At 45.0% G+C, this 57,671-nt stretch carries 57 protein-coding genes and 1 riboswitch (1 of these 58 cut by a window edge); of the genes, 48 read left to right on the top strand and 9 right to left on the bottom strand.

The annotated features are described in order from the left end of the window. The 4 genes from nuoL to P22_RS04185 all read left to right on the top strand — a co-directional run. Positions 1 to 1,531, top strand: the 3' portion of a protein-coding gene (nuoL, locus tag P22_RS04200) for an NADH-quinone oxidoreductase subunit L (protein WP_054258959.1). Its footprint begins 371 nt before the window's first position; 1,531 of the gene's 1,902 nt are visible here — the last part of the coding sequence; its start codon lies beyond the left edge, outside the window; its stop codon occupies positions 1,529 to 1,531. Between the two features lies 1 nt (position 1,532). Then, positions 1,533 to 3,068: a complex I subunit 4 family protein gene (locus P22_RS04195; protein ID WP_054258958.1), complete on the top strand. Its 1,536-nt coding sequence runs from the start codon at positions 1,533 to 1,535 to the stop codon at positions 3,066 to 3,068. Next, positions 3,065 to 4,480, top strand: coding sequence for an NADH-quinone oxidoreductase subunit N (locus tag P22_RS04190; protein WP_054258957.1), 1,416 nt, complete (start codon positions 3,065 to 3,067; stop codon positions 4,478 to 4,480). Before P22_RS04195 ends, P22_RS04190 begins: the two co-directional genes overlap by 4 nt. Positions 4,481 to 4,814: 334 nt before the next feature. Further along, on the top strand, positions 4,815 to 6,194 hold the full coding sequence (locus tag P22_RS04185) for an MFS transporter (protein ID WP_054258956.1): 1,380 nt from the start codon (positions 4,815 to 4,817) through the stop codon (positions 6,192 to 6,194). Positions 6,195 to 6,241: 47 nt separating this feature from the next. Here P22_RS04185 and P22_RS21335 read toward each other — a convergent pair whose 3' ends face one another. Continuing rightward, positions 6,242 to 6,373: a hypothetical protein gene (locus P22_RS21335; RefSeq protein WP_255351779.1), complete on the bottom strand. Its 132-nt coding sequence runs from the start codon at positions 6,371 to 6,373 to the stop codon at positions 6,242 to 6,244. 267 nt (positions 6,374 to 6,640) lie between these two features. Here P22_RS21335 and P22_RS04180 point away from each other — a divergent pair, with 267 nt between their 5' ends. The 10 genes from P22_RS04180 (at position 6,641) to P22_RS04130 (ending at position 18,411) form a co-directional block, all read left to right on the top strand. Continuing rightward, positions 6,641 to 7,585: a sugar-binding transcriptional regulator gene (locus P22_RS04180; RefSeq protein WP_054258955.1), complete on the top strand. Its 945-nt coding sequence runs from the start codon at positions 6,641 to 6,643 to the stop codon at positions 7,583 to 7,585. A 140-nt stretch (positions 7,586 to 7,725) separates the two neighbouring features. Continuing rightward, positions 7,726 to 8,685, top strand: coding sequence for a thiamine pyrophosphate-dependent dehydrogenase E1 component subunit alpha (locus P22_RS04175; RefSeq protein WP_054258954.1), 960 nt, complete (start codon positions 7,726 to 7,728; stop codon positions 8,683 to 8,685). Between the two features lie 21 nt (positions 8,686 to 8,706). Continuing rightward, positions 8,707 to 9,681, top strand: coding sequence for an alpha-ketoacid dehydrogenase subunit beta (locus P22_RS04170; protein ID WP_054258953.1), 975 nt, complete (start codon positions 8,707 to 8,709; stop codon positions 9,679 to 9,681). 15 nt (positions 9,682 to 9,696) lie between these two features. Further along, complete coding sequence (locus tag P22_RS04165) at positions 9,697 to 10,998, top strand: dihydrolipoamide acetyltransferase family protein (protein ID WP_054258952.1); 1,302 nt, start codon at positions 9,697 to 9,699, stop codon at positions 10,996 to 10,998. A gap of 16 nt (positions 10,999 to 11,014) precedes the next feature. Beyond that, positions 11,015 to 12,706, top strand: coding sequence for a dihydrolipoyl dehydrogenase (lpdA, locus tag P22_RS04160; protein WP_069972752.1), 1,692 nt, complete (start codon positions 11,015 to 11,017; stop codon positions 12,704 to 12,706). 116 nt (positions 12,707 to 12,822) lie between these two features. Next, a complete protein-coding gene (gene lipA / locus P22_RS04155; RefSeq protein ID WP_054258951.1) occupies positions 12,823 to 14,352 on the top strand; it encodes a lipoyl synthase in 1,530 nt (509 codons plus the stop codon). A gap of 250 nt (positions 14,353 to 14,602) precedes the next feature. Next, the gene (locus P22_RS04150; RefSeq protein WP_054258950.1) at positions 14,603 to 15,442 is read left to right on the top strand and encodes a Cof-type HAD-IIB family hydrolase; all 840 of its coding nucleotides are present in this window, start codon (positions 14,603 to 14,605) and stop codon (positions 15,440 to 15,442) included. Between the two features lie 355 nt (positions 15,443 to 15,797). After that, positions 15,798 to 16,679, top strand: coding sequence for an NAD(P)-dependent oxidoreductase (locus tag P22_RS04140; protein WP_054258948.1), 882 nt, complete (start codon positions 15,798 to 15,800; stop codon positions 16,677 to 16,679). A 55-nt stretch (positions 16,680 to 16,734) separates the two neighbouring features. Further along, positions 16,735 to 17,031, top strand: coding sequence for a putative quinol monooxygenase (locus P22_RS04135; protein WP_054258947.1), 297 nt, complete (start codon positions 16,735 to 16,737; stop codon positions 17,029 to 17,031). Between the two features lie 228 nt (positions 17,032 to 17,259). Continuing rightward, entirely contained in the window at positions 17,260 to 18,411 is a 1,152-nt protein-coding gene (locus tag P22_RS04130) for a 1-deoxy-D-xylulose-5-phosphate reductoisomerase (RefSeq protein ID WP_054258946.1), read from the top strand. A 97-nt stretch (positions 18,412 to 18,508) separates the two neighbouring features. On the opposite strand, the gene P22_RS04125 is transcribed toward P22_RS04130, so the two are convergent. Beyond that, entirely contained in the window at positions 18,509 to 18,769 is a 261-nt protein-coding gene (locus tag P22_RS04125; RefSeq protein WP_054258945.1) for a hypothetical protein, read from the bottom strand. Positions 18,770 to 18,874: 105 nt separating this feature from the next. Further along, positions 18,875 to 18,936: riboswitch (Fluoride riboswitch) on the top strand. Positions 18,937 to 19,019: 83 nt separating this feature from the next. On the opposite strand from P22_RS04125, the gene P22_RS04120 reads away from it, so the two are divergent. The 7 genes from P22_RS04120 to P22_RS04090 all read left to right on the top strand — a co-directional run bounded on the left by P22_RS04120 (position 19,020) and on the right by P22_RS04090 (position 28,339). Further along, complete coding sequence (locus tag P22_RS04120; RefSeq protein WP_054258944.1) at positions 19,020 to 20,201, top strand: SAM-dependent methyltransferase; 1,182 nt, start codon at positions 19,020 to 19,022, stop codon at positions 20,199 to 20,201. A 574-nt stretch (positions 20,202 to 20,775) separates the two neighbouring features. Further along, positions 20,776 to 22,053, top strand: coding sequence for an ABC transporter substrate-binding protein (locus P22_RS04115; protein WP_216598024.1), 1,278 nt, complete (start codon positions 20,776 to 20,778; stop codon positions 22,051 to 22,053). A gap of 55 nt (positions 22,054 to 22,108) precedes the next feature. Continuing rightward, on the top strand, positions 22,109 to 22,981 hold the full coding sequence (locus P22_RS04110; RefSeq protein ID WP_069972751.1) for a carbohydrate ABC transporter permease: 873 nt from the start codon (positions 22,109 to 22,111) through the stop codon (positions 22,979 to 22,981). Beyond that, a complete protein-coding gene (locus tag P22_RS04105) occupies positions 22,981 to 23,859 on the top strand; it encodes a carbohydrate ABC transporter permease (RefSeq protein ID WP_082378392.1) in 879 nt (292 codons plus the stop codon). The genes P22_RS04110 and P22_RS04105 overlap by 1 nt, the downstream gene beginning before the upstream one ends. Positions 23,860 to 23,906: 47 nt before the next feature. Then, positions 23,907 to 26,165 (top strand): glycoside hydrolase family 2 TIM barrel-domain containing protein, encoded by a 2,259-nt coding sequence (locus P22_RS04100; protein ID WP_216598023.1) that lies wholly within the window; start codon positions 23,907 to 23,909, stop codon positions 26,163 to 26,165. Between the two features lie 61 nt (positions 26,166 to 26,226). Further along, positions 26,227 to 27,201, top strand: a complete 975-nt coding sequence (locus P22_RS04095) for a LacI family DNA-binding transcriptional regulator (RefSeq protein ID WP_054258942.1) — start codon at positions 26,227 to 26,229, stop codon at positions 27,199 to 27,201. A gap of 43 nt (positions 27,202 to 27,244) precedes the next feature. Further along, the gene (locus P22_RS04090) at positions 27,245 to 28,339 is read left to right on the top strand and encodes an ABC transporter ATP-binding protein (RefSeq protein WP_054258941.1); all 1,095 of its coding nucleotides are present in this window, start codon (positions 27,245 to 27,247) and stop codon (positions 28,337 to 28,339) included. Between the two features lie 100 nt (positions 28,340 to 28,439). Here P22_RS04090 and P22_RS04085 read toward each other — a convergent pair whose 3' ends face one another. After that, the gene (locus P22_RS04085; RefSeq protein WP_054258940.1) at positions 28,440 to 29,093 is read right to left on the bottom strand and encodes a flavodoxin family protein; all 654 of its coding nucleotides are present in this window, start codon (positions 29,091 to 29,093) and stop codon (positions 28,440 to 28,442) included. Positions 29,094 to 29,344: 251 nt separating this feature from the next. Then, positions 29,345 to 30,103, bottom strand: a complete 759-nt coding sequence (locus tag P22_RS04080; RefSeq protein WP_054258939.1) for a helix-turn-helix transcriptional regulator — start codon at positions 30,101 to 30,103, stop codon at positions 29,345 to 29,347. Positions 30,104 to 30,472: 369 nt separating this feature from the next. Between P22_RS04080 and P22_RS04075 the strand changes: the two genes are divergently transcribed. From P22_RS04075 to P22_RS04045, 7 genes are all read left to right on the top strand, one after another. Continuing rightward, positions 30,473 to 31,441 (top strand): ABC transporter substrate-binding protein, encoded by a 969-nt coding sequence (locus P22_RS04075; protein ID WP_054258938.1) that lies wholly within the window; start codon positions 30,473 to 30,475, stop codon positions 31,439 to 31,441. A gap of 28 nt (positions 31,442 to 31,469) precedes the next feature. After that, positions 31,470 to 32,477 carry a FecCD family ABC transporter permease gene (locus P22_RS04070; RefSeq protein WP_054259086.1) on the top strand — a complete coding sequence of 336 codons (1,008 nt, stop codon included), beginning with the start codon at positions 31,470 to 31,472 and terminating at the stop codon, positions 32,475 to 32,477. Beyond that, a complete protein-coding gene (locus P22_RS04065; protein WP_054258937.1) occupies positions 32,470 to 33,492 on the top strand; it encodes a FecCD family ABC transporter permease in 1,023 nt (340 codons plus the stop codon). Before P22_RS04070 ends, P22_RS04065 begins: the two co-directional genes overlap by 8 nt. Positions 33,493 to 33,506: 14 nt before the next feature. Then, on the top strand, positions 33,507 to 34,334 hold the full coding sequence (locus tag P22_RS04060; RefSeq protein WP_054258936.1) for an ABC transporter ATP-binding protein: 828 nt from the start codon (positions 33,507 to 33,509) through the stop codon (positions 34,332 to 34,334). Beyond that, entirely contained in the window at positions 34,319 to 35,077 is a 759-nt protein-coding gene (locus tag P22_RS04055) for an alpha/beta hydrolase (protein ID WP_054258935.1), read from the top strand. The genes P22_RS04060 and P22_RS04055 overlap by 16 nt, the downstream gene beginning before the upstream one ends. 124 nt (positions 35,078 to 35,201) lie before the next feature. Next, positions 35,202 to 35,774 (top strand): hypothetical protein, encoded by a 573-nt coding sequence (locus P22_RS04050; RefSeq protein WP_069972749.1) that lies wholly within the window; start codon positions 35,202 to 35,204, stop codon positions 35,772 to 35,774. 196 nt (positions 35,775 to 35,970) lie between these two features. Further along, positions 35,971 to 36,771: a hypothetical protein gene (locus P22_RS04045; protein ID WP_172675805.1), complete on the top strand. Its 801-nt coding sequence runs from the start codon at positions 35,971 to 35,973 to the stop codon at positions 36,769 to 36,771. Positions 36,772 to 37,020: 249 nt separating this feature from the next. Here P22_RS04045 and P22_RS04040 read toward each other — a convergent pair whose 3' ends face one another. Further along, complete coding sequence (locus P22_RS04040) at positions 37,021 to 37,656, bottom strand: flavodoxin family protein (RefSeq protein ID WP_054258933.1); 636 nt, start codon at positions 37,654 to 37,656, stop codon at positions 37,021 to 37,023. A 237-nt stretch (positions 37,657 to 37,893) separates the two neighbouring features. Here P22_RS04040 and P22_RS04035 point away from each other — a divergent pair, with 237 nt between their 5' ends. Both P22_RS04035 and P22_RS04025 read left to right on the top strand, forming a co-directional pair. After that, positions 37,894 to 38,604 (top strand): IclR family transcriptional regulator, encoded by a 711-nt coding sequence (locus P22_RS04035; protein ID WP_054258932.1) that lies wholly within the window; start codon positions 37,894 to 37,896, stop codon positions 38,602 to 38,604. A gap of 376 nt (positions 38,605 to 38,980) precedes the next feature. Next, positions 38,981 to 39,382 (top strand): MarR family winged helix-turn-helix transcriptional regulator, encoded by a 402-nt coding sequence (locus P22_RS04025; protein ID WP_235814550.1) that lies wholly within the window; start codon positions 38,981 to 38,983, stop codon positions 39,380 to 39,382. Between the two features lie 63 nt (positions 39,383 to 39,445). On the opposite strand, the gene P22_RS04020 is transcribed toward P22_RS04025, so the two are convergent. Further along, a complete protein-coding gene (locus tag P22_RS04020) occupies positions 39,446 to 39,784 on the bottom strand; it encodes a rubredoxin-like domain-containing protein (RefSeq protein WP_235814549.1) in 339 nt (112 codons plus the stop codon). Positions 39,785 to 40,077: 293 nt separating this feature from the next. On the opposite strand from P22_RS04020, the gene P22_RS04015 reads away from it, so the two are divergent. Then, entirely contained in the window at positions 40,078 to 41,247 is a 1,170-nt protein-coding gene (locus tag P22_RS04015; RefSeq protein WP_054258928.1) for an amidohydrolase, read from the top strand. 236 nt (positions 41,248 to 41,483) lie between these two features. Here the strand turns inward: P22_RS04015 and P22_RS04010 are convergent, their stop codons facing one another. Continuing rightward, the gene (locus tag P22_RS04010; RefSeq protein ID WP_054258927.1) at positions 41,484 to 41,939 is read right to left on the bottom strand and encodes a VOC family protein; all 456 of its coding nucleotides are present in this window, start codon (positions 41,937 to 41,939) and stop codon (positions 41,484 to 41,486) included. Between the two features lie 221 nt (positions 41,940 to 42,160). On the opposite strand from P22_RS04010, the gene P22_RS04005 reads away from it, so the two are divergent. The 9 genes from P22_RS04005 to P22_RS03975 all read left to right on the top strand — a co-directional run bounded on the left by P22_RS04005 (position 42,161) and on the right by P22_RS03975 (position 48,978). Beyond that, a complete protein-coding gene (locus P22_RS04005; protein WP_235814548.1) occupies positions 42,161 to 42,586 on the top strand; it encodes a flavodoxin family protein in 426 nt (141 codons plus the stop codon). Further along, positions 42,574 to 42,723 (top strand): hypothetical protein, encoded by a 150-nt coding sequence (locus P22_RS21100; protein ID WP_235814547.1) that lies wholly within the window; start codon positions 42,574 to 42,576, stop codon positions 42,721 to 42,723. The genes P22_RS04005 and P22_RS21100 overlap by 13 nt, the downstream gene beginning before the upstream one ends. 10 nt (positions 42,724 to 42,733) lie before the next feature. After that, positions 42,734 to 43,372 carry an LUD domain-containing protein gene (locus tag P22_RS04000; protein ID WP_054258926.1) on the top strand — a complete coding sequence of 213 codons (639 nt, stop codon included), beginning with the start codon at positions 42,734 to 42,736 and terminating at the stop codon, positions 43,370 to 43,372. Positions 43,373 to 43,621: 249 nt separating this feature from the next. Further along, positions 43,622 to 45,046: a [FeFe] hydrogenase H-cluster radical SAM maturase HydG gene (hydG, locus tag P22_RS03995; RefSeq protein ID WP_054258925.1), complete on the top strand. Its 1,425-nt coding sequence runs from the start codon at positions 43,622 to 43,624 to the stop codon at positions 45,044 to 45,046. A 62-nt stretch (positions 45,047 to 45,108) separates the two neighbouring features. After that, complete coding sequence (locus P22_RS21095; protein WP_235814556.1) at positions 45,109 to 45,273, top strand: DUF523 domain-containing protein; 165 nt, start codon at positions 45,109 to 45,111, stop codon at positions 45,271 to 45,273. After that, the gene (locus P22_RS03990) at positions 45,230 to 45,532 is read left to right on the top strand and encodes a 2-thiouracil desulfurase family protein (RefSeq protein ID WP_235814555.1); all 303 of its coding nucleotides are present in this window, start codon (positions 45,230 to 45,232) and stop codon (positions 45,530 to 45,532) included. Before P22_RS21095 ends, P22_RS03990 begins: the two co-directional genes overlap by 44 nt. 137 nt (positions 45,533 to 45,669) lie before the next feature. Next, positions 45,670 to 46,053, top strand: coding sequence for a PadR family transcriptional regulator (locus tag P22_RS03985; protein ID WP_054258924.1), 384 nt, complete (start codon positions 45,670 to 45,672; stop codon positions 46,051 to 46,053). A gap of 95 nt (positions 46,054 to 46,148) precedes the next feature. Next, entirely contained in the window at positions 46,149 to 47,702 is a 1,554-nt protein-coding gene (locus P22_RS03980) for a DHA2 family efflux MFS transporter permease subunit (RefSeq protein WP_072169773.1), read from the top strand. 85 nt (positions 47,703 to 47,787) lie between these two features. Then, positions 47,788 to 48,978, top strand: coding sequence for an MFS transporter (locus P22_RS03975; RefSeq protein WP_054258923.1), 1,191 nt, complete (start codon positions 47,788 to 47,790; stop codon positions 48,976 to 48,978). 15 nt (positions 48,979 to 48,993) lie between these two features. Here the strand turns inward: P22_RS03975 and P22_RS03970 are convergent, their stop codons facing one another. Then, positions 48,994 to 50,184 carry a multidrug effflux MFS transporter gene (locus tag P22_RS03970; protein ID WP_054258922.1) on the bottom strand — a complete coding sequence of 397 codons (1,191 nt, stop codon included), beginning with the start codon at positions 50,182 to 50,184 and terminating at the stop codon, positions 48,994 to 48,996. Positions 50,185 to 50,275: 91 nt separating this feature from the next. After that, positions 50,276 to 50,701: a MarR family winged helix-turn-helix transcriptional regulator gene (locus P22_RS03965; protein WP_054258921.1), complete on the bottom strand. Its 426-nt coding sequence runs from the start codon at positions 50,699 to 50,701 to the stop codon at positions 50,276 to 50,278. A gap of 230 nt (positions 50,702 to 50,931) precedes the next feature. Here P22_RS03965 and P22_RS03960 point away from each other — a divergent pair, with 230 nt between their 5' ends. From P22_RS03960 to P22_RS03925, 8 genes are all read left to right on the top strand, one after another. Beyond that, positions 50,932 to 51,369 (top strand): GtrA family protein, encoded by a 438-nt coding sequence (locus P22_RS03960; protein WP_054258920.1) that lies wholly within the window; start codon positions 50,932 to 50,934, stop codon positions 51,367 to 51,369. Further along, positions 51,341 to 52,108 (top strand): polyprenol monophosphomannose synthase, encoded by a 768-nt coding sequence (locus P22_RS03955; protein WP_054258919.1) that lies wholly within the window; start codon positions 51,341 to 51,343, stop codon positions 52,106 to 52,108. Before P22_RS03960 ends, P22_RS03955 begins: the two co-directional genes overlap by 29 nt. Positions 52,109 to 52,138: 30 nt before the next feature. Next, positions 52,139 to 53,662, top strand: coding sequence for a glycosyltransferase family 39 protein (locus P22_RS03950; protein ID WP_054258918.1), 1,524 nt, complete (start codon positions 52,139 to 52,141; stop codon positions 53,660 to 53,662). Between the two features lie 24 nt (positions 53,663 to 53,686). Beyond that, positions 53,687 to 54,322 carry a phosphatase PAP2 family protein gene (locus P22_RS03945; RefSeq protein ID WP_054258917.1) on the top strand — a complete coding sequence of 212 codons (636 nt, stop codon included), beginning with the start codon at positions 53,687 to 53,689 and terminating at the stop codon, positions 54,320 to 54,322. A 107-nt stretch (positions 54,323 to 54,429) separates the two neighbouring features. Further along, the gene (locus P22_RS03940; protein ID WP_054258916.1) at positions 54,430 to 54,876 is read left to right on the top strand and encodes a MarR family winged helix-turn-helix transcriptional regulator; all 447 of its coding nucleotides are present in this window, start codon (positions 54,430 to 54,432) and stop codon (positions 54,874 to 54,876) included. A 64-nt stretch (positions 54,877 to 54,940) separates the two neighbouring features. Then, a complete protein-coding gene (locus P22_RS03935; protein WP_054258915.1) occupies positions 54,941 to 55,522 on the top strand; it encodes a hypothetical protein in 582 nt (193 codons plus the stop codon). Between the two features lie 27 nt (positions 55,523 to 55,549). Continuing rightward, positions 55,550 to 56,659, top strand: a complete 1,110-nt coding sequence (locus tag P22_RS03930; RefSeq protein ID WP_054258914.1) for an Acg family FMN-binding oxidoreductase — start codon at positions 55,550 to 55,552, stop codon at positions 56,657 to 56,659. Positions 56,660 to 56,998: 339 nt separating this feature from the next. Beyond that, the gene (locus P22_RS03925; protein ID WP_054258913.1) at positions 56,999 to 57,652 is read left to right on the top strand and encodes an HAD family hydrolase; all 654 of its coding nucleotides are present in this window, start codon (positions 56,999 to 57,001) and stop codon (positions 57,650 to 57,652) included. The last annotated feature ends 19 nt before the right edge of the window (positions 57,653 to 57,671 follow it).

Genomic DNA, 57,671 nt, shown 5'->3' with positions numbered 1-57,671 from the left:
GTTCTTGTCATTGTTTGCGGCCTCTATGCTGGGGCTGGTCATCGCCGTCAATTTTGTGCAAATGTACGTCTTCTGGGAATTGGTTGGTTTGTGTTCTTATTTACTGATCGGTTATTATTTCCATAAGGTATCAGCGCGGGAGGCTGCCAAAAAGGCCTTTATGACCACACGTATCGGCGATTTCGGTTTGCTGCTCGGCATACTGCTGCTGCAAATTCTGTTCGGTACTCTGGACTTTGCCAAACTGGGGGTTGCTATCCCCGCTTATGTTGCCGAACATGGTACGGCGTTATTGACTATGGTGGCTGTTTTAATCTTTATCGGGCCAGTTGGCAAATCCGGGCAGTTTCCCCTGCATGTCTGGCTGCCGGATGCAATGGAAGGGCCGACCCCGGTATCGGCGCTTATTCATGCCGCGACTATGGTGGTGGCCGGTGTATATTTGATTGCCCGTTCCTATACGCTGTTTCACGCCTTGCCGGGGGTTCTGGGACTCATTGCCTGGGTTGGCGGCTTTACCGCCCTGTTTGCCGCCGTCATTGCCGTTACACAGCGGGAGATAAAGCGGATACTGGCCTATTCCACCATCAGTCAACTGGGATATATGATGCTGGCATTGGGTGTTGGCAGCCTGACCGCTTCGATGTTTCATTTGATGACCCATGCTTTCTTCAAAGCTTTGATGTTTTTAGCGGCCGGTTCGGTATTACATGCACTTCACGACAAAGCCGATATTTTCGAAATGGGGGGATTGAGGAAACAGATGCCGCTTACCTTTGCCGCCATGGGCATTGGTGTGGTTGCCATTGCCGGTATTCCCCCGTTTGCCGGGTTTTATTCCAAGGATGAAATTCTGGCTGCCGCCTATGCCGTCAGTATGCCGCTTTATGTGATAGCACTGGTAACCGCCTTTTTAACGGCTTTTTATATGGCCAGGTTACTGTTTGTTGCGTTTTTCGGCAGCCCGCGTTCAAGCTTTCAGGCGCATGAGTCGGGACCGGCTATGGTATTTCCCTTGGTGGTGCTGGGACTTTTATCCGTTGTTGGCGGCTACATTCCGCATGCCACCGGTTTTGGTCACTGGATTTACTTTGGTGAAACCCATGCGGAGCCTGTCAACTTGGTGGTAGCAGTTTCTTCTGTTGTCGCAGCTGTTGCCGCTATAGCACTATCCTGGAGCATCTACGGTGCAGGGACTATCCAGCCGGCCGTACTTAAAGCGAAATTTGGCGTGTTGTACCGGTTAAGCTATCATAAATTTTATGTAGATGAATTGTATGCCTGGATCAATCAAAAACTGGTCGATGGTTTGGGCAAGATGCTGGCCTGGATCGATGTTCATATTGTGGATGGATTTGTCAATCTGCTGGCCTGGCTCACGAAAGGCTCCGGCGATTTACTGAGACGGCTGCAGACCGGTCAGGTGCAGCATTATGCTTTGGTGTTTTTCGGCGCCGCAGTAATTGCACTATTGTGGTTTACGTATGGAGGCCATTCCCTGGCTATGGCGGCCTTGTTAGGAGGGCAATGAGATGAATGATTTTCCATTATTAACAATCATCCTGCTGCTGCCGGTTGCAGGCGCGGTAATATTGGCTTTTATGCCTCCATTGGCGGCTAAAGGCATTAAGGTTATAGCGGCAGCTATTATGGGTGCGGTAGCTCTTCTGGCAAGTTATGCCTACTGGAGATATGATTTTACGGCCGGCGGCATGCAGTTTACACAAAGTATTCCCTGGATTGCCGATTTGGGAGTCAGTTATTCCGTTGGTGTTGACGGTGTTTCACTACCCTTTTTATTATTGACGGCTTTAATTGGTTTTTCCGCCGTTTTTGCTTCCTGGAATCTGGAACAACGTCCAAAAGAATTTTTTATTTTACTGCTGATATTATTGGCGGGGGTAACCGGAACCTTCATTGTCCGCGATCTGTTTATCTTTCTGTTGTTTTATGAATTGGTGGTCATTCCCATTTATATCATGGTCATCATCTGGGGCTCGACAAAACGGGTCAGCAAAGAATATGCCGGCATGAAATTAACCATCTATCTATTACTTGGTTCCGCATTTATGCTGGTGGGTATTGTGGCCCTTTATCTTAACGCTTTTCCCGAAGGGGCGCGTACCTTTAGTATGGAATTGCTGGCTAAGGCCCATCAACTGGGGCATCTGTCCGAAGAGTTTCAAATTTTCTCCTTTTTCTTATTGCTGCTTGGTTTTGGTTCCTTGCTTTCCATGTGGCCCTTTCACAGCTGGTCTCCGGACGGTTATGCCGGTGCTCCCACGGCTGTATCCATGATTCATGCCGGGGTTTTGAAAAAAATCGGCGGATATGGCTTAATTCGCATCGGACTCTTGGTATTGCCGCTGGGGATGAAGTTCTGGGCCCCGCTGATTGCCGGTTTGGCCGTTGTTAATGTGTTGTATGCCGCTTTTATCGCGCTGGCACAAAAAGACCTGAAATATGTCATCGGTTATTCTTCGGTTTCTCATATGGGGTATGTACTGATCGGACTGGCCGCTTTAAATGGAGTGGGTATCAGCGGGGCGGTAGCCAACATGTTTGCCCATGGAATTATGAGCGCACTCTTTTTCGCCATGATCGGTTATGTTTATGAAAAGACGCATGTCCGGGAAATGAACGGGCTGGGGGGGCTGGCCCATCAAATGCCGCGTGTGGCTGTCGGCTTTATGCTGGCGGGGATGGCCTCCCTGGGACTGCCGGGCCTTATCAGTTTTGTGCCTGAATTCACTATTTTTGTAGGGAGTTTCAGCCGGTATCCGCTGTTTGCCGTGTTAGCTATTGCCGGTATTATTTTTACCGCGTTGTATGTGCTCAGACTATTGGCTAATGTCTTATTTGGTCCCAGACGTCAGGAGCTTGACCATTACCGGGATGCACGGGGGCCGGAATTGGTGCCGTTATTGGTACTGGGTACCGTATTGATTGCTTTTGGCCTGTTTCCCAATCTGTTGATGCAAAAAATAAGCAATGAAGTGCAGAACATGCTGCCGCTTCTGGCAAGCCTTCAGGATGCACCGGCGTTATGGGGGGGGATATGGCGATGAATTTTCTATTAATCAGCCCGGAAATTTTACTGGTGTGTCTAGCCGTATTTTTAGTTGTCCTTGACTTATTGCTTCCGGACCGGGAAACAAGAAGCAGTATTGGCTATCTGGCTGTTTTCGGCCTTACCGGTATCATGCTGGTGGTCATAAATCAGTTTGGTGCTGCGGGAACCTTCTATGCGGATATGTACCAATTGGACCGTTATGCCGCATTCTTTAAAATACTTTTTTTAGCTGCTGTATCGCTTACCCTGCTGTTTTCATTTGATTATGTGGATCGGCTGCCACGACACGTCGGCGAGTTTTACGCCATGATTGTATTTTCGGTTTTAGGAATGATGATGCTTGCTTCGGCGAATGACCTGATTACCTTTTTTGTTGGTATGGGAGTCATGAATGTCAGCTTTTATATTCTGGTCGGCTATCACTTCAATGATGGCAGGTCGGGTGAAGCCGGTGTCAAATACTTGGTGTTGAGTGCCGCTTCATCGGCAGTTATGCTGTATGGGTTAAGTCTTATTTATGGTTATACGGGAAGTGTGACTTTCGAGGGGATTATACAGGCCGTGCGCCCGGTACCGGCTATGCTGGCCGGCTGCGCTATGGTGTTGATCGGTCTCGGCTTTAAAATTGCTGCTGTACCGTTTCATATGTGGTCGCCGGATATTTATGAAGGCGCTCCGGTTCCGGTTACAGCCCTGCTGGCTATATGTTCTAAAATGGCGGCATTTGCCGTGCTGTTACGTATTTTGTTGCAGGCGGTACCGGCTTTGGCCGGCATGTGGCTGCCGGTTATAGTGGCGTTGGCGGCAGTCAGTATGATTGTCGGCAATGTGATCGCCATGAATCAAAGCAATATAAAACGCCTGCTAGCCTATTCGTCTATTGCGCAGGCCGGCTACCTGCTGTGCGGACTGGTGGCGGCCAACGCTGCAGGAATCAAGGGGATTCTGTTTTACGGCATGCTGTATGTATTTGCCAACGTTGGGGCCTTTGCCGTGATCACGGCAGTGAAAATGCATACCGGAGCGGAAGATATTGAGGCCTTCTCCGGTTTGAGCCGGAAGGCGCCGCTGCTCGCCGTAGTTATGACCGTCTCCTTGCTGTCTATGGCCGGTATCCCGCCGATGGCCGGTTTTGCCGGAAAGCTGTATTTGTTTCTGGCAGTAGTAGACCAGGGCTATCTCTGGCTGGCCTTGCTGGGGTTTGTCATGTCCATGATATCGGTTTACTATTACCTGCTGGTTGCCAAAGCTATGTATTGGGGAGAGGCCAAAGACTGGCACAGCTATAGTGTCAGTACTTCGCTGACTTGTACGGCGATGCTCAGTCTGGTAGCCACTTTGCTTCTGGGAATTTATCCCGGACCATTGGCTGATCTGGCCAGTATGGCTGCGGCCAGCTTGTTTTAAGCCGACAGGGAAGAGGGCACAGCCTGGTGTGCAGCAACGTTTGTGAGTAAATGAAGAGCAGGTGGACACCTGAACGGAAAAGCAGTGGCTTTCCCGGCAGGTGTCTCTGTGCGTCTCAGGCTGTAATTTTCGATCTTTACGTAACACTGCCATTTTCAAGAATAAAAAAAGTGAATTTCCCAAACTATATCCTAAAGAAACTTTTTCGTAATTCCAGATGGCAATTTTGATAAGTAAACTTTTCATATACAAAAAAAGAGAGTTAGGGATATAATAGGAATAAAGTTATGTATTAGTTAGTAAGATTCTGTTCGTTTGAAGGCAGGAGGCGCATATGTACAATAGAATTTCCAGGGAAGCGGTTACGCTGATTATTGTAATGGCCGCTTCTTTTTTAACTCCTTTTATGGGCAGTTCGGTCAATTTGGCCATTCCCTCCATAGGAGCTGAGTTTGGCGGAGACACTTTCTTACTCAGTTGGGTGATCACGGCCTACCTGTTGTCTTCCACTGCCTTTTTGCTGCCCTTTGGCAGACTGGCCGATATTGTGGGAAAGAAAAAGATTTTTCTTATCGGTATTTCGTTTTTTTCGGTTTCTACTGTTATGCTGGCGCTGGCCTGGTCGATGTGGACGCTGATTTTTTTCCGGATTTGTCAGGGAGTGGCCAGTTCTATGATATTCAGCACCGGCATTGCCATCGTCTCTCTGGTGTATCCTCCGGAAAAAAGAGGGCGAGCCATGGGACTCAATGTTGCAGTTGTTTATCTCGGGCTATCCCTGGGACCGGTAGTCGGGGGCGGTTTAAATCATTACTTTGGGTGGCGCAGCATATTTGCCGTTACGGCTGCTATCAGTGTATTTGCCCTGGCGCTGGCTTTATGGCGGCTTAAGGGGGAGTGGAAGGGCGCACAGGACGAGCCGTTTGACACAGCCGGAAGTCTCGGCTATGTTCTTGCCATGGCGGCGCTGTTGTACGGATTTTCTTCCGCAGCAGAAACGGAGTGGGCGAAATACGTATTTGGTCTGGGCTTGCTATTGTTTCTGTTCTTTTTATATTACGAACGGCGGCAGCCTTATCCGATTTTAAATCTCGGCCTTTTTCGCCGGAATGTTGTCTTTTTATTTTCGAATCTGGCAGCTATGATTAATTATAGCGCCACCTTTGCTGTTGGTTTTTTACTTTCTTTGTATTTACAGATTGTAAAAGGGTACGATTCCCAAATGGCCGGGATGGTTCTGCTGGCACAACCTCTTTTGATGGCTGCATTTTCACCTTTTGCCGGGAGATTGTCGGACCGTACGGAGCCCAGGATAGTGGCGTCCCTGGGGATGGGATTATGTACCCTGGGCTTGCTGCTGTTTATTTTTTTGACGGAGGTTACTCCGCTGTGGCTTGTCATGGCCAATCTGGGGATGATTGGCTTGGGGTTTGCCTTGTTTGCTTCTCCGAACAATAATGCCATTATGGGCGCGGTGGAGAAACAGTATTATGGGGTGGCCTCGTCTATTTTATCCAGTATGCGCCTGGTTGGGCAGACAGTCAGCATGGCGATTGTCACATTGCTTTTATCTGCCGGCAACACGGGGGTCGAAAAGGGAAGCGACCAGTTGCTGCTTACCAGTTCCCGGACGGCCTTTTTGATTTTTACGGTCATATCGGCCGCCGGTATATTGGCTTCCCTGGCCAGAGGAAAGGTCAATGCTGCAGAATAAAGGACCTGCGAGGTGAAACCTCGCAGGTCCTTTATTCTGCAGCAAGACTATTGCCAGTCGCATACTTGTTCCTCATCCAAGTAAATCCAGTCGTGACCTGCCTGTTGCAGCATTTTCAGGCATTTGTCCTTATCGGACACCAGGGTGACCGCACAGCGCAAGCGGGTTTTTCTTGGCATTTTCGTCTACTCTATCCGGAATTCTCCGCAGTTGATCAGTGTACAGCGTAAAAGCCCGGTACATAAAATTCCTCCTCGTTCAGCGTGCTCTTTGGGTAGTTTCAGTATAAAGAAAAATGTAGTGCAAGCATAGAACGGGAATTTTCGGGAAATAAGATGAACGTAAAGGAAAGCATATTGACAGAAAGAAAAAGAAAGGCTATGATAAAAATACAAGATATGAACAAATGATTTTTTTATGCACATATGTTCAGAAAGGGATGGGATATGGATAACAGTGCGGAAAGATCCTTGTTGACAAGAATTGCCTGGATGTATTATGTGCAGGATTTGACACAAGGAGAAATTGCCCAAAAACTTAACGTTTCCCGTACGAAAATTACGCGGTCTCTGGCCAAAGCAAAAAACATGGGAATTGTTGAAATTCATATTGACTCCGAGTACCGGGCTTGTCTGGATACCGAGCATGCTTTGAAACAAAAATTCCCTTTTTTGGAAGCCCTTGTGGTTCCGTCGGGCAATAGTGTGGACGAATCAAAAGAAGGGGCGGGAAAAGCTTGTGCCAATTATTTGGAAAGTATTCTGGCAGATGGTGATATCGTTGGTATTGCTTGGGGATCTTCCCTATATGAGGTGGGTAAGTTTCTGGGATTGAAAAAGCCGCTTAATATTACGGTAGTCCAGTTAATGGGCGGTTTAAACAGCAGCGAAAAAATTAATCCGGAAGAAATCGTCAAGCAAATTGCCCGGCGCCTGCATGCCAACGGCGTGTGGCTTAATACTCCGGCCATGATGGATACACCGGAAATTAAAAAGGCTCTTTTGAGCGATGAAAATGTGAAACGGGTTTTGAGCAAAGCCACCAGTTGTACAAAAGGTCTGTTTGGACTTGGTGATGTCAGTGATGACGGTTCCCTGGTCATCAGTAATGCTCTGACGGTCCGGGATATGGCTGAGCTCCGTGCTATGGGCGCTGTGGGAAACTTGTTAGGCTGGTTTTATGATGTGAATGGCAACCCTATCCATTCTTTTGTCAGTGAACGGGTGATCTCTGTCCCTTTTGAAGATATTAAGCGGATTCCCTGGAAAATTTGTGTAGCCTCGGGGAAGAATAAAGCGCTGGCCATTTTGGGTGCCATTCGGGGCGGTTGTATGAATGTCCTGGTAACTGATGAAATTACGGCACAGGAAATACTCAAAGTAGCTGATTGACCAAATTTTTTTGTCTCTATCTGCACAAAAGTGCAATTGCTAGACAAATGTGCTTTGGGCAATGAACCCTGTCCCAAGGGGTGGTCTGTATTGTCACATGTCTGTTTAGCTAGATCAATAAAATACAGGAGGGAATACGAATGAAAGTAAGGAAGGAAGAATTGTTGAAATGGTACAGAAAAATGCTGCATACGCGTTTTTTTGAATCGCAGGTGGATGCATTTTTTGCTAAAGGAATGATCCATGGCACGACGCATTTATCGATAGGCCAGGAAGCCTTTGCCATTGGGTCGACGGCAGCACTCAGGGAGGACGATTTAATTACCAGTACCCATCGTGGACATGGTGAGTGTATCGGTAAGGATGCCGATGTGAATCTGATGATGGCTGAACTTATGGGGAAATCGAATGGTTATTGCAAAGGGAAGGGCGGTTCCATGCACATTGCCGATCTGGAAAAAGGCAATCTGGGAGCGAACGGTGTTGTCGGCGGTGGATTTGCCATTGCCGTTGGTGCCGCTCTGACCCAGCAAATGAAAAAAACGGGTAAAGTGGTTCTTTGTTATTTCGGTGATGGCGCCAGTAACGAAGGATCATTCCATGAATCTTTAAACATGGCTGCTATCTGGAAACTTCCGGTTGTGTTTATGTGCACCAATAATAAATACGGCATGTCTATGTCAACGCAGAGGAGCATGAAAATAGAGCACGTGGCTGAGCGTGCCGTAGCTTACGGCATGCCGGGAGTTACTGTTGATGGCAATGACGTGCTGAAAGTATATGAGGCCACACTGGAAGCCGTTGAACGGGCCAGAAGAGGCGAAGGGCCTTCGATTGTTGAGGGCCTTACTTACCGTTGGCTGGGACATTCCAAGAGTGATGCCAATCGCTACCGGACTAAAGAAGAAATCGAGTCCTGGAAGGAAAAATGCCCGATCAAGGCCTTCGAAAAATATCTGGTAGATAATAAAATATGCACGCAGGCCGAATGCGAGGTCATGACGGCAGCTGCCAAGGAAGATATTGCCCGTGCTGTGGAATTTGCCCAGCAGGGTTCTTACCCTGGAATTGAAACCTTAGAAGAAGACGTATACGCATAATACGGCAAAGGAGTGTTTACGATGGCATTGATAACATATAAAGAGGCAGTAAGACAGGCTATGCAGGAAGAAATGCGCCGGGATGAAAATGTGTTTTTGATGGGCGAAGATGTGGGGGTTTATGGTGGTGCGTTTGGGGTATCGCTGGGGATGCTGGATGAATTTGGCGAGGAAAGAGTGCGTGATACGCCGATTTCTGAAGCGGCTATTTCCGGTGCGGCGGCTGGTGCAGCTGTAACCGGTATGCGTCCGATTGCGGAAATCATGTTCAGTGACTTTGTCACTATTGCGATGGATTCCCTGGTCAATCAAGCTGCAAAAATGAGATACATGTTTGGCGGCAAGGCCAAAGTTCCGATGGTACTTCGCTTACCGGGCGGTTCGGGAACCGGGGCGGCTGCACAGCATTCGCAAAGTTTGGAAAATTGGCTGGTGCATGTTCCGGGATTAAAAGTGGTCATGCCAACTACCCCCTATGATGTAAAGGGGTTATTAAAGACTGCCATTCGTGATGATAATCCTGTTGTATTCATTGAAACCAAGACCTGTTATAACCGGAAGGGCGAAGTACCGGAAGGCGAATATACCATTCCGTTTGGCGTAGCCGATGTAAAGCGTCAGGGCAGGGACGTAACGGTATTGGCCACCGGCGTAATGGTTCACCGTGCCTTAGAAGCGGCTGAAATTTTGGCGAAAGACGGTATCGATATCGAAATTATTGATCCCCGCACCCTGGTGCCGTTTGATAAAGAGACTCTGGTTAAGTCGGTCATTAAAACAGGCAAGCTGATTATTGTGCATGAGGCTTGTAAACGGGGCGGTTTTGGCGGTGAAGTGGCTGCTGAAGTGATCGAAAGTGAAGCATTCGACTATCTGGACGCACCGATTAAACGTCTGGCCGGAAAAAATGTTCCGATTCCGTATTGCATGGAATTGGAAAAAAGTGCTGTGCCTCAGGTCGAGGATATTGTAAAAGCCGTTCGGGAAATTGTATAAACAGGAGGAATAGGAATGGCAGCGGAATTGTTGATGCCCAAACTGGGAATGACCATGGAAGAGGGAACCATTGTGAAATGGGCCAAACAGGTTGGCGACAAAGTAAGCGAAGGCGAAATCCTGCTGGAAATTATGACGGATAAGGTCAATATGGAAGTTGAGGCTCCGGCTACCGGCGAAGTTCTGGCTTTGCTGGCGGCAGAGGGTGATGTGGTTGAGGTTAATAAGCCGATTGCTTATATTGGGCAACCGGGTGAAAAGATAGGAACAGGCGCGGCTGCCAAACCGGCAGCCGAAACCCAGGCGGCTCCTGATCCGGCAGCTGTTCAGCCGGCCGCCGCACCAAACGCGGCAGCCGGTGTTGCCGGCAAAATAAAAGCCAGCCCGGCAGCCAAAAGGGTAGCACGCGAAGAAGACATCGATTTACATCAGGTTCCTCCGACCGGGCCAGGGGGACGGATTATCGAAAAAGATGTGAAAAACTTTAAAGCCAGCCCGCTGGCGCAAAAAATTGCACAGGCTAAAGGGATTAACCTGGCGGCTGTTTCCGGATCGGGTATCGGCGGCAAAATCATGAAGAGTGATGTGGAAGCTGTCGTTACCCCAACGGTTGCAGTTCAACCTGCAGCAACAGGGAAACGTAACCCGCTGGTCGGTTTGCGTAAAGCAATCGCCAAAAATATGACCGAATCCTGGGCTGCACCGCATGTGACTTTGAATACCGAGGCCGATATGTCAGGCATGGTAGCCTTACGCAAACAAATTATACCGGGAATTGAAAAACGCACCGGCCTTAAACCATCTTATAATGATTTAATGATTAAAGTAGTTGCCAAGGCCCTTCGGGAAAATCCGACAATAAACTCCCGCTTTTTTCCTGAAGAAGGGGTTGAAGCCTGCGAAGAAGTAAATGTCGGTATGGCTGTTGCCATTCCGAACGGCTTGGTTGTTCCCGTAATTAAAAATGCCGATACCTTAAGTGTGGAGCAGATTGCACAGGCTTCTAAAGGATTGGCTGCCAAAGCCAGAGAGGGTAAGCTGGCACCTGACGAAATGTCCGGCGGCACCTTCACCGTTTCTAATTTGGGGATGTTTGGTATCGATACGTTTACTCCGATCATTAATAAACCGGAAATCGCCATTCTGGGTGTAGGCCGCATGCTGGAAAAACCGGCAGTGAAAGACGGCCAAATTGTAATCCAGCCGAGAATTTCTCTTTCCCTTTCCTTTGACCACCGGGTTGTAGATGGCGCGGAAGCCGCGAAATTCTTAGGACGAATCAAGGAATTGTTGGAAGACTATCTCCAACTTATATAACGATGGAGGAATGAGGATGGCAACGGAACTGTTGATGCCCAAACTGGGCATGACTATGGAAGAGGGAACCATTGTAAAATGGTTTAAGCAGGTCGGCGAGCAGGTAGCTGAAGGTGAAATCCTGCTGGAAATCATGACGGATAAGGTCAATATGGAGGTAGAAGCTCCGGCTAGCGGTGAAGTATTGGCCCTGTTGGCAGCCGAAGGTGCTGTTATTGAAGTGAATACACCTATTGCTTACATTGGACAGCCGGGTGAAAAGGTAGCAGCCGGGGCTGCTGAGAAACCGGCTGTAGTACCGGCTGCAGCGCAACCCGGTCAGGGCGGCGGCAGGGATTATCAGATGGTCGTTCTGGGCGGCGGTCCCGGCGGTTATGTCGCCGCCATCCGTGCCGCACAATGCGGTCTGAAAACGGCTTTGATTGAAAAAGACGCGCTTGGCGGCACTTGTCTTAACCGGGGCTGCATTCCAACCAAGGCTTTGCTGAGAAGTGCGGAAGTGTACGAAACCATCCATAAGGCCGGTGAATTCGGCATTGCGGTCTCGAATGTGAGCAGTGACATCAAAGCCGTCTTTGCCCGTAAAGACCGGATCGTTAAAGGCTTGGTGGGTGGTATTAAAGGTTTGCTGCAGGCCAATAAAGTGGACGTATTTGCCGGTGCCGGCAAGGTGCTGAATCCGAATGAGCTGGAAATCACGCAAAAGGACGGCGTGAAGAAAATTACTACGGAAAAACTGATTCTGGCTACCGGTTCCACACCGTTTTTACCTCCCATACCCGGAGTTGACAGTCCCGGGGTCATAACCAGTAATGAAGCGCTGGAACTAGGAACTGTCCCTAAGTCCCTGGTTATCATCGGCGGCGGGGTTATTGGGCTGGAGTTTGCCTATGTGATGCAGACTTTTGGTGCGAAAGTGACTATCATTGAAATGTTGCCCCGTATTTTGCCGATGGCGGATAAAGAAGTTGTCGATGTGCTGGTGGGAGCGCTGAAAAAACAGGGAGTCAGCTTTTTTACCAACGCGAAGGTCAACAAGATTACGAAAACCGCAACCGGTTTGGCGGTCGAATACCAGATTGATCATGCTTCCCAGACGGTTGAAGGCGAAACCGTACTGGTATCTACCGGACGGGCGGCTAATTTCAGCGGGATTGAGGATTTGGGCATTCATGAGAAAAAGGGAATTCCGGTCAATGAAAAAATGGAAACGAGTATTCCCGGCGTATATGCTATTGGGGATATTGCCAGTAAAATTCAGCTGGCCCATGTGGCTTCCGCACAGGGTATTGTAGCGGCGGAGAATGCAGCCGGTATGAATTCCCACTATTCGGATGCCGTCATTCCTTCCTGCATCTACACCAGTCCGGAGGTGGCCTGGGTTGGTATGAGTGAAGACGAGGCCCGGGAAAAGTATCAGGATATTAAAGTCGGTAAATTCCCGTTCCGGGCCAGCGGTAAAGCTATGGCCTACGGTGAGACGGAGGGGTTTGTCAAAATTATTGCCGATGCCAAATATGGTGAAGTGCTGGGCCTGCACATCGTCGGGCCGCATGCCACCGATCTGGTTTCCGAAGGGGTGCTGGCTAAATCCATGGAAGCAACCCTGGATGAGCTGGCTCATGCCATTCATCCCCATCCTACCTTGTCTGAAGCCATTATGGAAGCCGCTGAAGTAACGTTAGGCAAAGGAATACACTGGAAATAGACCGTGTTAATGTTTTAAACCCGGAGAATGCCGCCACACTGTCTGGTGTTGCCGGACCCGGGCGGCATTCTGATTATCTGCCGGTTTTCCGGTGATATCTTTTGGGAGGTGAAGCCATGATTGCGCTAAACTGGGGCCTGACTCCCTATGTGCAGGCCTGGCAGTTTCAAGAAGCCTATGTTAAGGCAAGGCGGCAAGGCAAGATTGAGGAAGATGCGCTGGTTTTATTGGAACATCCGCCGGTGATCACCATAGGACGCAACGGGGTTGACGGGCATATCCTGGTTGACAGTGTAACGCTCAATGAAAAGCAATGTGAAGTATATCATGTTGACCGGGGCGGTGATGTTACTTATCATGGACCGGGGCAACTGGTGGGGTATCCCCTACTGGACCTCCGGCAGCATGGCCGTGATGTTCATGCTTATGTGAATAACCTGGAAGAAGTGATTATCCGGACCTTGGCCGACTTCGGCATCGTTGCCGGCCGTGACGAAAAATATACCGGAGTATGGGTAGGCAATGAAAAAATTTGCGCGATTGGCATAGGGGCAAGAAACTGGCTGAGTTTTCATGGCTTTGCCCTCAATGTGAATACGGATTTATCTTATTTTTCTTTGATTACTCCCTGCGGCATTGCCGGCCGGGGTGTCACCAGCATGGAAAAATTCCTTGGCACGATACCTGAAATGGAGGAGATCCGTTCAAAAATTACAGCTCATTTTGCCGCTGTATTTCAGATTGAAGACATCCAGATCACCGACGGCAGATGGCAGGGGGAGCTGCAGCCGCCTGCCTGGCTCAAAGGCCGTATAGCCGGTAATCACCATGCTAAAGAAGTGCATCATTTGCTGGATGAGTTAGCTTTAAATACGGTGTGTTCCGGGGCGCATTGTCCTAATATGGGGGAATGTTACGCATCCCGTACGGCTACCTTTATGATTTTAGGCAGCCAATGCACCAGGAACTGCCGCTTTTGCGCCGTGCAAAAGGGACCGGCGCAGCCGGTTGATGCCGGGGAACCGCAGCGGGTTGCCCGGATGGTGGCAAAGCTGGGATTAAAATATGCTGTTGTCACATCGGTTACGCGTGATGATTTACCGGATGGCGGGGCCGGACACTTTGCCCGCACCATTGAAGCCATACGCGAAATTTCGCCGGAAACCCTTGTGGAAGTATTAATTCCCGATTTTCAGGGCGATGGAGCGGCTCTGGACCAGGTTATTGCAGCGAGGCCTGAGGTAATCAATCATAATATGGAAACGGTTCCGGCACTCTACCAGGATGTGCGTCCTCAGGCGAGCTATCAGCGTTCCCTGGAGGTGCTGGCCTATGTCAAACAAAGGGCTCCGCAGATCCGGACTAAGTCGGGACTTATGGTCGGTTTGGGCGAAACAGCACTGCAAATTGCGACCGTATTAACCGATCTGCGGCTGGCTGGTTGTGATTTGTTAACTATTGGCCAATATCTTGCTCCCTCCTCGCAGCATATTGCCATTAAAGAATATGTTGCACAAGAGCAGTTCGTCCATTATCAGGAACTGGCGAAGGCCGTCGGCTTTTTGCATGCCGCATGCGGTCCGCTGGTCAGATCTTCATACCGGGCGGCCGACGGTTTTTTTGAGAACCGGCGCTGCACGTCTTAATCTTGACAGCGATAAAAACCCTGCAGCAGGATGACAATATCCTGCTGCAGGGTTTTGTCTTGTAATTTCTCTACGATATGTGCTGTTTTTTGCTATAATCAGGTCATGAAGGAAAACAATTGTACGGCGAGAATTCCTTGAAATTTGCATGCAAATTCCTTTTGGGGAAAAAGTAATATAATGAGAGGACTATATGGAGGATTGCGGATGAATATACGAACAAAAGTATCGTGCCCCGGGCGGTATGATTATGAAATATAAGCTAGTCTGCATTGATGTTGACGGGACACTTCTGACTACCGGGGGCAAGGTAACAGAGCAAACAAAAGCAGTCTTGCAGGAAGTACACAAAAGGGGAATCCATGTTGTGGTAAGTACCGGGAGAATGTATACGGATGCAGCTTATTATTCGGATTTAATCGGTGTCCGGTCTCCTGTTATTGCCTCAAACGGCGCTTTGATTAAAGAAAAAGAGAATAATCGCATCATTTACCAGAGTATTCTTGGTGAGTCGCTGTCTTTAAGAATACTGGAAGTGTTTCGTGCCCATGGTGTCACTCCTTTCTTTTGTACTCCGGATAAGTTTTACTATGGCAATATTTTATTTAAGATTTTTTATTTACTGGCAAAAATCCGCGGGAGACGAAATAACCCGATCTGCTCGGAATATGTGTTTTCCTGGCAGCGCTGGCGGCATGTCCTGCGGAAAGAAAAAGAAAATATGGTAAAATGCGAAATTATCCATAGAGATATCCATTCCTTACAAAGTCTTTGCCGTGACTTACGCAGCATTAGTCAGCTAGAATTGGTGGAATCATCCAAGCACAATATAGAAATTAATTGCAAAGGCGTATCCAAGGGCAAAGCCTTGGAGTTTTTGGCGGATTTTTATCATTTTGCCCGTGAAGAGGTCATTGCCATAGGTGACAGCGGCAATGACACATCCATGTTAGAGTACGCCGGCCTGGGCATTGCCATGGGAAATGCGGCGGCAGCCGTGAAAGAGCGGGCCGATTATGTCACGGCTTCCAATAATGAGGACGGGGTGGCTGAAGCTTTGATTAAGTTTATCCTAAAAAGGCAGTTCTAATATCAACAAATATAACCCGGCAGGTAATCAGATGCTGGTCAGGCAGATCCGGATAGGGGCTAACGCCATGGGCGGAAAAAATAAAGCAAGGTATTTAATGGCAGCGGAATTGAGTCCCCGGAACACAGCTACCAGCATTAATATGGAACAGACTTTGTATTTTTCAATATTTATTTTCAAAAAAGCCACTTTCGGCTTAGTCTCTAATAATTAGCAATCCTATCATATTTTTTTAGCGGCGGAAAGCCTGTTTGTAATTTTTATAAAAAAAATAACAGAACAGGCAGGAAGATGGGGATAAAAAAATAATCTTGTAAAGATAGCCATAATGATTAATAGTTAGGAGGATTTTGTAATGTCGTTACCCCAGATTGGTTTCATCGGAATCGGTGTTATGGGAAAAAGTATGGCAGGACATGTATTGAATGCCGGTTATCCGCTTATGGTATATAACCGGACAAAAGAAAAAGCCCGGGAACTGCTTGAACGGGGGGCACTTTGGGCCGATACTCCGACTGCCGTGGCCGCCCGGTGCGATATTGTGATTACCATGGTAGGATATCCTCAGGATGTTGAAGAAATTTATCTTGGCAGTAAAGGTCTATTGGCCAATGCAAAACCGGGCGCTATTTTTATTGATATGACGACCTCATCGCCGATGCTGGCCCGTAGATTGTATGAAACTGGGGCTAAGCAGGGTGTGAAAGTTATGGATGCGCCGGTATCCGGTGGTGATATTGGTGCCAGGCAGGGCAAACTTTCCATTATGGCAGGAGGAGATGCAGCTGTATTTCAAGAGGTTTTGCCTGTTCTGAACTGTTTTGGCACCAATATTGTTTTACAAGGACCTGCCGGAGCGGGGCAGCATACAAAGATGTGCAATCAAATCGCTATTGCCTCCAATATGATGGGCGTCTGTGAAGCGATGGCTTATGCCCGGCAGGCCGGACTGGACCCGCAAAAAGTGCTGACAAGTATTGCAACAGGCGCTGCTGCCAGTTTCTCTTTGAGTAATCTGGCTCCTCGTATGCTGGCAGGCGATATGGCACCGGGTTTTTATATCAAGCATTTTATTAAAGATATGAAAATTGCTATTGAGGCGGCAGAAGAGATGAGCCTTAAACTGCCGGGGCTGCTGCAGGCAAAAACACTGTATGATCAAATGGCTGCTGCCGGTTATGCCGATCATGGAACACAGGCATTATTCCTGCTGTATACAGGGAGAACATCAGTTTAAGACGGCTGTAAGTTTTTTGGGGGGAGAATATAATAGTAATGGAGGATGCAGGTGGATGATTGTTGTTATCGCTAAGATGAAGGTCAAGATGGGGAGAAAGGCGGAGATATTTTCTCTGGCACAGGATTTAATTATTGCCACCCGTACCGAATCAGGGTGCATCAGTTACGAGTTGCTGGATGATCCATATGATGTCAGCAGCTGTGTTTTTGTGGAACAATGGACAGACAAAGAAGCTCTTAGACAACATCTTAAAACTCCGCATATCAGTTCATGGCGGGAAAAATCAGAAGCTTTATTGTCGGAAAAAACGATAATTCAGCTTTATCAGTCGGAAGAAACAGATTTATAAGAAGTATGCCGCTTACGGCAATTTGGATAAAACAAAAGCTATGAGGAAATGGATTATTTTAAGATAAAAACTCCTGCAATTGATGCAGGAGTTTTTATCTTAAAATAATGAATATGTTGTAAAATTTTGGTATGGCATGCACAAAAGTGCAGGATTTTTGCTTGGATTTACCGAATAAGCACAAAGAGTTCTATTACTACACTAAAGACTAAAGACGAGGTGGCTTTTTTGGCGAAAAAAATTGCAATCTTAGGTTCCACGGGTTCTATTGGAACCCAGACACTGGATGTGATAAGCAACTTAAAAGACGTGACGGTATTGGGGCTGACTGCAAATGAAAATATTGACTTGTTAGAAAAGCAGATTTACGAAAACAAGCCTAAATTGGTTGCTGTCATGAATGAGGACAAAGCAAACGAACTCAGACTAAGACTCAGAGACAAAGCGGTTAAGGTGCTTTCGGGTCTTGACGGTTTAGTGGAAGTGGCAACAATGGAAGGGATCGATACGGTTGTCACCTCAGTTGTCGGCAATGTAGGCCTAAAACCGACTTTTGCAGCCATCAAATCCGGTAAGAATATTGCACTGGCCAATAAAGAAACCCTGGTTTCTGCGGGTGAACTTATCTTGAAAGCTGCTAAAAAACACAATGTGAACATTTATCCCGTTGACAGTGAGCATTCCGCTATTTTTCAATGCCTGCAGGGAAACTCCGGCAATCGGATCAACAGGCTGTTGCTCACGGCCTCGGGAGGGCCTTTCCGGGGAAAAAACGTCGGGCAATTACAAAAAGTAACGGTTCAGGATGCTCTCAAGCATCCCAATTGGAGTATGGGGAAAAAGATTACTATTGATTCGGCAACTATGATGAATAAAGGTCTTGAAGTTATTGAAGCCAAATGGCTGTTTCAGGTAGATGTCAGGCAAATTGAAGTGCTGGTACATCCGCAGAGCATCGTTCATTCCGCGGTTGAATATGAGGACCATTCTATTATTGCGCAAATGGGGGAGCATGATATGCGGGTAGCCATCCAATATGCGCTTACCTATCCCCACAGAGTGGCAAGTACCTATCCCCAAGTGAATTTTTCTTTCCGGAATAGTCTTACCTTCGAAGAACCGGATTTTGAAACATTCCGTTGCTTGAAATTAGCCTATCAGGCGATTGAAATCGGTGGTACGCTGTGTGCCGTATTAAATGGTGCAAATGAAATAGCTGTTGAGCGATTTCTGAATAATGAAATTGGCTTCCTGCAAATTGCCGATGTTATTGAGAAAACCATGCAGGCGCATCAGGTAAAATATGAATATGATTTACAGGATTTGCTGGATGCCGATCAATGGGCGAAAACTTATGCGAGTCAGGTGAAGGGGTGGTAAAACAGTCGTATACCCTGACGGAATCAGGCAATGTGTTTGCTTTGTACAAATAAAGGAATGTAATATGGTTTCAGTTGTGGACATATGATATTGTAAATTAGGGCAGATGCATTGGCATTTGGGTTACCCAGCCGCCGATAAATTCGTCGTTGTACTTGAATACATACTTATAGGTGCTTTCATCAATCTGAACCATGAATACTTTCGTATCTTCGTATCTGTACCACTTTCCCCAATCCTGGTGATAGAAGGGAAAAGGATCATCGGTAGGTTCCCAACCCCAGGCCGTATACGCTGTAGCTGGAAGCCATAACAGCATCATAAAAACAAAAATTAATTTTACGGAATTTTTTCTCATTTATATTACCTCCACTTCTATTAATTTTTCCATAAAATGTAATTTATAAACCCGGTTATAAAACTAAATTTATTGACGATATTGATTTGTTATTTTATAATAAATCTGTATATCGGCGATGGGGTTCGCCATACATACCGTACATCGGTTATGACTCCTACCACATCGTGGTAGGAGTTTGTTTTTATGTTAGAGAAGCGTAAGAAAAGTTTATAGCTTCTCTAGCGCTAAAAAGTGGGAGGTGGAAAGGATGCTTAAAAAAGCAGCTTTAAAATTGTTGCTGCGCAATTGGAAACAGGGTGCTTTTACCGTAGTTTTTTGGGATGGGGAGGAAGAAAGCTACGGGAATGGCGAACCGACATTTAAAATTATCTTTAGACAGGAACCATCCTGGAAAATCAGCAGTAATGATATTGTATTGATTTTGGGTGAAGCTTATATGGATGGAATCGTTGATTTTGAGGGATCCATGGATGAGATGATACGTGCCGTTGCCCTCAATAATCATCACGAAGAAACTGGAAAAAGTAAATTGTTTGATGAAAAGAAGAATGAAGGTACTGATTCTATGACACAGCGGGAAAATATCCACCATCATTACGATTTAGGCAATGACTTTTTTGCCCTTTGGCTAGATAAGACCATGAGTTATTCCTGTGCTTATTTTAGATCACCGGACGATACTTTATATCAGGCACAAATACAAAAAATCGACCACATTCTTAAAAAAATCAATCTCAAACCGGGCGAGAGACTGTTGGATATTGGCTGCGGCTGGGGCTGGCTGATTATCCGCGCTGCTGAACAATATCAGGTAAAAGCAACGGGGATTACCCTGAGTGAGGAACAATATGAAGGGACAAAACAGAGAATTAAGGAACTGGGACTGGAAAACTTGGTAGATGTGCAATTTGTCAACTATCAGGATCTAGATGAAACCAAGCTGCAATTTGATAAGATTGTCAGTGTAGGCATGTTTGAGCATGTAGGCAAAAACAATTTGCCCCGTTATATGGATAAAGTGAATAAGTTGCTGGTTCCGGGAGGAATGTCGCTTTTGCATACGATTACCGGCATGTTTGAGGAAACGGCAAATGCCTGGATCGGCAAGTACATATTCCCGGGAGGATATGTGCCTTCACTTCGAGAAACAGTTTGGCTGTTGCCTGAATTTGATTTTCATTTACTGCATGCGGAAAGCCTTCGCCTGCATTATGCTAAAACCCTGGATTGCTGGTACAGCAATTTCCTAGGCCATGTGGATACCGTGCGGCAAAAATACGGTGAAAGGTTTGTAAGAATGTGGAGTTTATATCTGCGGGGCTGTGCCGCTGCTTTTCGGGCTTCGGGATTGGATATCGACCAGTTGCTGTTCACGAAGGGCTTAAATAATTCACTTCCCTTGACGTATGAGTATATCTATGAAAAATAATCCGGAGAGTTTTTTACATAATTGGTATAATCGGCAGGAAGGCATAAATAATCCGCTGGTAGACGGAAAAGTTTACCAGCGGATTATTTATGCTTATTTATTAATATATATTACAAATGGATTAAGTTAAATTAAGTAAAATGTGATAATTCCCATTTGTGTTTTAGTAAAGACACAAATGGGGTGATCGAAATGAAAAAATAGATTTAATAGGAAGATAGGGTTAGTTTATGGGGATTTTATATTAATAGTGCCTTTTATAAATGAATATAGCGTAAAAAAATAAAAATAGGTAAAAAATTTACTAAATTAATCAGGATAAAATAAGTAAAAATTTATTGACAGTTTGTTTGCTGTATTTTAAAATGTAGATGGAAAAATTAGGAAATTAAATACAATTAAGTGCGGCTGTTCTAAATATTTTCATGAGACAAGGGGGGTTCAAAGATTTAATTTGAAATGGTGGATGTACTGAAGGGCGTTATATGTTACCGCAGGAACAAGACCTATCGGACTGAAATAATGGATTCAGCATGGAGACACACAATTCAAAAATGGAATGGGGGAGAATAGATTGAATAGAAAAATCGTTGTTCTAATGATGGCATTCGTTTTGATGGCCTTTAGTTTGGCCGGCTGTGGCAGTCAACCGTCTTCGACCCAGGGCAAGGGTAATGGACAGACGGTAATAAAAGTAGCAGCCTGGAATGATGCGGCAGACGCATTAAAAGCTGAAATTGAAGGTTTTCAGAAGAAATACCCCGACATTAAGGTAGAAGTGCAATATGTAGATAATGACTATACAAAAATTATGCCCCGTCTGGCATCGGGCAGTGAAGTACCGGATATTATCCAAACACAAGCCCGTGATTTCCCTGCTTTTATGAAAAAGTTTCCGGGAAAGTTTGTGGATATTACGGATAAAGTATCGCCGTTAAAAGATAAATTTATAGCTTCTGCCTGGGATTCGGTCACCGTAGATGGCAGGGTTTATGCAATGCCCTGGGATTTAGGACCGATGGCGTTGTATTACCGGACGGATATGTTTAAAGAAGCAGGTATTGATCCGACTGCTATTGAAACCTGGGATGATTATATCCTGGCCGGACAAAGGCTCAAAGATCATTTTGACGGCCAGGTGGTCATGACCGGTTATGCTCCTGACTTTGATTTTTTTGAAATCTTTTTTAATCAATTAGGAGGAAATTACGCTACTCCGGACGGAAAAATTGCTTTGCAATCGGAACCGGCCAAACAATCTCTACTCCTTTGGAAGAAAATGGTTGACTCAAGGGTGGCTATCGATATTAAAGACTGGAACAATCGGATTACTGCTGTGAAAAACAATAAAATCGCTACTGTCCCCTACGCTGTATGGTATGCCGGAACGTTGATGAACAGTGTGGCGGATCAAAAGGGAAAATGGGGAATCATGCCGCTGCCTGCCTTTACCAGAGGCGGTAATCATCAAGCAAATTTAGGTGGCTCGGTGCTAACCATCTCCAAGACATCGCAACATGCCGCTGCTGCCTGGAAATTTATTGAATATTGTCTGGCAACGGATGAAGGTCAGACGGTTATGCTCAACTATGGTCTGTTCCCTTCTTATACACCCTTTTATGCCAATGATGCTTTTAAGGCTCATAACGAGTACTTTGGTTTACCCATGTATCAATTCTTTGCCAAGCAATCTGAAAATATTTTACCGCTGCATCGGGGCCCGATTATGCTGGATGCGGTAAAACCGCTTAAAGATCTAGGGGCTGCCGTCATTTCCGGGAAAAATGTGGATGAAGCTCTTGCTTCTGCTGCACAGGAAATATCGAAGAAAACCGGTTTGCCTGTACAATAACCGGACAATGGCTTTGCATAAGAATTCCAGTGTACTTGACGTTAGGAGGTGCCTTGTGCATCAGGCGACAGCAAAAAAAATTACACCTATCTTGTTCATTCTCCCTTTTTTTATCTTGTTTTTGTTTTTCATGCTATACCCCATCTTAGAATCGTTTTACCTGTCATTTACCGCTTCTGAAGGCAGCACAAGCGCCTGGATCGGCTTGGAAAACTATTGGCGGTTGTTTACAGATGAATTATATTGGAAGTCCATGTTCAATATTGTGGTCATTTTGTTAGTACAGGTACCGGTCATGTTATTTTTGGCATTTTTATTAGCTGTAGCCGTGAATAATGAAAATATAAAAGGGAGAAGTATTTTCCGTTTAGCTATTTTTATGCCCGTGTTAATCGATCTGGTTACTTATTCCATCGTCTTTTCCATTTTATTTAACGATCAATATGGTTTTTTTAATTATGTCCTTCAGTTGCTTTATTTACCGGGCATACACTGGACTCAGGATACTTTTTGGGCGAAAGTGACTATCATCATTGCCATTACCTGGCGCTGGACCGGCTATAATGCCATTATTCTGCTGGCAGGGCTGCAATCGATACCAAACAGCATTTATGAAGCGGCAGACATTGATGGCGCTACGGCATTTACAAAATTTTTTCGCATTACCATGCCTATGCTAAAACCCATATTCCTGTTTTGCGCCATCATGTCGGTTATTGGGACACTGCAGCTATTCACCGAACCGTTTCTGCTGACCAATGGCGGCCAGCCGGACAATTCCACCGAAACACCGGTGTTGTTTATTTATCAATACGCTTTTCAAAGTTTCCATTTTGGCTATGCATCGGCAGCCGCTTATGTGCTGACGGCAATTATTGCCATATTCAGCTATTTGCAAATCCGTATTTCTAAGGGAGGGGAACTATAATGCCAATACCGGGAGTGCATACGGCACGGGTGTCATTGACTGTTAAAAACAGGGCAGGATGCAGAAATAGCCACTGGTTTGTATATCTGTTGCTCATTGCGGGTTTGGTGGTATCCGTATATCCTTTTTATTGGATGTTTACAGCGGCAACCCTCGATGACTCTCAGATATTTCAATTGCCGCCACACTTTATGCCAGGCAGCAATTTGCTAAGTAATATCAGCGGGCTAGAGGAAAAGGGACCGGTTTGGCAAACCTTCGGCAACAGTTTGTTTGTAGCGGCTACCTTTACGTTGCTGACAGTATATATTTCAGCGCTGACCGGATATACCTTCGCAAAATTTCAATTTAAGTATAAAGAGGGCTTGTTCTTTTTAATATTGGTGACGATGATGCTGCCGCAGCAAGTCATTATGATTCCATTGTTTAAAATGATGACGGCCATTGGTTGGCAAAATGAGCTCAAAGCGGTGATTATTCCGGCTTTAGCCAATTCTTTTGGCGTTTTCTTTATGCGGCAAAACATGATGAATGTTCCCAATGAGCTGTTAGAAGCGGCCAGAATTGACGGTTGCCGGGAATTGAGTATCTTTCACCGGATTGTGCTGCCGACTGTATATCCTGCATTGGCGGCACTGGCCATTTTGAGCTTCATTCAGCAATGGGGCAATTTTATGTGGCCGCTGATTATTTTACAGGACCAGAGCCAGATGACTCTGCCGCTTTTTTTGTCCATGCTGGTGCAGCCCGGCCAGGTTATCCATTACGGGCAAATATTGGCAGGGGCTGCTATTGGTATACTGCCGGTTTTGTTTATATTTCTGTTTTTCCAGAAATATTTCGTTTCAGGCGTATATGGTGGTGCGGTAAAAGGGTAAATGACCCGGGCGTAAGATGACTATCATTTCAAAGGAGATGCATGCCGGTGAGAGAAATATTGAATTTCAATACCGATTGGCTGTTTACGGCGGAAGATGTAGAAAATGGTGAAAGGCAGGAACTGGACGAGCGGTTTTTTTGTAAAGTGCACCTGCCGCATACAACGATGGAACTGCCGCATCATTATTTTAGTGAAACGGCGTATCAGTTTATTTCCTGGTATCGGCGGCATTTTGTTCTGGAGCAAAGCTGGCGCGGCAAAAAATTGTGGGTGGATTTTGGCGCAGCGATGAGTGTGGCGACAGTTTATATTAATGGACATCGCTTAGGCGAAAATAAGGGCGGGTATGTGCCTTTTTCGTTTGAGCTCACTGATTATGTATCCTTTGACGGTGAGAATGTTCTGGCAGTCAGACTGGATTCGACAAGGAGAAACGACATTCCGCCGGAAGGTAATATTGTGGATTATTTGTTGTTTGGCGGTATTTACCGTGATGTGCGGTTGCGCATTGTTCATCCGGTTAATTTGGGAAGAACAGTCATTACCACCCCGCGGATAGCAGATGATTTTGCCACAGTGAGTGTGCTGACAGAAATATGCAACCACACGGAGGCTCCGGGTGACATTACTATCCAGGCGGAACTTTTTTTTGACGGACAAAGTGTTGCCGGTGCAACTAAAGAACTGGCCGCTGTCTTGTCCCAAAGCACAACCCAGGTTAGTTTTCCTGAGATAAAAGTGAATAACCCTAAGATTTGGGACTTGAATACTCCCCATTTATATAAAGCCGTACTTACTTTGGAGAATGCCGGGAAGCCGGTAGACCGGACTGAACAGATTTTTGGTATACGAAGTATAGCGTTTAACGAAACCGGTCAGTTTTGTCTTAACGGGAAACCGGTTAAGCTGCGCGGATTGAATCGCCACCAGATGTTTCCCTACGTGGGGCAGGCAATGGGACGGCGTATGCAGCGCAAAGATGCGGAGATACTGAAATATGATTTGGGGTTAAATTTTGTGCGTACTTCCCATTATCCGCAGGACCCTTCTTTTCTGGACCGCTGTGACGAACTAGGTCTTTTGGTACTGGAAGAACTGCCGGGCTGGCAGTTTATCGGCGATGCCTCCTGGAAAGAAATTGCTATGGAACATTTGACGAAGATGATCGAAAGAGATGTTAATCACCCCTCTATTTTCGTATGGGGTGTCCGTATTAACGAATCGCAGGATGATCATGACTTTTATGTAAAAACCAATTTCCTGGCCCACAAGCTGGACCCAACGCGACCCACCATTGGCACGCGTTTCTTGGATAAAAGCGAATTTTTAGAAGATGTCTACGGGTTTAATGATTTTAGAGACAATGTGGCCGGCAAGCTGTCGCTTCCCCGCTATCAGCCAAGCATAGTGACGGAATACATGGGGCATATGTTTCCCATAAGGCGGTTTGATAATGATACCAGGTTAATGCAGCATGCCGCAAATCATGCTTCCATACAGAATGTATCACATGGCTTGCCGGAATTGGCCGGTGCTTCCGGCTGGTGCGCTTTTGACTACAATACCCATTACAATTTTGGTTCGGGTGATCATATCTGTTATCATGGGGTAATGGATATTTTCCGTATCCCTAAATATGCGGCTTATTTTTATCAGAGTCAGCGGGAGGTCAGTGATGGCGTTGTCTTATTCATCGCCAGAAGAGTTGTGCCGTCCATTTACGAGGACGGGGGCGATACGATTACTGTTTACAGCAATTGCCAGAAGGTGGAATTATTTATTAATGGCGACTTGGTCGGCAGGCAAAACCCTGACCGTGTGCAATATCCAAACCTGCCGCATCCGCCGTTTACTTTTCATAAGGGCAATCAATGGCCGAATGGATATGGACCCTATAACCGGGATTTTTCAATCCGTGCAGTGGGGTATATCCATAGTGAGAAAGTTGCCGAACAGGTTTTGTTTTTGGAGGGAGAACCTGATTGCCTGCAGGTAACGGTTGATCATGACGAACTGATCGCAGATGGGGCAGATATGACCCGGGTACTAATTCAGGCGGTGGATAAGAATAAACAAACATTATCGCTGGCCAACGGAATCGTGAGTTTAACGGTACAGGGCGAAGGGCAGCTGGTGGGAGAAAATCCGCTGGTTTTGGAAGCCGGGCAGCTGGCCGTATACGTCAAAGCAACGAGGGTGCCTGGAGAGATTGCTATACAGGCATATAGTAAAACCTTTGGTTCCGGTATGGTCAAACTTAAAAGTACGGAGTTAAAGGAAAAAACTGTTCCATGTTCCAGGTGACGGACGTACGGTGTATGCCGCCGTTCAGCTAGTTATAACAACTGTAGAGAGGTTAGAGGATATGGCTACAATTCGGGATATAGCAGAAAAAGCGGGGGTATCCACTGCGACTGTTTCCAGAGTGCTGAACTATGATCCGACTATGTCGGTCAGTAATGAAACCAGGAAACGGATTTTTGAGATAGCGGAAGAACTGTCCTATGAAAAGCGCACGGCACGCCGGGGAGAGAATGGCAGGATTGCGCTGATTAGCTGGCGTACGCAGGAAGAAGAACTGAATGACTTATATTATATGTCTATCCGTTTGGGCATTGAACGGCGCTGCGAGCAACTAAACCTGGGATTGGTCAAGATCTTTAAAAATAGCATTGATGATCTTTGCAGGGATAATTTTCAGGGGATGATTTTGCTGGGCGCGTATAGTCAGGCAGAAATTGCAAGTTTTAAGGATATTACGCCGCACATTGTCTTTGTAGACTGCCTGTTAACAGACGAAGAGGCTTTTGATTATGTTGTAATCGACCACCAACTGGCTACCAAAAGAGTCATTGACTATTTTATTGATAAAGGTCATAAGGACATAGGCTATATTGGCGGTAATTCTGCTTCAGCGTATGACAGCCGGAGATCAACTTTCAAAGTGTATTTGGCGGAGAAGGGGATGCTGCGGGAAGATTATGTGTATAGCGGCAGGTTTAACGTTACCGATGGCTATGAGTTAATGAAAAAGGCCATAGCCGATCATGGCGATCATCTGCCAACGGCATTTTTTGTCGGCAATGATTCCATGGCGATCGGTTGCTTACGTGCTTTGCACGAAAATAAAATTGATGTTCCGGAGAGGGTAAACATTATCGGGCTTAATGATATCAGCATTTCACAGTTTGTGTCTCCGCCGCTCAGTACCGTTAAGGTGCATACGGAATTGATGGGTGAAACCGCAGTAGATCTATTAATGGAAAGTTTAAACGGCAGGACAGTTGCTAAAAAAGTCGTTGTTGCAACCGAACTCAAAATTAGACAAAGCAGTTTTTAGCTATAACCGTGCCGGCGGAACGAGTTGTAGGGGGGGGATTGTTTTGGCCAAAGTAGTGTTGGAAGAGGTATGTAAACAATACGGACCGGTTGATGTGGTGAAAAACTTCAGCCTCGAAATCAATGATAAAGAACTGGTGGTTTTTGTTGGCCCTTCGGGATGTGGGAAATCGACAACTCTACGAATGGTAGCCGGCTTGGAAGAGATCAGTTCAGGTGAAATCTATATTGCGGATCAAAGAGTAAATGATGTTGCACCCAAAGACCGGGACATAGCCATGGTTTTCCAAAACTATGCATTATATCCGCATATGAACGTATATGACAATATGGCCTTTAGCCTAAAATTAAAAAAGATGAAGAAAACAGAGATTGATCAAAAGGTACGGGAAGCGGCTAAAACTTTGCAAATTGAACATTTGCTTGACCGTAAGCCCAAAGCCTTGTCTGGCGGTCAGCGTCAGCGCGTGGCGATGGGGCGGGCGATTGTGCGGGAACCGGCAGTATTTTTGATGGACGAACCGTTATCGAATCTGGACGCAAAATTGCGCGGAACCATGCGGACGGAGATCATCCGTCTGCATCAACGGCTTCAGGCAACTACCATTTATGTGACGCATGATCAGACGGAGGCAATGACAATGGGAGACCGGATTGTAGTTATGAAGGAGGGCGTCATTCAGCAAGTGGGTACTCCGATGGATGTATACCGTAACCCGCAGAATTTATTTGTGGCTGGCTTTATTGGCAATCCGTCAATGAATTTTGTCAAAGCAACCGTAAAAGCCGACAGTGAAAAAATGTACTTGCTGGGAGATAGTTTTCAAATCGAGGTACCTGGCGGTAAAGTGGGAAGGTTGGAAAAATACTGCAATAAAGAAGTTGTTTTCGGCATTAGGCCGGAAGATATGCATGACGAGGCAATTGTGTTTGAAACTTTTAATGTCATGCTGCATACTAAAGTAGAGGTTGTAGAATTATTGGGGTCAGAAATCATTTTGCATTTAAAACTTGGCAGTCAATTATTGGTTGGGCGTGTACCGTCACGTAATACCTACAAAGTTGGGGATCAACTAACCATGGCTTTGAACATGAATCATATGCATGTTTTTGATCCTGAAACCGAACAGGCTATTTAACTATATATAGGCTGGACGGCCCGCAGGAATATTCAGCGTTCTGTAGGATGCTGAATATTCCTGCGGCTTTCCTTTTTTTCTTCCTTATACCCCTAGCCGGTTATACCGCTGAGCTGGATGCAAATCTTTTTCCCATTGCAAAAGCTTTTCTACAATCCACTGGAAAAATTTCTTTTCTCCTTTTGGCTTTATCCGCTTCGTTAAATGCCGTTGTAACATATTTGGAATAATCGGCAAACTGGTAAGTATCGTTTACATACAGGGGTTCAGAGCTGCCGAAAATTCTCGCCAGGGCCATTTCTGTCCCGTCTAAATTTTGCATATAGCCCATGGCTTTCATTCTGTCTTCGCTGACATTCATAGTGTAAATAAAGCCGACGGGTATCTTTCTTTTGAAAAGTGATGAGTGATTCGCATCATATACCAGATACTGAAAGACCAGGCGTTCAATAAAGGATCTCATTTCCCCGGTAACATTACCAAGATAGATAGGAGAGCCAAGGATAATCGCATCAGCATTTTCAGCCTTTTCCAGTAAAGGAGTCAGTCCGTCTTTAAGCGCACATTTGCCATAACTTTTCCCGGCTTTTAACTTACAGCCAAAACAGCTGATACAGCCTTTGAAAGTAAGATCATAAAGATGGATCAATTCGGTCCCGGCACCTTCTGAGGCTGCGCCTTCCAGCGCTTTATTCAGCAAAATTGCAGTATTCCAATTTTTCCTCGGACTTCCGTTGACAGCTAATACATGCATAACCATACCTCCAGAATATTCTTTTATCTGATCTGATTGCATTATATAATAAATCTGCCAAAAGAAAAGTATGCACTTTTATAATAGATACTATGTAAAAAGATAGTAATGGATAGTTATGCTAAACTTATAAGAAAATTTATATTAATTTAATTCACTAAAAATTTATTCTAAGCGAAGATAAGAAAAAGAGACTGCCTAAAAGCCAACGACTTTTTTAGGCGGCCTCTTTTCGTTGTATTTAACTAATACTACGATGATTTTCGATGGTTGCGAAACTCTAAGGGCGTGTGTTTCATGAATTTTTTAAACACCATATTATAATAGTTTTGATTATTGAACCCGACGGACAGGGCGATATCCAGAACCGACATGTTTTGTTTCAGTAACAAATCCTTGCTTTTTTCGATCCGTATTTCATTTAAATATTGAGAAAATGTTTTTCCTGTTTCTTTTTTGAACAAGCTGCAAAGATAACTCTTGCTGATTTTCAGTTGTGCTGCAACACCCGATAAGGTGACGGGCTCGTGATAACGGGCGTCAAGGATATCAATGGCTTTTTTGACATTAGGGTTGGCGGCCGAGTTCAAAAACAGTTTTACCTTTTGTTTAAAAAAAATACTGTCTGCTGCAATATTGCTAAGTAAAGTAAGTAAATGAGGGATGCAATTGATCGGTTTATAGCAAATACCGGTTAGATTGGCATCTTTTTTTGTCGTATATGGTCCAAGAATGTGAAAACCGCGATAAACATTTTTGACACAAATCGAGCGAGCGGTAAAATAAATGCAACCGGGACAAGCAATGGTAGTCCGACTGCTGGCAGTATCATTTTTTATGGAATTACGGACTTGCTCAAAAATGTTATTATGCTCAAAAAGTTCAGTTAATTTTGCATTGTAGCCGGCGGCGTGGATGAGATTCCCGCTAAAATCAAATGACTGTAAAGGAAGACAGGTGCAGGCGTAAAACTTGTCACCTAATTGCCGGATATGTTCGTAAATAGTCATGTATACACCTCCCTAAAAACAATTGGCAAAAATAGCAAATAGATGTATAATTGATTTTGATAATTATTATCGTTTTTCGGTTTATTATAGAATTTTTTTCTTTAACTGTCAACCTTATAATTGTAGGGATTCCTGGAGTGCATTTTGTTTTTTGGCATGCCGGATTAGAGAAATATAGTTAAATAACATTCTAAAAACCGTAATATTCTTCTAAAAATTTTCGCGAAAGCATGGTATCTTTAGTTTGCGTGCATCATTGCTTAAATATCGTAATCTAGAATCGGTATGCTAAACATGGTGAAGGCCAGAACGAGTATATTGCGAATGGAAAGCGAAGAATGATTAGTTTAGTAAGGAGCAATCAATATTATGGCAAAACGAATATGGCTCTGGGGAGTGGTGGTGTTACTGGGCGCCGCTCTTGTATCGGGCATTTATATTAATAAAAAGGGAGCGCAGACGGAAAACCCCGCTACAGCCGGAAACGTGGATAGTGGTAAACGGAGTATTGCCTATCTTGGCAAAGCGTATGCTGTTCCGGTTAAAGTCGAAAGAATCGTGGTTACCGGGGCGTTGGAAGCATTAGAGGACTTATTGGTGTTAGGGGTCAAACCGGTGGGCGTTATGACGATTGGCGGGAGTTTTCCAGCTATGTTTGCAGACATTACGCAGCAGGCCAAACCGGTTGGTGAACGGGTACAGCCAAATTTTGAAGCTATTTTGCAGATAAAACCCGATATTATTCTCAGCAGTGATAAGTTTGTGGCGACAACAGCCGACAAATTGCAAAAGATTGCTCCCACTATTCCGCTGTCCCATTTTTCTAATGATGGAGAGGCTAGCCTGCGCTTCATAGGAGAATTGACCGGTCAACAGGGGAAAGCCGAAGCTGTGATACAAAAATACAGGCAGGATGCCGCTGTAGCTAAGAACCGCCTTCCGGAAACGGTGAAAGAGAAAAAGGTCATTGCGGTACGGCTGCGCAGCGGGAATATCTGCATCTATCCGGCCGATTTGTTTTTTAATGACATTCTGTATTCGAAACTAGATTTGCCTGTGCCGGAAGAAATTAAGAAAGCAAAACCTCAGGAAATACTTTCGCTGGAAAAACTTAGTGAGATGGATCCTGATTATATTTTCGTGCAATATGCTGAAAGTGAAAGCCCGGCGCATCCCCGGGTTATGGAGAGCTTACGGCAAAATCCCATTTGGCAAAATGTCAAAGCGGTAAAAAACAACCATGTATTTGTCAACGTGGTTGATCCGCTGATACAGGGAGTGGCGATAGGCGGTAAAATTGCGTTTTTACATGCTGCGGTTGAAAGATTATCTCAATAACATTAACATTGTAAAGCGGGTGGACTCCATGCCTAAGGAAAACTATTTTTCTCATATTCTTTTATTGACTGCGCCGCTGCTGCTTGCTGGCATGGTGGTTGTATCCTTGTTGTTCGGTGTAAAGCATATCGATCTCACGGCCATCCAGGGGGCATTGCTGAATTTTAATCCTGATAACACAGATCAACAGATTATCATGAGTTCAAGACTACCCCGGGCGGTGGGAACGTTATGTATCGGCGCTGCGCTGGCCATAGCGGGAACTCTGATGCAGGGAATTACCCGTAATGATTTAGCCGATCCCGGCATTATGGGGATTAGCGACGGATCCATACTAGCAGTTACCCTCAGTATGATTCTATTACCCGATGCAGCCGGCTGGGAGCAAATGCTGTTTTCTTTTGCCGGTTCGGCTTTGGGAGCAGGCATTGTTTTTGGAATTGGTTCGCTGGTGCCCCGGGGGCTGTCACCGGTGAGGTTGGCGATACTGGGTACCATTATTGGTACTTTCTTAAGCAGTTTAGCTTTAGCCTTGGCTGTTTATTTTCAGATTTCTCAAGATATCGGCTTTTGGTATCATGCCCGGCTGCATCAAATGCAACCGGACACGCTGCAATGGGCGTTGCCGTTTTTTATCATAGGAATTTTTGTTGCTCTATGGGTTGCCCGGTCAGTGACGGTAGCATCTCTAGGCGAAGAAGTGGCAATTAGTCTGGGTCAGCGAATCATCGTGGTAAAATTGGCAGCAGCTATTGCCGTCATGTTGTTAACGGGAAGTGCCGTAGCTTTAGCCGGTAAAATTGCTTTTGTGGGACTCATTATCCCGCATATTACTCGTTTTTTGACAGGGGCTGATTATAAATGGATAGTACCCTGCTCCGGAGTATTAGGAGCTGTGTTTTTAATTTTTGCCGATGTAGCAAGCCGTTTTTTCAATCAGCCCTTTGAGACTCCGGTCGATGTGATCAGTTCCCTGGTAGGTGTACCGTTTTTCCTGTATTTAGCGAGAAAAAGAGGAGGACATAAATATGTCTGATTCTTCAAGACGTTTTGCCGGCAGTATGCTTGCCGGTGGCGGGGTACTGGCATTGCTGGCTTTTTGGAGCTTAAGCTACGGCATGATCGAACTTTCTTTTACTAACGTGATTGAAATCTTATTGGGAATACAGGAAACCAGTGAATATGATCTGTTAATTTATGATTTCCGGCTGCCACGGTTAATTATTGCGGCTTTGGCTGGAGCGGGACTGGCAATTGCCGGATGCCTGTTTCAGGGGGTTTCCCGCAATGGACTGGCTGATCCGGGCTTATTGGGTGTTAATTCCGGAGCCGGTTTGGCTATTGTTATATTTATGTTTTTTTACCAGGGAACGTTTACCGGAACCGACTGGTCAGCGGTCATGGTCATGCCGTTTTTCGGATTGTTGGGAGGATTAGGGTCTTCTGCTGCGATTTATCTTTTTTCTTGGAAAAATAACCGATTAGATCCACAACGCTTTTTAATTACTGGAATTGCTATGGCCTCCGGTTTTACCGCACTTACTCTTTTCTTTACCCTGAAAATGAATCCTGCAGACTTTCAGGCAGCGATGGTGTGGAGCCTGGGGAGTCTGCAACAGGCCAATTGGCAATATATCGCTTCCGTTTTACCCTGGTTTTTATTGATCCTTCCGGTTGCCTTTCAAAAGTCGAGAATCCTGGATTTATTTCAACTGGAAGAAAGCACTGTGAAAAGCCTGGGAATCTCTGTCGGCAAGGAGCAAGCCATTCTGTTGTTAAGTGCCAGCGCTTTGGTCAGTGCCTGTGTTGCGGTAAGCGGGAGTATTGGGTTTATCGGGCTGATCATTCCGCATATAGCCAAGCGTCTGGTGGGAGTCCATCACGAGTATGTGCTGCCGTTTGCCGGGCTGTTGGGGATGATTTTTTTGGTAGCGGCTGATTTTATTGCGAAAAATGTTTTTGCACCGGCAGAGCTTGCCGTAGGAATCGTTATATCCCTGCTGGGGGTGCCCTATTTTATTTACTTGTTGGCTAACAGCAGGACAGATTGAGGTGTTTTTAAACGATGAGCATACTTCGGGTAGAGAATCTGACAGCAGGCTATGAGAAACGCCTTGTGTTTCAGGAACTTAATTTTGCCGTTAAACAAGGGAAAATCACCACCATTGTCGGCCCCAACGGCTGTGGCAAATCAACATTGCTTAAAACCATGGGACGGATTATCAAGCAAAAAAAGGGAACGGTTTATTTAAGAGAACAAGAGTTGCAGCAGTTGCATACTGAACAAATTGCCAAAGAATTGACTTTGCTGCCGCAAAATCCGCTTGCCCCCCAGGAAATCAAAGTAGGGGAACTGGTTGCTTACGGGCGATTTCCATATCGACGTAATTTGCTGCAAATGAACAGACAAGACCGGAGTGCTGTTGAGCGGGCGCTGGAAATAACCAGAACCATTTCATTCCGTGACAGGGAACTAGGCAGTTTGTCCGGCGGCGAACGGCAAAAAGTGTGGCTGGCGATGGCGCTGGCTCAGGAAACAGACATCCTTCTTTTAGATGAACCTACTACCTATTTGGATATGGTACATCAACTGGAAGTTTTGAAAATTGTTCAGCAGCTAAACCGGGAAAGGCAATGTACCATCGTTATGGTATTGCATGATATTAATCATGCCGCCCGCTTTTCTCATGAGATTGTAGCCATGAGAGCGGGACGTATTCTTGCTGCCGGTACTCCACTGGAAATCATTACGCCGGAAGTGTTGAGACAGGTCTTTCAGATTGAGGCCAGGGTTATGCTGGACCCCCAGGATGGGACGCCTATCTGTTTCCATTACGACAGTGTAGCAATAGAAAAAGAAGCAGAAGGAGACGGATCATGCAAGGAAGTTTAATGGAGACAACCTACAAGGGGCATGCAATTTGTATCTATTTACCACCTGCTTATCGGCAGAAAGCTTCAGCATTTCCCGTGACTTATGTCCAGGATAAGGGATACTTGTTTCTCGAATCTCTGGATGAGTTAGAAAACCGATTCCGCCGGAAAACCCTGAGGGAGATGATCTTTGTCGGGATTGCACCCAACCGCCGAAACGATGAGTATACCCCCTGGCAAACCAAGGCGAGGGTTGAACAGGAAAGGGATTGTGCCGGCCAGGGTGCGGTTTATCTCAATTACCTGGCAAATGACTTGAAACCGTATATCGACCAAACCTACTGTACACTGAAAGCACCGGAAAATACGGGGATTACCGGTGCTTCCTTCGGTGGATTGATTTCCATGTATGCCGCATACCTGCATCCCGGAAGTTTTGGCAGAATTGCTTCCATTTCCGGTTCGTTCTGGTATGACCGGTTTATTGAATTTATGCGTTCCAATGAACTTGCCGTTACCGGCCGCAGAATTTATATGGATGTAGGAACTAAGGAGGGCATTTTCAAGAAAGGGTTGAAGCAGAACATGGTCGGAAAAAATGAAGAAGCGTATGCTGTTTTGCTGGAGAAGGGATTTTCGCCGGAAGATTGCTGTTTTAGTAAAATTGAGGGCGCTGTCCATGGCCATGATGTTTTTGTCAGCAGATTTCCGGAAATTCTGGAATGGTTGTTTCCGGTCGAAAAACAAGAAACGGGCATATAGTTGTATCGGCAGGATCATTATACCCGATAGCATTTAGCGGGCAGCCAGTTTTTCAATTCGTATACTGTTGCTTATTTATTGAAATAATAAGGATGACCGCTGCAGCAAAGAAGGGAGAATGACTATGTCTGCAAACCTTATACCTATTTTATATACGGTAGTTTTTGCCATATTACTCGTAATTCTTATCCCCAGGGAGGAAATTCGCCGTTTATCAATTTACGGGATTATTTTCGGGGGTATCTTTGATATATTCGTCGTTGGTATAGCGAACTTTTTCGGCGAATTCCGGTATATCAATTATGAGCCATTTGGCCTTATGGGATTGCACTTTATGGCGCCAATTTCCTGGTCGATATTTTTTATTTTGTATTTTCATTTTTTGCCCAGAGAAACAGTATATGTGTATATATACACTGTTATGGGAATTTTCTACAGCATGATGTTTTGCCAGATGATAACTAAACTGGGGGTGCTGTCTCTTGCCCGTGGTATTGTAGACTCGATAGCCCCATTTGTGCCCTGGTTTACGATAGCTACCTGGGGCTATATCCGGCTGAGAGAAAGAGAGGAAAGGATAGAAAGCCGGCACGAAACGGAACAGGAGCATGGTTCTTCTTTGGTGCCGGGCTGGCAGCCCTTGGCTAAGCCGCTGCCGAAAGGGGACTATGATGAAAAGGGTGGGAGGGTTAAGTGACCCACCCTAATTTTTTGTGTTGTCATGCATTAAGGCTTTCAGAGTCCTTCTTTCCAAAATGCAGTTAGTAGGATATAATAGCACTAAGTAAAAATATGGATATTATTGCGATGGCAACAATATGAATAATTATACCATGGAAATAATGATCCTTTACGGATGGAGCGCATTACAACAAGGAAAGAAGTGATTGATTATGATGCATGGTCTGGTGAGAAAAATATGTATTTGTGCAGTTCTGGGAGTTGTACATATTTCTTTTTATATGCCCAGCGCCTTTGCTGAGAGCAGAATGCTGACTAAAGACACTAAGCTTCATCCACAAGGCTGGGCGGTCGGGGATGTTGTTGAGTTCAGAAAAGATACGTTAATAACCGTAAACGAATTGGGGGAAGTGGTTTCTGGCACACTGGAAAATGATACCTTTCTTCGCCCAACTGGCTGGGACCGGATTATTGGTGATTATTATCAAAAAACGACCTACGACGGTATGGGATTTTTTCCCCATCGCTACTACCATCCTTATGTGGAACGGGTTTATCATACGGATATTCCCGGGTACGGGCATTTGATGTATAAAAGCGGAACGACTGTAATTTTTGATGCCCAGGGACATGTTGTCACGGGGACCATTAAAGACGGGGCAACAGTCCAGCTGATCAAGGGAAAATATGGATTTATTACTTTTAAAGGCGGCACTGTTCTTACTTTTTATGATTCCGGTGCGGTCCGGTCAGGCATATTGGAAGAAGACACCTATTTGCGCCCGCTGGGCTGGAGGAGCCTTCCGGCGGAACTGCAATCAGCCGGGTTTCTCAAATTCAGTGCCAAAAAATCGGTCACATTTAATGAAAACGGTGAAGTGGTTTCCGGTACCTTAAAAGATCCGGCAGAATTGCGGTCGGAGGATGGCGGCATCAAAGCCGTTAAAGCCGGTAGCGTCATACATTTTAATGAGGCAGGGGAAATTTCGATCGAAGCCGGTGAAACAAAGTAAAGGGGCGGATAAAAGTCACTCCGCGGCAATCTCCGTTAGGCCGGCAAGAACTCGGCAGCCAGGCAGCCTGCCAGGGACATGGGTTTGTAGCTTCACAGATTAAGGGAACCTGAAAATTTTTTCTGGCGATTAAATAACGATAAAGGCTATGTTTCTTCCAATTGGGGGAAAAACATAGCCTTTATCGTCAATGAAGACAAAACCAGCCGGTATGAACAATCAATTTCGGAGTTTATCCATAAAGTTAACTTAGCGGATAAAGTTGGTAAATATTTTTTCCTGTTTGGCGGGTTCTGTTATATTTCCTCTGCCATATTCAATAAGTTTCAACAGCCAGGCCATATTTTGACCGAGCACCTTCATGATTAGTTTGCCTTCCTCGTCCTGTTCGGTTTCTCCCGGTTCCGTACCGTGGATGACATTCCAGTAGTTTGAAGACGGAACCAGCATTTCTGAAATAGTAAAATAATGATTGAGCTGGTCAAAGGTGGGAATTCCGCCGGAACGTCTTACGGCAACAACACTGGTGCCAACCTTATGCCTGAGCAGCTGATTATTTGCTGCGCATACGTAAAAGGCACGGTCGACAAATGCTTTCATGGTGCCCGCTATGGCAGAGTAGTATACCGGCGATCCAAGAATAATACCGTCTGCTTCTTTCATTTTCTGAATCCATTCATTGACAGAATCGGTATTGATCACACATTGTTCATTTAAATTTTTGGCACAATGATTACAGGCTAGACAGCCGCGTACCGCTTTATTGCCAACATGGACAATTTCAACGCTGATATTTTCCTTTTCCAGTTCCTGAGCTACCATTTGAATTGCAGAATAAGTATTACCTTCTTTTTTAGGACTGCCGTTAAATGCGACAACTTTCATAAATTACTAACCCTCCCTCTAATATGGTAATGCATTTGGTAATCATCAGTACATATTACTGCCCTATGTAAGATAAAATGTGCAGAACGAAATTTCGGTATCACCTTCCTTTGTTATTTCGGTAATACCGAAATAACTTTAATAATAATGAATTAATGATAAACCCATCTATTGCTTTTTGTCAATCAGCAATGTATAATGCCAGATATAACAATTGCGCATCATAGTGGGGGAATTATGAAAACTATACAATCTATTGATCGGGCGATGTTAATTTTAAATTATATCTCGAAACATAATGGGAATTGCACGCTTACCGACATAGGTAACGAACTTGAACTTAAGCTTCCGACGCTGCACGGAATTTTAGCCACTCTGGAGCACTGGAATATAATTAACAAGCAAGAAAATAAGTATACGCTGGGCGGCAAATTGTTTGAACTGGGAAAAATATTTGAAGCCGGCTTGTCCATTCAAAAGCTGCTGCATCCTTATTTAGAGCAGTTGGCGGCTGAATTCGGTGAAACGATCTATTTGGCGATTCCGTCAAATCATAGGCTGCTATATATTGACGAAGTCGTATCGAAACATCCGCTGCGGCTGACTTCCATTGTAGGCAGTACAGAGGAGTTCGGCAGTTCCGGCATCGGTATGGTTGTTCTGGCTAACCTGCCGCAGACGGAATGGGATGAAGCGGCATCTCAGGCCGGAATAGATGCTGCGGTAATGAGAGAACGGCTTATCAGTATCAGGCAACAGGGTTATTTTGTGCATCGTAAACAAAATTGTGACTGTTATTGCATTGCCATATCGTTAGAAAATATTTATAACACGGCCGTCGGTATGAGTACTTTTATTCCTGCCTACCGGTTTACGGAAGAGCTTGCCCGTAAAGTTACTGACAGGATGAGGATAATAAAACAAAACATTAAAGCCGATTTAAAATGAATAAAAGGATGAAAGAATAAGTCCCCGAATATTTATAGAGTACAATTAGAACAGTGTGTGCTTTGCCTTGCCAGGCAAAAATAGTTTTGGTTTATAAGACTGATCCTGATAAATAGGGGATCAGTTTTTTTGATAATGCAGCAAAAGTTTAATATAAACAGGTTTGGCCAAGAAATGAGATGTTTTTTGTTTAGTGCGGCCTTAGCCGTGGCTGATTGGCCGGCAGAAAGACGGTCAGAGATCGAGCGGAAGAATTTCGAGTTGACATCGGCAGTTTTTGCATGTTACAAATATAGTGATAATGTGATGGGAGTGAAAAGTTATTCTTACGGAAGAGGAAAAATATATCCGCTGTATTGAGGATATGGGAGAATTATTGCAGAAGACGGTACGGACTTTTCAAATGCTGGAAAGGGAACAAATCAGGGTTCATGGTTTTACCAGTTCACAGTGTTATATTTTGCTGGAAACATATAAGCATCAAAATCTTTCGATGAATGAGCTTAGTGAGAAAATGCATTTGGAAATCAGCACCATCACCCGGATTATGAATAATCTGGTGCGGGACGGTCTGATTATCCGGAAGAAATCTTCCTATGATAAACGCGTCGTAGAAGCGATACTTACTGATAAAGGCCAGACAGTTGCCAGGAAACTAAAAGATAGTATTAGCATTTATTATCGGGACATTATATCCAATTTACCGCGCGGTCATGTACGCGAAGTCATGAGTGCGGTAGAACGGCTGGTCAACGCTTTGGAAAAAGCCAAATATTGAATAAGCAGTGCACTATAATAAAAATTCCCTGCAATCGATCGATTGCGGGGAATTTTAAAAATCTTACCACTTACCCTTCCCGATGTGGTTTTCAATTTCCGCTTTGGCACGCTGCTTAATAATATAGCCTTCACTGATGGCTTGCTTAAAACCGCTGACACAGGCCGGATCAAGATCCAATTCAATTCCTTCGCGGGAAAGTGCAATTATCCTGTCGATTAACGTAATGATTTCCGCGTGGATGTCGTTGGTTCTTTCCGATTTGTAAACTTTATCGGCGTTTTCTGAGGTTAGTTCTGCGAATTTTTCATGAGGCTGACCACATTTGGGGCAGACGGCGGGAGGGTTTTCACCTTCCCAAATAAAGTTGCACACAGTACATTTAAATAACTTTTTCATCATTTACAGCTCCTTCATTATGAATTGAGTTTCTATAAGTTATATTACCTTGTTCCCAGCTAATTCCCTGCTCTAGACAATAAAATGTAAAAATTACTTAAGCTGGCTTGCCGGCATGCTATAAAAAATGATTATCGTCAGCTGAATTGACGAAGCAGGAAAAGTCGTGGTACAATCTTCCTATGATATAGAGTTGCTGTGATCGATCAGAAAAACTGAAGGTCAAGGGAATTTCCCACGGGGAGGTTGCTTTGACCTTTTTTCTACATTAAAGCAAGAAAAAGAGGTGTTCTGTGATGGAGAATGAACGATTATTAAAGGTAATGCAACGGCTGGAAGAAGAACTTATCACGGTGTACCGCAAATTTCATCAGTTGCCCGAGTTATCTAATGAAGAGTTTCAAACCACCAAAACTTTGCGTGAACTGTTAACGGCAGTTGGTATACGGATATTGGATTTGCCGCTGGCGACCGGCCTGGTGGCGGAAATTGCCGGAGATACGAAGGGCCCGGTGGTAGCTATCCGTTGTGATATTGACGCACTGCCGGTTCAGGAAGAAACGGGGTTGCCGTATCAATCGCTGAACCAGGGAAAGATGCATGCCTGCGGACATGATTTTCATATGACGGTTATTTTGGGGGCAGCCTATTTATTAAGACAACGTGAAAGGGCATTGGCAGGAACAGTAAAGATTATTTTTCAGCCTGCGGAAGAAACGGGACATGGTGCGGAAGCAATTATGCAAACTGGCGTTTTATCCGATGTGCAGGCCATTTTCGGCTTGCATAGTCAGCCCCATCTGCCGGTCGGGACAATCGGTACCTGTACCGGACCGCTAACTGCTGCCGTTGACCGCTTTGAACTGGATATTATCGGTGTTGGAACGCATGCGGCGGAGCCGGATAAAGGAATTGATCCCATTGTTGTGGCGGCACATGTGGTTACGGCATTGCAAACCATCGTCAGCCGTAATATCAATGCTTTTGACCAGGGCTTGGTGAGTGTAACGCACATCAAAAGCGGTAATACCTGGAATGTTATACCGCAGTCGGCCTTTTTGGAAGGAACGGTACGGACTCTCAAAGCTGAAACCCGCAAGCTGATCCCTGCAAAAATCAAACAGATTAGTGAGGGGATTGCGGCGTCTTTTGGTGCTAGAGCCGAACTCAGGTGGTATCCTGGCCCGCCGGCAACTAACAATACGGCAAAGTGGGCGAAACTGGCTGCTCAAGTTGGTGAAGAAACTGGTTATGAGGTACGGGAGGAAATACCGTGGCTGGGCGGTGAAGATTTTGCCTATTATCAGGAGAAAATGCCCGGCGCCTTTATTAATGTGGGCACAGGGCAGTCTTATGCGCATCATCACCCTAAATTTTCCATTGATGAAGCAGCCATTTTACATAGTGCACGGTATTTTTCCCGATTAGCTGAGCAAGTACTGCTGGCACTGGAAAAAGACATTTAAATTTCAGGGAATGGGGAGACAGTTTGCTTATTTTATCGGAAGAACAGATTCGTTCATTATATTCAATGAAAGATGCAATTCTGGATTTGGAAAAATTACTGCACTATTATCTAGCGGGGAAAATACTAAATCCACATCGTACCGTTATCTGTCGGCATTGCTTATTTTGATAGAAAGGGATTTTCCGTACAGGTAAAGCCGGAAAAAGAGTCAGAATTATGCACCTGACTCTTTTTCTACTCCTTCCAGCTTTGAATTTCGACAATATTTCCTTCCGGGTCTTTGGCGAATACAAGCGTTAAGAGGCCGATTCCATCATAGTCATTTTCAATGACAGCGCCTAACTGACTACCGCCATGTTCAATTATTTTTTGCAAGACAGCATACAGGTCAGTTACTTCAAAAGCAATATGGCTAAATCCCTGGTTATTCACCTGTGCGTTCTTATTTCTGAAACAACCCGGGTTATATTCCAGTATTTCCAGTGTTTCTCCGCTTTCACAACCAGGCAGGCTGATATGGGTGCCGATAATTTTTACCCTGTCGATAGCCGTTAACCGGTTGATCCATTCGCCTGTAAGATTTAGGTACCTGCCGGTAGGTTTGCAGCGAAACACCTTGATATAAAATTCAGACAGTTTTTTCCAGTCCCTGGCGATGAGGCCGGCATGAATATAGCGGATATCACTCATTTCGTTTCCTCCAGTTTACTAAGGTATTACAATAGAAAGAACATGATTTTTTACAGTATCCAATTTGATACTATTGCACAATTAAGTGAGTACTTGTTAAGTCTTGCATTAGCAAGTATTATTATAGCAGAAAAAACTTTTAGAAATCAGACTTTAACGCGAATTTAACGTCAAGCCTGAATAGAAGACGATGAGAGGAGGGAGGGGAATGAAAAAACTTATTGCTATTAACGGCAGTCCCCCGTCCGCAGGGGTGTACGGCTGCCCTGATAGGCGAGATTATCAAGGGGACGGGACAGAACACGGAAGTGGAAGTATATAACTTGAATGCGATGAATATCAGGGGCTGTCAAAGTTGTTATGCCTGTAAAAAGGAAGGACGATGTATTTTGCAGGACGATATGCAGCCGCTGCACAGGGCAATTGCTGCTGCCGACGGCATTGTTTTGGGTACACCGGTATACATGTGGCAGATGTCGGCACAGTTAAAACAGATGATTGACCGCTTATATCCCTTTTTGAAGCCTGCTTATTCAAGTTATCTGACTCCGGGGAAGCGGGTCCTGCTGGCCGTTACTCAGGCCAGGTCCGATACGGAGCTGTTTCGCCATTATTTTGAACATGCTGGTAAAAATTGGTATTTCTAGGCTTCGGCGAATATAAAATCATAGTGGCCGGGGGAACAAGAAAGCTGGAGGATGTATACAAGCAGACTGAAGTGCTGACGGAAGCCGGACATTCAGGTGCATGGCTGGCTGGTGCAGACTCATTTAGAGAAGAATAGGGGGATCAATATGGAAGTACAGCAATGGCATAAAGAAATAATTGGGAACAAAGTAGTGGAAGCATTAAAGAAAAACGAATTTGATGCCGTTTTTTTTCCTACCTTGGAGCAAACTGCCAACTTTATTATGGAACATGTAAAACCGGAGATGAAAGTCGGGTTTGGCGGCTCCATGACGATAAAGGATATGGGAATCCAGGATAAGGTGCGGGCGGCAGGCGGCACGGTACTGGATCACGGAGAATCGGGGCTTACCAGCGAGGAAAGAGTAGCTACGGCCCGGGAAGAATTGCTGAGTGATTTATATTTAAGCAGCAGCAATGCCATAACCATGGATGGCAGTCTTGTTAATATTGACGGCATGGGAAACCGGGTAAGTGCGTTGAGTTTCGGACCTAAAAAAGTTATTGTGGTAGTCAGTGTGGATAAAGTATGTAAGGATGAAGAAGCGGCGTTTGAAAGACTGGAAGCAATCGCATCACCGATGAATAACAAAAGGCTGGGTATCTTAAACCCCTGCACTAAAACCGGCAGCTGTATGAACTGTCAGGGGAGTACCAGAATTTGCCGGGTCTATTCGGTAATCCGGAAAAAGCCGGTAGCAGCGGATATGACGGTTGTCATTGTAGGTGAAAGTGCCGGATATTGATGAAAAGCCTTTAGTGCAAAAGGAATTGACGATTATATCTTATAGGGCTACAATAGAAAGTGAATAAAAAATATGTGTCCTGACCGGTAGGGAATGCTTTGCCGGAAGGGAGGTTTGGGACTGCCTGCGGAAAAGAGTTAATTCTGATCTTAGGGATGGATCCGTAAGCTGTTTATTGTCAAAAAACCTTCCGCTATGGAGGGTTTTGCTTTTTGGCAGGTAAGCCACAGGCCGGAAAGAGGTAGAGACATGGGAAAAAACTATGTGGCCGATTTTATTGATGAAATGGTTATCAGCCAACTGCTGGAAGAAACGGCAGCTTTGCCGAAAAGCGAATTGGCGGCCATTATTGCCAAAGCTCAAGCGGCAAAAGGGCTGACGCCGCGGGAAGTGGCGGCGCTGATTCAACTGGAAGATGAAGAACTGCTGGACAAGATGTTCCGGACGGCTCTGGAAGTCAAACAAAAAATTTATGGGAAACGTCTGGTGCTTTTTGCACCGCTTTATCTAAGTAATTACTGTATTAACAACTGTCTTTATTGTGGTTATGGCTGCCGGAATAAAACTACCCGTAAAAAACTGACCATGGAGGAAATAAGGGAAGAAGTAAAGGCATTGGAGGAACTGGGGCATAAACGCTTAATGCTGGATATGGGAGAAGATCCGGTCAGAACACCGGTAGAATATGTGACGGATGCAATGAAAACCATTTATGAAACGACAAAAGACAATGGTGAGATACGGAGAGTGAATGTTCAAATAGCGGCCACCACGGTAGAAGAATATAAAAAACTAAAAGAAGCCGGTATCGGTACTTACATTCTTTTTCAGGAAACCTACCATCGTGAAACCTATGCCAAAATGCATCCTTCCGGACCTAAGCGGGATTATGACTGGCATACAACGGCGATGGACAGGGCGATGGAAGGCGGCATTGATGATGTAGGCATGGGAGTACTTTTTGGCCTGTATGATTACCGGTTTGAAGTGGTTGCCCTAATGTTTGGTGTCCTGCATTTAGAAGAAAAATTTGGGGTTGGACCGCATACTCTTTCTTTCCCGCGTATGCGAGTGGCGGAGGGGGTAAACTTAGATACCTTCCCTTATTTAGTCAACGATTTTGAATTCAAAAAAATTGTGGCGGTATTGCGTTTGGCAGTTCCTTATACGGGCATGATCCTGTCTACCAGAGAAAAGCCGGATTATCGTGATGAAGTCATTGACCTGGGAATATCGCAGATGAGTGCCGGTTCCTGCGTCGGGGTAGGCGGCTATAAAGCACAACTGGAAGCGGTGAAACAGGGAAGGCATACGGTTAGGGAAGAGTCTGCGCAGTTTCAGGTAGAGGACCATCGCTCGCCGGATGAGATACTGCGCCATATCTGCCAGGCCGGTTACATTCCCAGCTATTGCACAGCCTGCTATCGTAAAGGACGGACCGGTGACCGGTTTATGCCATTGGCTAAAAGTGGCGAAATCCAAAATGTATGTCAGCCGAATGCCATTTTAACCTTTAAAGAGTACCTTATGGATTATGCCAGTCCCGAAACCCGTGAACTTGGGGAAAAGGCCATTGAAAATCATTTAAATAGCATTACGAATCAAAAGGTAAAACAGCTTACGATTGACGAATTGAAAAAGATAGAAGCAGGAAGCCGGGATTTGTATTTTTAATGCTGGGATTAGGCGTTGTAAAGGAAGCAAAGTGATCATCAAGTGGACAGGGAGTGGAATACATGATCATAGCCAGTGCCTGCCTGGCAGGGGTGGAATGCCGCTATAACGGGCAGGCTTTTCCGGTTCCGCAAATTATTGAATGTGCGGCAGGGGAAAGCCCTTCCACTTTGCCCGGAAATATTGGGAAATCTGCCTACTCCCCGTCCGAGTGCCGAGCAGTGTAATGGAAAAATTCTCTGTCAAGACGGACAGGATGTCACACAGGAGTTTCAGACCGGTGCCCGGATTGCCTTACAAATTGCTCAGTTAGTTCATTGCAAGATTGCTGTACTCAAGTCAAAGTCACCAACTTGTGGTTGTGGTATAATTTATGACGGAACATTTTCCGGGAAGCTGATCGTTGGTGACGGGATATTCTGTGCCTTGCTTCAAAAAAATAATATACAGGTCTACACGGAAGATAATATGACGCTTACATTGTAAAATAAGGGCTGCCATTTGGCAGCCCTTATTTTACAACTGCAATTGAGTTCTTATGACTGTTTTTGTTGTTTGACTTGTATATAAAAAAATAATACCATTAATAATGATAAAAATAATATAAGGATAAGAGGGAGTTTATGGCGATAAAAAGTAACGATTATTTAAGTTACATGAGGCTGGTTCTGGGGCTATACATACTAAGGATATTACAGCAGAAACCGGCATACGGAAATAAACTGGCGGAAGAAATAAAGCGGCGGACGCAGGCGGCCTATAATCCGAATACCAATGCTCTTTATCCTTTATTACGGATTATGGAGGATAAAGGATATATAGTAGGGGAATGGGAAAACTCCGTTACGCGCAGTAAACGATTTTATACGATTACCGAGGTTGGAATTGCCCGTATTCCGGCTTTGGAATTAATGCTGAAAGAACGTTTAGAGCAGTTCGAGTGGAAAATAACGATCTTACGGACTGATTTACTTGGGCATTTGGATCATCCTGAGCAGAAGGTGTGATTTTGTCAGGCTTATTCCCTGTAGAATATTGCCGCAGGATGAATGATTAAAATATCTTGTATTTTATTTTTTGATAGATAGAAGGTTTTTCGTTTATGGTGAAATATTTCATTTTATGCGCTGTTTGTCTTGGAACAGTGCTTAGTGCCTATGTCAGTAGCTGTGTCAACATTGCTCTCCCTAATATTATGGCGGCTTTAAATTTTAACATGGATTCTGTTGTTTGGGTTTCATTGGGCTATATGTTACCTTATGGCTCCATCCTTCCTTTGACCGGGAAACTGGGCGACCAATTTGGGGCCAAACTGGTGTATGTGTTAGGGATGATTATATTTACTGTAGCCTCCCTGTTATGCGGCCTTGCCACCAGTTCAACGGCGATGATAGTTTTTCGCATTATTCAAGGCGTGGGGGCCGGGATGTTGTTGCCCAATGCCATGACTATTGTCGCGCAAACGTTTGAACCTCACGAACGGGGACAGGCTTTGGGCATATGGAGCGCGATGGCGGCTGCTGGCAGTGCGATGGGGCCAACCATTGGAGGTTATCTGATTGAATTTTGGAATTGGCGGTGGGTTTTCTTTTCCGTTGGGCCTGTCTGCATCATCAGTGTTATTTTTGCTCTGGCCGTAATACCGAGATCCAGTCGCAGTGCAGGTGTTTCGATTGATTATTTAGGTGCCGTTTTTTTAATAACCAGTATCAGTTCACTACTTGTGGCGCTGAATCAAGGACAAAAAGAAGGCTGGGAATCTTTGTATATTTTTTCGCTTTTTTATGTAGCTTTTGTTGCATTTGTCATTTTCTTACTGGTAGAATTCAGCGTGGAAAAACCTATGATTGATATGCGGCTGTTTAGTGACCTTACCTTTTCTGTTGCCAATCTTGTTGGTTTCATTTCTTTCGTCGGTTTTTATGGCGGAAATTTTCTACTGCCTTTTTTCTTAAAATCAATTATGGACTACAGTTCCACTACCGCTGGACTAATGATACTGCCAATGACTGCTTCCATGGTAATATTTTCCCCTATTGGCGGGCGACTAGCGGATCGGTTTGGATCACGCCTGCCTGCGGTTACAGGGATTATGTTGATTGCCTTTTCGCTTTATTTGCTGGACACCATCAGTGCCGATTATTCAAACCGTGATTTTTTTATTCGGTTGTCCCTATTTGGAATGGGGCTTGGCCTCACCATGTCACCGTTGACCAATTGTGCCGTATCAACCCTTCCCAAAAATAAAATTGGCGTCGGTTCCGGGATATTTAATCTGGCGAAAATTATAGGTGGCAGTATTGGTGTGGTTTTTGCCGAAACATTGCTGACTCGCCGGGAAATATATCATACGGCGGTACTAAAGGAATACTTGACTCCTGCGGCTTATTCTTCGCAGGAAATATCCCGGGTATTGCGGGCGCTATGGGGAGACAAGGGAATGGATGATGCCATGATATCTGCTGCGGCCCATGGATGGTTAACCGGACAGGGGCTTTTGCCGCAGCAGTATGCCCAATTTAAACTCCTTCTGAATTCAATGATTACACGCCAATCATCTATATTATCTTTTCAGGATGTATTTTTTACTGTTTCCATAGTATGTTTTGCCGGGGGGATACTGGCTTTGTTCATTCGCCGCAGGGTTGCTGCGTAAAGCGAAGAATTGATTTGTTTAACAAGGAGAGGAAGAAGAGTAATCTAGCTGTATAATTAAATGTACACGGATATCAGGTGAAATCATGAATAAACAGTCGATATGGACCAAAGATTTTTTAGGAATGAGCTTTAGCAGTTTTTTTCAATATATGACACACTATGCTTTAATTGCCGCCTTGCCGGTTTTTGTCATGGAAGCCTTGAATGGAAATGCGTGGCAGGCGGGGTTGGCTATGACTTTTTTTCAGATTGGCGCTGTACTCTGCCGGCCATTGGCAGGCAAGTGGATCGACGAGTGTAATAAAAAAAAGCTATTAGTTTTGTCACTGGGGATTTTTCTAGCAATCAGTATCATGTACTTAGGCGTAAATGCCCTTCATGTTTTACTGGCGATACGTTTGCTGCACGGAGCCGTGTTTGCCGTAGGCACCACCGCTGTGGCGGCAGTGGCAGCCTTGCTCCTTCCTGCACAATCCAAGGGGGAAGGCATTGGCTATTTTGCCATGTTTTCAAATTTAGCGATGGTAATGGGGCCCTTCTTTAGTTTGACCATCATTTCTCATTATCCGTTCCGGGTCTTAATTGCTGGATGTATTATTTTGGCAGTATTAGCTTTTTGGACTGGTACCGGCAGCAATTTTAAGAAGCTGGGCAATGGGGCCGTTCCTAAAAAAAATCAGTCCTTGGACTGGAATAACTTTATTGAAACCGCAGCCTTGCCCATGGCATTAGTTGGCGGTCTGGTATTTTTTGCTTATGCGGGAGTGTTGATATTTATTCCCTTATATGCTAAACAATTGAATCTGGCGGAGTATACAAGCTTATTTTTCGCCGTATTTGCGCTGCTGATTGTGATTACCCGGCCGGTGGTGGGGAAGTTATTCGACCGTGCTGGTGCAAATAGTGTTGTATATCCGGGATTTTTCTTGTTTGCCGCTGGTTTGATTGCTTTGAGCCAGGCTCAGGGGTTCGCCGGTTTGTTAATAGCTGGCGGAATCATTGGCATCGGTTTTGGTGCGCTTAGTCCGGTCTTTCAGACGCTGGCCGTACAACTTTCACCGCTGCAAAGGGCGGGGGTGGCTACTGCTACGTACTTTTTAGCTTTGGATATCAGTGTTGGACTTGGTTCTTTCTTGCTTAGTATTGTGGCTTCTCATATTGGATACCGGGGCGTGTATCTCTTTGCCGCGGCACTTATTGCTTGTACAGCTTTTGTTTATTACACGGTTTGGGTGAAGATTGTCACCGGTAAACTGTCGGAGTCGGAAAGTTGATACGGTATACTGAGTTTATCTGGATAGTCTGACATAACTTACACAGGCTAGTAAGTTGGCAATTGTTATGACTAGCGTCATGGGAATGGCTGTTGTTCCGCTACCTAAACCAACCAAAGGAGAGGCTACAGCGCCCAAGATAAAGGACACTACACCAAGCAATCCAGAGGCGCTGCCAGCCGAGTCAGGCTGACGCTGTACGGCAAGGGAAAAACTGGCGGTAGTTGTGATTCCGATACAGGATACCATGATAAACAGCGGGAGTAAGAATAAAAGGATAGATACGTTGATCAGGCTCATAACAAATAGCAACACGCTGCAGGCCAGCGCAAGGTTGAGCCCGAAAGCAAGCAGTTGTTTCTCGTTAAATTTACCGGTAAAATATCCAGTTAATTGGGCGAACAACATAATTCCCACTCCGTTACCGGCAAAGCATAAACTAAAGGCTTCTGCCGATAGGCCGTAAACGGTTTGCAGGACAAAGGGAGAACCTGCTATGTAGGCAAACAGACCGGCTACGATGAAGCCTTGCACCAAAACATAACCGACAAAAACCCTGTCAGATAAAAAATGGCTAAATGTAGTGAAGGTCATTTTCAGACTACCCTCATTACGACGTTCTTCAGGCAAGGTTTCTTTCAGACCCCAGACCACCGCTAAAAGCAAGAGTATGCTGAATAGGCCTAAGGTAAAGAAAATTCCTTTCCAATCACTTATTGCAAGAATTTGACCGCCGATTACCGGTGCAAAAATAGGAGCAATGCCATTGATTAGCATTAACAGGGAGAAGAATTTTGTCAGTTCCCTGCCGGAATACAGGTCGCAAGCAATGGCTCTAGCTAAGACAATTCCGCCGGATCCGGCAAGACCCTGGATAAAACGAAATAGGATCAACTCACCTATGGAAGTTGCAAAAGAGCATAAGAAAGAAGCAGCAATAAAAATAATTAAAGATAGAACTAAAGGTTTCTTACGGCCGTAAATATCACTGTTCGGACCAATAAAGATCTGGCCAATGGCGACACCGGTCAGGGTTGCTGTCAAACTAAGCTGCACCAGGGATGCCCCGGTACTCAAATTCGTTGCAATTTGTGGTAGTGCCGGCAGATACAAATCGGTGCACAATGGCCCCATGCCTGCTAAGCAGCCTAATATAACTGCCATCCACAAACGGTTAGTCTGGATTGATTGAGTTGCAGTATTCATAGATTCACCTCATAGACTGTAATCATGGTTTTTATTATAACACCATTTAATTAGTTTGGAAACTAATTAAATGACAACAGAAAACCTTTTTCTAACGTATTACGGTTTTAATTGATTTTAGCATACTTATTAGTTCTTTTTTCTCATTTTTCGTTAACATATGCAATAATCTGGCTTCCGTTTCCTCGCGGATTTTGCATAACTTTTCTTCTTTTTTCCGGCCTTCATCCGTCAAATAAATTCTTTTGATACGAGCATCTTCCCGGGAGGTTTCTCTCTTTACCAGTCCTTTCTGTGCTAAAACATCAATTAACTTTGTAATCGAGGATGCTTTAATTAGCAAATCCTGCTGCAGCTCCGATTGTGTCATACCATCATTCTGATATAGGAGATAGATCACCCTGGCATGGGAAATCGATAAGTCTTCATTGGCTAAATTTTTATTATACAGTTGTTCCAATAGATGAGAAATTTGTTGAATCAGGTGTCCTACATGATTTTCAACGCTGGTATTCATGGTATTACCTCCTTAAATCGTTTTTATTATATGTGATTTATGAAGGATTTTCAATCTTCCCGCAATTAGCAAAGGTTGCAGATTTATCCCTTCTTATGCAGAGAGGGGTCTGTCGGTAAATAAAAATAACCTAAAGTTAACCTAAGTTGCCTTGTTTCCCTGGCGGAGAATTATACAATGAAAGTAGTTGCAGTAATTTGACAGGAAAGTCATGGCGAGGAGATGTTTTATTGCTTAAGCTGCTGCTGAAATTTGCTATTGTAGGATTGTCCGGAACGGGTATTAATCTGCTGATCTATGGGTATATGCTTCTGAACGGGGCCGGCTATCTGCTGGCTTCCGGCTGTTCTTTCGTCGTTGCTGTTACCAATAATTTTATCTGGAATACACTATGGACTTTTAAAGGCCGTGCCAGGGAAAAAGGTATTTCCCGGAAATATGTGAGTTTCTTTATGATCAGCACGATGAATCTGGCTCTTAATCTTCTTGTCTTAGAGTTTCTGGTCAAGTACATACAAGCCGGCAAGTTTGCGTCACAGGTTGTTTCGATTGCTGCAGTCAGCGGTCTGAACTTTCTGTTGAACCATTGGGTTACGTTTGGTGAACAAAACGATAAACCGGAAAAGAGGGTACCTGCCTATGAAACTGATCGTTATACCCACTTATAACGAGAGAAGAAATCTGGAAGCCTTATTAAGGCTGATTTATTGTCAGGAGCAAGACTTTCATATCCTTATTGTTGATGATAATTCGCCTGATGGTACTGGCGAACTGGTATGTCAACTGATGCGAAATGAGTATCCTGAGCGTTTGTTCTTATTGAAACGGCCGGCGAAAATGGGGCTGGGAACTGCTTATATAGCCGGTTTTAAATGGGCTTTGGAAAGAAATTATCAATACATTTTTGAGATGGATGCCGATTTTTCTCATCATCCAAAGTATTTGGCACAATTTCTGGCGGTGGCTGACCAGTATGATCTGGTGCTGGGCAGCCGTTATATTCCCGGTGGCGGAGTTTCCAACTGGGGCGTAATTCGCCGCGTCATTAGTTATGGCGGCAGTTTATATTCCCGCCTGCTGCTGGGGCTTCCGTTTAAAGATCTGACAGGCGGCTATAAATGTTTTCGCCGGGAAGTACTCGAAACGATCAATTTAGATGATGTCCGGTCTAACGGATATTCCTTTCAAATTGAGTTGACGTATCGTGCTTTTTTACAGTCCTTCCGCATCCGGGAGATTCCAATATTGTTTGAAGAACGGGCGACAGGACAATCCAAGATGTCCGGTAAGATTTTCCTGGAAGCGGTTTGGATGGTTTTTAAGCTGAGAATGGTTAAAAAACGACTGCAAGCGGTAAAATCCAAGAAACTTCAACATATCCGGACAACAGCAACACTTTCGGATTAACATTTTAAATACAAAAGGAGCCGGCGGTACATGTCTGTAAATCCATCTTTTCTAGTCATAGTGATCATTATCATCAGTACACTGTTTCGCATTGTTCTGGCCGGAGCTATCGGCCTCGGAGTAGATGAGTCGTATGTGGTATCTATGGCCCGGGATGTTAGCTGGAGTTATTTTGATCATCCGCCGCTGCATTTATGGATAATATGGCTGACTGCCCGGCTTACCGGAAGCGAGGCCGGTCTGGTGCTGCGCCTTCCTTTTATCGGGATGTTTGCCGCTACAACCTGGATGATGTACCGTCTTGGCGGAAAACTTTTCGGCGATCGGGCCGGATATTACACTGCCTTGTTTTTAAATATTTCCGCTGTTTTTAGTCTGAGTACCGGCAGTTGGATTTTGCCTGACGGACCATTGATGTTTTTTATGACGGCTGCCGTATTGCTGCTGGTAAAGTTGATTTTTACGAATCAGAGTTCCCCACAACTGTGGCTGACAGCCGGTTTTTTTATTGGTTTGGGCATGCTGGCCAAATATCACGCTGCGTTTTTGTTACTTGGCGGTTTTCTTTTTCTGGTGACCAGCAAGGCGCATCGCCGACTGCTGGTAAACGCAGGGCCTTATCTTGCCGCCGGAACTGTTGCACTTGTGTTTTTGCCGGTTGTCATCTGGAATCAGGAGCATCACTGGATATCTTTTTTGTTTCAAAGTGGCAGGGCTGTGGCTACAGGCTTTTATCCATTACGTATGTTAGGCAATATTGCCGGGCAGGCAGCCTGGGTTTTACCCTGGATTTGGCTGCCGTTAGCCGGTGTTTTACTGAAAGCCTGTCTGTCTGGTCCGGGAAATGAAAAGTCGGACTCTTTGCAGCAAAAACAGTGGTTTTTATGTTGTTTTGCTATGGGGCCGATTGTTTTTTTTACCGCCGCAACATTATGGGGTGCGCAGGGATTGTTTCACTGGCAGGCTCCGGGCTATCTTATGGCCATGCCTCTGTTGGGGCGAGCGGCCGCAGAATGGCTACCGGTAAAAAGAATTGCCCAGGTATGGCTGAAAATTTGTGTGTTTTTATTCTTATTTCTGATAACCATACTTGGCAGTCATACGGCAACCGGCTGGTTACGCCAGGTTGAGCCGCAATGGTTTCAGGCAGGCGATCCGACAGTGGAAGCATTGGACTGGCAGAACCTCTCGGTATTTCTTGAAGAGCAGGGAGTGCTTCATGCTGAAGGACAATTTATTGTTGCTCCCCATTGGATTGATGCGGGAAAGATAGACTATGTTCTAAAGGGGAGATTGCCGGTTTTATGCCTAAGCAATGAACCCCATCATTACGCTTATTTATACAATGTAAAAAGCTATTGGGGGCGGAATGCTCTGATTATTGGGCGAAAAGATGCGGTAAAAAAAGCTTTGCCACGATATCAAGCTTATTTTGCCGATATTGAGTACGTGGGAATGGTTCCCATAACACGCGGCGGGATACCTGAAATGGAGATTGCGGTGTATTCTGCTAAAGATTTCAGCGGAATTTTCCCGATGCCTTATGGACAATAAATTAAAACGTACAGGAGGATATTCATGAAAGCACTGTTTGAATTCCTTGGACACAGGCACTCTTTGCGTAAAGCTTTGGTGATGGCGCTGCTTGTAGGAGTGATAACCGGAATTGTAGTTCTTACCGTTCCGGTATACCGCAACCACCTGATATGGTCTGCGGCAGAGTTTCTGGGCGGCACAGGAAATGATCTGTTTTTAATATTCTCCAATTTTCTTATTATTGCCTGGGCTTGGCGCAAGCGCCTGACAAGTGTCATTAAACTGACATTGGCAGTTGATCTTTCCGTCTGGCTTTCCGTTCAGGGAATTAAACTGCTGCACCTGGAGCCCTGGTATCTGCGTCCCAACGGTGGCACCGGCGGGTTCCCCAGCGGGCATGCGACACATTCTTTTGCGATGGCTTTTTTGCTAACGCTCTATTTTCCGCGGTTTGCCTGGATATGGTATTCCTGTGCGGCTGCCATATCTTGGGCAAGAGTGGAGACGGACTGGCATACCGGTTTTCAAGTATGTGCCGGAATTGTACTGGGGCTTACCCTGGTTTGGACGCTTGTCAACCGCTGGCTCCTCCATCCTGAAGCTGTGATTATTCAATCTAAGTTACCGGGGCGAAATACCCCGCAACTTCACGGAGCACAATCATATGCAGCCGAATAGTAAGAGGAAAAACTAGCGGATACCATGGATCTATTGGTATTTGACAAAAGACTGGAGATTGGCATATAATTAGTTTTGCGAAACTAATTATTGAAAGGGATATCCTCATGGCGGCTGAAGATGTAATCGTCAAAGCGATCGGTATCTTGTCTGAATCAATGCGCGAGTGTATGCGAAAATATAAGGAAGAGACGCCTAATAGTAAAGAATTATTTAATTTATCAATAACCCAATTGCACTATCTTCATGCAATAAGAGAGCGGACTAATCCTACAATTACCGAACTTGCCGAGGGATTTGGAGTTCAAAGATCAACCGTAACCGTTGCCGTAAATAAACTAATGCAAAGCGGGTTAATCGAAAAATTTCCGTCAGAGAACGACTTGCGTGTAGTATATGTACGGTTATCGGATAAAGGAAAACAAATCATTGACGTTGAGGATGAGGGTTACTATCATTTTGCCAGTTATATTACGGCGACACTGAATGAACGTGAGAGGGAAACGCTTGCATTGCTTTTAAAGAAAGTATTAGAAAATATAGCCCGCAATTAGCGGGTTTTAAATAGACTTTAGTTAGTTTTATAAAACTAATTTAAATACTTAAGGAGGATATAATTTGCGAAGGCTTTGTTACATTTTTGGTATTCTGATAATGATTATGAGTAGTATGGGGGTGGTTAGCGTAAGTTTGGCACAAGAGCATAACGACATGTTTGAGCAGAATATTCTTTTAGCTGTTGTAGACAAATCAAAGGAAACTTACGGTAGTCAATTGCAGCAGAAAGTTTTCGCAGCTTTAAAGAAGCATTTGGAGAGCAAGGTCTTGCTGGATAGAGAACTGCCGGTGGGAGATATCACTAATGATTTATCTAAAGCGGAACGGCCGGAATTACTGAAATTGGCTAACAAGACAGGTGCAAAACAAGTGCTGGTGGTGGAAATATTGCCGGCTAAGTCGGATTTTAGAGAGATTTTATTTTATAAGGCAATTAAATCGGAAGCAACCTTGAAAATTCGCCTGTATGATGTAATAACTCAACAGTACGTCCTGGTAGACGAAGTAAGCGGGATGGCCACTAATAAAACCTATATTCCTTATACCTTTGTAGGCAAAAAAGTAACGGTACTGGAGGCTGTTCATAAAGCGGCTGATATTGCAGGGCAAAAAGTAGCTCAATACACAAAAGTAAGTCAATAAGTTTGTAAATTCGATGTGGAGGTAATTATGAACCGGCGGCAATTTATGAAATATAGTGCCTGGGGACTTGCCGCAGTAGGGGGATTCTCCATGGCAAACTCTTTAATGCAATTGCAAACCGTAAGCAGAGAGCGTTTTTCCGAGAATGCGAAAAGAGAAAGGAAAGAATATACCGATTTACTCTATCTGGCGTCTTTGGCTCCCAGCGGACATAATGCCCAGCCCTGGACAGTGAAAATGATTACAGATCATCATTGGATTATTGGTTCGTCTGAAGCCAGGTGGCTGCCTGCAGTTGACCCGGATAACCGGGAACTGTTGATTTCAATCGGGGCTTTTCTGGAGAACCTGGTTGTGGCGGCAAAAAGTCAGGGATACGAGGCAAATGTTCATATTCTGGCTCAACAGCCCAAGGCTGAAGAACTCGTAGACGTACAACTATATAAAAGGGATGTTTCGGAAGCTGTTGCCGTTAAGCCTATGAAACTGCGCAGAACGGTAAGAAATCATTTCCTTACGGATGAAATATCCCGGGAAGATATTAAATTTCTCACCGGTGAAAACAAAGAACATTTCATTTATTACCCAAGAAAATCACAGGAGGGGAGTTATCTTGCCGAGGGGACTGTTTGGGCCAATAAATTACAGGCTGATAATCATGAGAAGCAGGCGGAGTTAGCTCAGTGGATTCGCTGGTCGAACCAGGATATCAAGCAGTACGGAAATGGGTTAACACCGGAAACTATGGAAATAGAAGGGCTGGCCAGATGGTATGTTAAAAATTTTTACTCCCGTCAGTCGGTATTGACGGACAGTTTCCGGGAAGCAACGATAAAAAACATACGAGAACAAGTAGCAACAGGCGGCGGCTGGTTGGTGATTACCAGTAATGGAGCTTCTGTTCCTGAATTGATCGGTGTGGGAAGAAAATTGCAAAATATATGGCTTAAGATCAGGGACAAAAAAATAGCAATCCATCCTATGACACAGATGCTGGAAGAAATTGTAACGAAAAATGAAATTTCAGCTGCATTAGGAATTCGCGAAAATATTCAGATGCTCCTGAGAATAGGCTATATCCATACTTATCCTGAACCGGTGAGTCCCAGGATGCCACTGAAGAAGATACTATTATAGGATTTTCGAGAAGCTTGCCCGAAACTAATATGTTGGCCTTGGGGGCACGGATTGTTGTGCCAGGAGGGTCTGTTTGGACACGATACCATTGGGTCGTACGAATTTAATGGTTAGCCGCAGTGGTTTTGGCGCATTGCCAATACAGAGAATTTTTTTAAGGAAGTCAAAACAATAATGCGAAGGGCTTATAAAAATGGAATTAATTTTTTTGATAGGGTGCGCGCCTACACGGATAGTGAGGAAAAATGGAGACCTGCAGGAGCGTGACTGGACATGCAGGCAGGATTTTGTCTTTTTGTGGCAAAATAGGACTAAAGAGCTTATCTGGAGGGGATACGCATGAAGTATAGCGGTATACTATTCGACTTAGACGGGACATTGTTAGATACGCTGGACGATTTGGCCAATTCTATGAACGTCGTACTGCAAAAGCACGGTTTTCCTGTGCATGATACGGAAAAATATAAATATTTTATTGGCAACGGCATGGAAACGCTGGTAAAAAGGGTGCTGCCGGCGGCAAATAGCGAAGATAAAAAGTTGAGAGAAGCCTGTTTGGAAGAATTCCGGACCGAGTATGGCCGCCGTTGGCATGAACAAACAAAACCATATGACGGTATCAACCAGTTGCTTGACGCTTTGGAGACAAAAGGGATTCAGCTGTCCGTCCTGTCCAACAAAGCCGATTCGTTTACCCGGATTATTATTGAACGGTATTTTGGCAGTCAGCGATTTCGCTTCGTTTTTGGTGCACGAGAGGGAGTGCCGAAGAAACCGGACCCGGGATCAGCACTGGAGATAGCCGGACTTTCCGGCATCCCGGCGGCAAAATATCTGTATCTTGGCGATTCCGGTGTCGACATGCAAACGGCCACGGCAGCCGGCATGTATGCCGTAGGTGCTGCCTGGGGTTTCCGGGAGGAAGAGGAACTGCTGCAGAATGGTGCCAGGGTAGTTATTAAACAACCGGAGGAACTTTTAGCATTGCTGTAAACTGTAGCATGGTAAAGTG

The sequence above is a fragment of the Propionispora sp. 2/2-37 genome (assembly GCF_001298735.1).
GTDB lineage: Bacteria > Bacillota > Negativicutes > Propionisporales > Propionisporaceae > Propionispora.
Note: the sequence above shows the minus strand (reverse complement) of the source record. Positions and strands in the feature narration are given on the sequence as shown.

Coding starts and splice junctions, on each gene's coding strand:
- P22_RS04165 (WP_054258952.1), top strand. CDS start 9,697: ATGGCAGCGGAATTGTTGATGCCCAAACTGGGAATGACCATGGAAGAG.
- P22_RS04055 (WP_054258935.1), top strand. CDS start 34,319: ATGCAAGGAAGTTTAATGGAGACAACCTACAAGGGGCATGCAATTTGT.
- P22_RS04170 (WP_054258953.1), top strand. CDS start 8,707: ATGGCATTGATAACATATAAAGAGGCAGTAAGACAGGCTATGCAGGAA.
- P22_RS04140 (WP_054258948.1), top strand. CDS start 15,798: ATGTCGTTACCCCAGATTGGTTTCATCGGAATCGGTGTTATGGGAAAA.
- hydG (WP_054258925.1), top strand. CDS start 43,622: ATGGGAAAAAACTATGTGGCCGATTTTATTGATGAAATGGTTATCAGC.
- P22_RS04010 (WP_054258927.1), bottom strand. CDS start 41,939: ATGAGTGATATCCGCTATATTCATGCCGGCCTCATCGCCAGGGACTGG.
- P22_RS04070 (WP_054259086.1), top strand. CDS start 31,470: ATGCCTAAGGAAAACTATTTTTCTCATATTCTTTTATTGACTGCGCCG.
- P22_RS04175 (WP_054258954.1), top strand. CDS start 7,726: ATGAAAGTAAGGAAGGAAGAATTGTTGAAATGGTACAGAAAAATGCTG.
- P22_RS04040 (WP_054258933.1), bottom strand. CDS start 37,656: ATGAAAGTTGTCGCATTTAACGGCAGTCCTAAAAAAGAAGGTAATACT.
- P22_RS03940 (WP_054258916.1), top strand. CDS start 54,430: ATGGCGGCTGAAGATGTAATCGTCAAAGCGATCGGTATCTTGTCTGAA.
- P22_RS04180 (WP_054258955.1), top strand. CDS start 6,641: ATGGATAACAGTGCGGAAAGATCCTTGTTGACAAGAATTGCCTGGATG.
- P22_RS04135 (WP_054258947.1), top strand. CDS start 16,735: ATGATTGTTGTTATCGCTAAGATGAAGGTCAAGATGGGGAGAAAGGCG.
- lipA (WP_054258951.1), top strand. CDS start 12,823: ATGATTGCGCTAAACTGGGGCCTGACTCCCTATGTGCAGGCCTGGCAG.
- P22_RS03970 (WP_054258922.1), bottom strand. CDS start 50,184: ATGAATACTGCAACTCAATCAATCCAGACTAACCGTTTGTGGATGGCA.
- P22_RS04050 (WP_069972749.1), top strand. CDS start 35,202: ATGTCTGCAAACCTTATACCTATTTTATATACGGTAGTTTTTGCCATA.
- lpdA (WP_069972752.1), top strand. CDS start 11,015: ATGGCAACGGAACTGTTGATGCCCAAACTGGGCATGACTATGGAAGAG.
- P22_RS03985 (WP_054258924.1), top strand. CDS start 45,670: ATGGCGATAAAAAGTAACGATTATTTAAGTTACATGAGGCTGGTTCTG.
- P22_RS04095 (WP_054258942.1), top strand. CDS start 26,227: ATGGCTACAATTCGGGATATAGCAGAAAAAGCGGGGGTATCCACTGCG.
- P22_RS04190 (WP_054258957.1), top strand. CDS start 3,065: ATGAATTTTCTATTAATCAGCCCGGAAATTTTACTGGTGTGTCTAGCC.
- P22_RS04105 (WP_082378392.1), top strand. CDS start 22,981: ATGCCAATACCGGGAGTGCATACGGCACGGGTGTCATTGACTGTTAAA.
- P22_RS04085 (WP_054258940.1), bottom strand. CDS start 29,093: ATGCATGTATTAGCTGTCAACGGAAGTCCGAGGAAAAATTGGAATACT.
- P22_RS04125 (WP_054258945.1), bottom strand. CDS start 18,769: ATGAGAAAAAATTCCGTAAAATTAATTTTTGTTTTTATGATGCTGTTA.
- P22_RS04000 (WP_054258926.1), top strand. CDS start 42,734: ATGGAAGTACAGCAATGGCATAAAGAAATAATTGGGAACAAAGTAGTG.
- P22_RS04065 (WP_054258937.1), top strand. CDS start 32,470: ATGTCTGATTCTTCAAGACGTTTTGCCGGCAGTATGCTTGCCGGTGGC.
- P22_RS03975 (WP_054258923.1), top strand. CDS start 47,788: ATGAATAAACAGTCGATATGGACCAAAGATTTTTTAGGAATGAGCTTT.
- P22_RS04060 (WP_054258936.1), top strand. CDS start 33,507: ATGAGCATACTTCGGGTAGAGAATCTGACAGCAGGCTATGAGAAACGC.
- P22_RS21095 (WP_235814556.1), top strand. CDS start 45,109: ATGATCATAGCCAGTGCCTGCCTGGCAGGGGTGGAATGCCGCTATAAC.
- P22_RS03925 (WP_054258913.1), top strand. CDS start 56,999: ATGAAGTATAGCGGTATACTATTCGACTTAGACGGGACATTGTTAGAT.
- P22_RS04185 (WP_054258956.1), top strand. CDS start 4,815: ATGTACAATAGAATTTCCAGGGAAGCGGTTACGCTGATTATTGTAATG.
- P22_RS03955 (WP_054258919.1), top strand. CDS start 51,341: ATGAAACTGATCGTTATACCCACTTATAACGAGAGAAGAAATCTGGAA.
- P22_RS03980 (WP_072169773.1), top strand. CDS start 46,149: ATGGTGAAATATTTCATTTTATGCGCTGTTTGTCTTGGAACAGTGCTT.
- P22_RS04150 (WP_054258950.1), top strand. CDS start 14,603: ATGAAATATAAGCTAGTCTGCATTGATGTTGACGGGACACTTCTGACT.
- P22_RS04045 (WP_172675805.1), top strand. CDS start 35,971: ATGATGCATGGTCTGGTGAGAAAAATATGTATTTGTGCAGTTCTGGGA.
- P22_RS04035 (WP_054258932.1), top strand. CDS start 37,894: ATGAAAACTATACAATCTATTGATCGGGCGATGTTAATTTTAAATTAT.
- P22_RS04080 (WP_054258939.1), bottom strand. CDS start 30,103: ATGACTATTTACGAACATATCCGGCAATTAGGTGACAAGTTTTACGCC.
- P22_RS21335 (WP_255351779.1), bottom strand. CDS start 6,373: ATGCCAAGAAAAACCCGCTTGCGCTGTGCGGTCACCCTGGTGTCCGAT.
- P22_RS03965 (WP_054258921.1), bottom strand. CDS start 50,701: ATGAATACCAGCGTTGAAAATCATGTAGGACACCTGATTCAACAAATT.
- P22_RS04120 (WP_054258944.1), top strand. CDS start 19,020: ATGCTTAAAAAAGCAGCTTTAAAATTGTTGCTGCGCAATTGGAAACAG.
- P22_RS04020 (WP_235814549.1), bottom strand. CDS start 39,784: ATGATGAAAAAGTTATTTAAATGTACTGTGTGCAACTTTATTTGGGAA.
- P22_RS04075 (WP_054258938.1), top strand. CDS start 30,473: ATGGCAAAACGAATATGGCTCTGGGGAGTGGTGGTGTTACTGGGCGCC.
- P22_RS04195 (WP_054258958.1), top strand. CDS start 1,533: ATGAATGATTTTCCATTATTAACAATCATCCTGCTGCTGCCGGTTGCA.
- P22_RS03950 (WP_054258918.1), top strand. CDS start 52,139: ATGTCTGTAAATCCATCTTTTCTAGTCATAGTGATCATTATCATCAGT.
- P22_RS03945 (WP_054258917.1), top strand. CDS start 53,687: ATGAAAGCACTGTTTGAATTCCTTGGACACAGGCACTCTTTGCGTAAA.
- P22_RS03930 (WP_054258914.1), top strand. CDS start 55,550: ATGAACCGGCGGCAATTTATGAAATATAGTGCCTGGGGACTTGCCGCA.
- P22_RS04015 (WP_054258928.1), top strand. CDS start 40,078: ATGGAGAATGAACGATTATTAAAGGTAATGCAACGGCTGGAAGAAGAA.